Annotated in this window: 47 protein-coding genes, 1 tRNA gene and 5 pseudogenes (1 of these 53 running past the window's edge); 28 read left to right on the top strand and 25 right to left on the bottom strand. The window is 66.0% G+C overall.

Annotated elements, in window-relative coordinates; all coding sequences use genetic code 11:
* The 5 genes in view from IQ220_RS11105 to menA are tightly spaced (at most 5 nt apart) and all read right to left on the bottom strand, a layout consistent with a single transcriptional unit that may run on beyond the window.
* Positions 1-129: the 5' portion of a TM2 domain-containing protein gene (locus tag IQ220_RS11105; protein ID WP_193915033.1), read on the bottom strand. It extends 150 nt beyond the left edge of the window; 129 of the gene's 279 nt are visible here — the first part of the coding sequence; it begins with the start codon at positions 127-129; the stop codon falls past the left edge of the window.
* Entirely contained in the window at positions 113-1,396 is a 1,284-nt protein-coding gene (locus IQ220_RS11100; RefSeq protein ID WP_370566440.1) for an AMP-binding protein, read from the bottom strand. The genes IQ220_RS11105 and IQ220_RS11100 overlap by 17 nt, the downstream gene beginning before the upstream one ends.
* Positions 1,378-1,923, bottom strand: a complete 546-nt coding sequence (locus tag IQ220_RS16580; protein WP_370566439.1) for an enolase C-terminal domain-like protein — start codon at positions 1,921-1,923, stop codon at positions 1,378-1,380. Before IQ220_RS16580 ends, IQ220_RS11100 begins: the two co-directional genes overlap by 19 nt.
* Positions 1,917-2,378, bottom strand: coding sequence for a hypothetical protein (locus IQ220_RS16575; RefSeq protein ID WP_370566438.1), 462 nt, complete (start codon positions 2,376-2,378; stop codon positions 1,917-1,919). Before IQ220_RS16575 ends, IQ220_RS16580 begins: the two co-directional genes overlap by 7 nt.
* Positions 2,379-2,383: 5 nt before the next feature.
* Positions 2,384-3,382 (bottom strand): 2-carboxy-1,4-naphthoquinone phytyltransferase, encoded by a 999-nt coding sequence (gene menA, locus IQ220_RS11090; RefSeq protein WP_193915031.1) that lies wholly within the window; start codon positions 3,380-3,382, stop codon positions 2,384-2,386.
* 74 nt (positions 3,383-3,456) lie between these two features.
* Here menA and IQ220_RS11085 point away from each other — a divergent pair, with 74 nt between their 5' ends.
* The 3 genes and pseudogenes from IQ220_RS11085 to IQ220_RS11075 all read left to right on the top strand — a co-directional run bounded on the left by IQ220_RS11085 (position 3,457) and on the right by IQ220_RS11075 (position 6,588).
* Complete coding sequence (locus IQ220_RS11085; RefSeq protein ID WP_193915029.1) at positions 3,457-4,845, top strand: isochorismate synthase MenF; 1,389 nt, start codon at positions 3,457-3,459, stop codon at positions 4,843-4,845.
* Between the two features lie 13 nt (positions 4,846-4,858).
* Positions 4,859-5,965, top strand: a pseudogene (locus IQ220_RS11080) (cyclic nucleotide-binding domain-containing protein); the annotation flags it as partial.
* Between the two features lie 32 nt (positions 5,966-5,997).
* Complete coding sequence (locus IQ220_RS11075; RefSeq protein WP_370566453.1) at positions 5,998-6,588, top strand: patatin-like phospholipase family protein; 591 nt, start codon at positions 5,998-6,000, stop codon at positions 6,586-6,588.
* 3 nt (positions 6,589-6,591) lie between these two features.
* On the opposite strand, the gene IQ220_RS11070 is transcribed toward IQ220_RS11075, so the two are convergent.
* The 3 genes and pseudogenes from IQ220_RS11070 to grxC all read right to left on the bottom strand — a co-directional run bounded on the left by IQ220_RS11070 (position 6,592) and on the right by grxC (position 8,088).
* A complete protein-coding gene (locus IQ220_RS11070) occupies positions 6,592-6,795 on the bottom strand; it encodes a hypothetical protein (protein WP_193815741.1) in 204 nt (67 codons plus the stop codon).
* Between the two features lie 24 nt (positions 6,796-6,819).
* Positions 6,820-7,819: pseudogene (gene gshB, locus IQ220_RS11065) on the bottom strand (glutathione synthase).
* 8 nt (positions 7,820-7,827) lie between these two features.
* Entirely contained in the window at positions 7,828-8,088 is a 261-nt protein-coding gene (gene grxC, locus IQ220_RS11060; RefSeq protein WP_186698303.1) for a glutaredoxin 3, read from the bottom strand.
* Between the two features lie 84 nt (positions 8,089-8,172).
* Between grxC and prfB the strand changes: the two genes are divergently transcribed.
* From prfB to IQ220_RS11030, 6 genes are all read left to right on the top strand, one after another.
* Positions 8,173-9,307, top strand: a protein-coding gene (prfB, locus tag IQ220_RS11055; RefSeq protein ID WP_193915023.1) for a peptide chain release factor 2 whose coding sequence is annotated in 2 segments (ribosomal slippage) — positions 8,173-8,247 and positions 8,249-9,307 — 1,134 coding nt in all. Because the reading frame shifts where the segments join, the coding sequence is not laid out codon by codon here.
* Complete coding sequence (locus IQ220_RS11050) at positions 9,300-9,470, top strand: DUF3285 domain-containing protein (RefSeq protein WP_186698299.1); 171 nt, start codon at positions 9,300-9,302, stop codon at positions 9,468-9,470. Before prfB ends, IQ220_RS11050 begins: the two co-directional genes overlap by 8 nt.
* A 3-nt stretch (positions 9,471-9,473) precedes the next feature.
* Positions 9,474-10,034, top strand: a complete 561-nt coding sequence (gene ybeY / locus IQ220_RS11045; RefSeq protein WP_193915146.1) for an rRNA maturation RNase YbeY — start codon at positions 9,474-9,476, stop codon at positions 10,032-10,034.
* A gap of 68 nt (positions 10,035-10,102) precedes the next feature.
* Positions 10,103-10,531, top strand: a complete 429-nt coding sequence (locus IQ220_RS11040) for a diacylglycerol kinase family protein (protein ID WP_186700045.1) — start codon at positions 10,103-10,105, stop codon at positions 10,529-10,531.
* Positions 10,532-10,572: 41 nt separating this feature from the next.
* Positions 10,573-11,166, top strand: coding sequence for an aminodeoxychorismate/anthranilate synthase component II (locus tag IQ220_RS11035; protein ID WP_186698297.1), 594 nt, complete (start codon positions 10,573-10,575; stop codon positions 11,164-11,166).
* Positions 11,167-11,316: 150 nt separating this feature from the next.
* The gene (locus tag IQ220_RS11030) at positions 11,317-11,994 is read left to right on the top strand and encodes an MBL fold metallo-hydrolase (RefSeq protein ID WP_228009151.1); all 678 of its coding nucleotides are present in this window, start codon (positions 11,317-11,319) and stop codon (positions 11,992-11,994) included.
* 6 nt (positions 11,995-12,000) lie between these two features.
* Here the strand turns inward: IQ220_RS11030 and IQ220_RS11025 are convergent, their stop codons facing one another.
* Together IQ220_RS11025 and IQ220_RS11020 are read right to left on the bottom strand one after the other, a co-directional pair.
* Positions 12,001-13,116, bottom strand: coding sequence for a histidinol-phosphate transaminase (locus IQ220_RS11025; protein ID WP_228009141.1), 1,116 nt, complete (start codon positions 13,114-13,116; stop codon positions 12,001-12,003).
* 192 nt (positions 13,117-13,308) lie between these two features.
* The gene (locus IQ220_RS11020; RefSeq protein ID WP_193915019.1) at positions 13,309-14,226 is read right to left on the bottom strand and encodes an N-acetylmuramoyl-L-alanine amidase; all 918 of its coding nucleotides are present in this window, start codon (positions 14,224-14,226) and stop codon (positions 13,309-13,311) included.
* Positions 14,227-15,107: 881 nt separating this feature from the next.
* Between IQ220_RS11020 and IQ220_RS11015 the strand changes: the two genes are divergently transcribed.
* Complete coding sequence (locus IQ220_RS11015) at positions 15,108-15,725, top strand: FkbM family methyltransferase (RefSeq protein ID WP_193915016.1); 618 nt, start codon at positions 15,108-15,110, stop codon at positions 15,723-15,725.
* A gap of 881 nt (positions 15,726-16,606) precedes the next feature.
* Here the strand turns inward: IQ220_RS11015 and IQ220_RS15820 are convergent.
* Positions 16,607-16,939: a hypothetical protein gene (locus tag IQ220_RS15820; RefSeq protein WP_228009139.1), complete on the bottom strand. Its 333-nt coding sequence runs from the start codon at positions 16,937-16,939 to the stop codon at positions 16,607-16,609.
* Between the two features lie 119 nt (positions 16,940-17,058).
* On the opposite strand from IQ220_RS15820, the gene IQ220_RS15815 reads away from it, so the two are divergent.
* The 6 genes from IQ220_RS15815 (at position 17,059) to IQ220_RS10985 (ending at position 24,488) form a co-directional block, all read left to right on the top strand.
* Positions 17,059-17,244, top strand: a complete 186-nt coding sequence (locus IQ220_RS15815) for a hypothetical protein (protein WP_228009138.1) — start codon at positions 17,059-17,061, stop codon at positions 17,242-17,244.
* A 197-nt stretch (positions 17,245-17,441) separates the two neighbouring features.
* A complete protein-coding gene (locus IQ220_RS16570) occupies positions 17,442-17,699 on the top strand; it encodes a transposase (protein ID WP_193915012.1) in 258 nt (85 codons plus the stop codon).
* A gap of 357 nt (positions 17,700-18,056) precedes the next feature.
* The gene (locus IQ220_RS11000) at positions 18,057-18,320 is read left to right on the top strand and encodes a hypothetical protein (protein ID WP_193915010.1); all 264 of its coding nucleotides are present in this window, start codon (positions 18,057-18,059) and stop codon (positions 18,318-18,320) included.
* A gap of 387 nt (positions 18,321-18,707) precedes the next feature.
* Positions 18,708-19,859, top strand: coding sequence for a calcium-binding protein (locus tag IQ220_RS10995; RefSeq protein ID WP_193915008.1), 1,152 nt, complete (start codon positions 18,708-18,710; stop codon positions 19,857-19,859).
* Between the two features lie 1,146 nt (positions 19,860-21,005).
* The gene (locus IQ220_RS10990; RefSeq protein WP_193915006.1) at positions 21,006-22,889 is read left to right on the top strand and encodes a glycosyltransferase family 2 protein; all 1,884 of its coding nucleotides are present in this window, start codon (positions 21,006-21,008) and stop codon (positions 22,887-22,889) included.
* A 162-nt stretch (positions 22,890-23,051) separates the two neighbouring features.
* On the top strand, positions 23,052-24,488 hold the full coding sequence (locus tag IQ220_RS10985; protein WP_193915003.1) for a sulfatase: 1,437 nt from the start codon (positions 23,052-23,054) through the stop codon (positions 24,486-24,488).
* Positions 24,489-24,538: 50 nt separating this feature from the next.
* On the opposite strand, the gene IQ220_RS10980 is transcribed toward IQ220_RS10985, so the two are convergent.
* Together IQ220_RS10980 and IQ220_RS10975 are read right to left on the bottom strand one after the other, a co-directional pair.
* Entirely contained in the window at positions 24,539-25,450 is a 912-nt protein-coding gene (locus tag IQ220_RS10980) for a hypothetical protein (RefSeq protein WP_193915001.1), read from the bottom strand.
* A 52-nt stretch (positions 25,451-25,502) separates the two neighbouring features.
* Positions 25,503-26,777 (bottom strand): glycosyltransferase, encoded by a 1,275-nt coding sequence (locus IQ220_RS10975; RefSeq protein WP_193915000.1) that lies wholly within the window; start codon positions 26,775-26,777, stop codon positions 25,503-25,505.
* 68 nt (positions 26,778-26,845) lie between these two features.
* Here IQ220_RS10975 and IQ220_RS10970 point away from each other — a divergent pair, with 68 nt between their 5' ends.
* Genes IQ220_RS10970 through IQ220_RS10960 form a run of 3 tightly spaced genes read left to right on the top strand, consistent with a single transcriptional unit; the run spans position 26,846 to position 31,351 of the window.
* The gene (locus IQ220_RS10970; protein WP_193914998.1) at positions 26,846-28,099 is read left to right on the top strand and encodes a glycosyltransferase family 4 protein; all 1,254 of its coding nucleotides are present in this window, start codon (positions 26,846-26,848) and stop codon (positions 28,097-28,099) included.
* Positions 28,100-28,155: 56 nt separating this feature from the next.
* Positions 28,156-29,760 (top strand): glycosyltransferase family 4 protein, encoded by a 1,605-nt coding sequence (locus tag IQ220_RS10965; protein WP_193914995.1) that lies wholly within the window; start codon positions 28,156-28,158, stop codon positions 29,758-29,760.
* A gap of 10 nt (positions 29,761-29,770) precedes the next feature.
* The gene (locus tag IQ220_RS10960; RefSeq protein ID WP_193914993.1) at positions 29,771-31,351 is read left to right on the top strand and encodes a class I SAM-dependent methyltransferase; all 1,581 of its coding nucleotides are present in this window, start codon (positions 29,771-29,773) and stop codon (positions 31,349-31,351) included.
* Between the two features lie 686 nt (positions 31,352-32,037).
* On the opposite strand, the gene IQ220_RS10955 is transcribed toward IQ220_RS10960, so the two are convergent.
* The 4 genes from IQ220_RS10955 to IQ220_RS10940 form a co-directional block, all read right to left on the bottom strand.
* Positions 32,038-34,008 (bottom strand): calcium-binding protein, encoded by a 1,971-nt coding sequence (locus IQ220_RS10955; RefSeq protein ID WP_193914991.1) that lies wholly within the window; start codon positions 34,006-34,008, stop codon positions 32,038-32,040.
* 260 nt (positions 34,009-34,268) lie between these two features.
* Positions 34,269-35,393, bottom strand: coding sequence for an HlyD family secretion protein (locus IQ220_RS10950; protein WP_228009137.1), 1,125 nt, complete (start codon positions 35,391-35,393; stop codon positions 34,269-34,271).
* A 2-nt stretch (positions 35,394-35,395) separates the two neighbouring features.
* Positions 35,396-38,317, bottom strand: coding sequence for a peptidase domain-containing ABC transporter (locus tag IQ220_RS10945; protein WP_193914987.1), 2,922 nt, complete (start codon positions 38,315-38,317; stop codon positions 35,396-35,398).
* A complete protein-coding gene (locus tag IQ220_RS10940; RefSeq protein ID WP_193914985.1) occupies positions 38,314-38,973 on the bottom strand; it encodes a peptidylprolyl isomerase in 660 nt (219 codons plus the stop codon). The genes IQ220_RS10945 and IQ220_RS10940 overlap by 4 nt, the downstream gene beginning before the upstream one ends.
* 298 nt (positions 38,974-39,271) lie before the next feature.
* Between IQ220_RS10940 and secA the strand changes: the two are divergent.
* Positions 39,272-42,144 (top strand): annotated as a pseudogene (gene secA / locus IQ220_RS10935) (preprotein translocase subunit SecA).
* Between the two features lie 79 nt (positions 42,145-42,223).
* On the opposite strand, the gene IQ220_RS10930 reads toward secA, so the two are convergent.
* Entirely contained in the window at positions 42,224-42,874 is a 651-nt protein-coding gene (locus IQ220_RS10930; RefSeq protein WP_193914983.1) for a TIGR02466 family protein, read from the bottom strand.
* Positions 42,875-43,027: 153 nt separating this feature from the next.
* On the bottom strand, positions 43,028-43,849 hold the full coding sequence (gene cysE, locus IQ220_RS10925; protein ID WP_370566451.1) for a serine O-acetyltransferase: 822 nt from the start codon (positions 43,847-43,849) through the stop codon (positions 43,028-43,030).
* A 37-nt stretch (positions 43,850-43,886) separates the two neighbouring features.
* On the opposite strand from cysE, the gene IQ220_RS10920 reads away from it, so the two are divergent.
* A tRNA-Gly gene (locus tag IQ220_RS10920) sits at positions 43,887-43,958 on the top strand.
* Positions 43,959-43,998: 40 nt separating this feature from the next.
* Here IQ220_RS10920 and IQ220_RS10915 read toward each other — a convergent pair.
* A pseudogene (locus IQ220_RS10915) lies at positions 43,999-44,987 on the bottom strand (GntR family transcriptional regulator).
* A 124-nt stretch (positions 44,988-45,111) separates the two neighbouring features.
* On the opposite strand from IQ220_RS10915, the gene IQ220_RS16105 reads away from it, so the two are divergent.
* Positions 45,112-45,408, top strand: coding sequence for a dienelactone hydrolase family protein (locus IQ220_RS16105; RefSeq protein ID WP_255510935.1), 297 nt, complete (start codon positions 45,112-45,114; stop codon positions 45,406-45,408).
* On the top strand, positions 45,405-45,848 hold the full coding sequence (locus IQ220_RS16100; RefSeq protein ID WP_370566437.1) for a dienelactone hydrolase family protein: 444 nt from the start codon (positions 45,405-45,407) through the stop codon (positions 45,846-45,848). The genes IQ220_RS16105 and IQ220_RS16100 overlap by 4 nt, the downstream gene beginning before the upstream one ends.
* Before the next feature lie 44 nt (positions 45,849-45,892).
* Here IQ220_RS16100 and infC read toward each other — a convergent pair whose 3' ends face one another.
* The gene (gene infC, locus IQ220_RS10905) at positions 45,893-46,588 is read right to left on the bottom strand and encodes a translation initiation factor IF-3 (RefSeq protein ID WP_193914979.1); all 696 of its coding nucleotides are present in this window, start codon (positions 46,586-46,588) and stop codon (positions 45,893-45,895) included.
* A 75-nt stretch (positions 46,589-46,663) separates the two neighbouring features.
* Positions 46,664-47,632: a tRNA (adenosine(37)-N6)-dimethylallyltransferase MiaA gene (miaA, locus tag IQ220_RS10900; RefSeq protein WP_370566436.1), complete on the bottom strand. Its 969-nt coding sequence runs from the start codon at positions 47,630-47,632 to the stop codon at positions 46,664-46,666.
* A gap of 151 nt (positions 47,633-47,783) precedes the next feature.
* Here miaA and gyrB point away from each other — a divergent pair.
* Positions 47,784-49,740 (top strand): annotated as a pseudogene (gyrB, locus tag IQ220_RS10895) (DNA topoisomerase (ATP-hydrolyzing) subunit B).
* Complete coding sequence (locus IQ220_RS10890; RefSeq protein WP_186698015.1) at positions 49,741-50,070, top strand: SH3 domain-containing protein; 330 nt, start codon at positions 49,741-49,743, stop codon at positions 50,068-50,070. It begins immediately after the preceding pseudogene.
* A 6-nt stretch (positions 50,071-50,076) separates the two neighbouring features.
* On the opposite strand, the gene IQ220_RS10885 is transcribed toward IQ220_RS10890, so the two are convergent.
* Positions 50,077-50,547 carry a glutathione peroxidase gene (locus IQ220_RS10885; RefSeq protein WP_193914977.1) on the bottom strand — a complete coding sequence of 157 codons (471 nt, stop codon included), beginning with the start codon at positions 50,545-50,547 and terminating at the stop codon, positions 50,077-50,079.
* Positions 50,548-50,633: 86 nt separating this feature from the next.
* Between IQ220_RS10885 and mgtE the strand changes: the two genes are divergently transcribed.
* Positions 50,634-52,046: a magnesium transporter gene (gene mgtE, locus IQ220_RS10880; protein WP_186698019.1), complete on the top strand. Its 1,413-nt coding sequence runs from the start codon at positions 50,634-50,636 to the stop codon at positions 52,044-52,046.
* A 159-nt stretch (positions 52,047-52,205) separates the two neighbouring features.
* Entirely contained in the window at positions 52,206-53,174 is a 969-nt protein-coding gene (locus IQ220_RS10875) for an RpoD/SigA family RNA polymerase sigma factor (RefSeq protein ID WP_193915133.1), read from the top strand.
* A gap of 5 nt (positions 53,175-53,179) precedes the next feature.
* Here the strand turns inward: IQ220_RS10875 and IQ220_RS10870 are convergent, their stop codons facing one another.
* Both IQ220_RS10870 and IQ220_RS10865 read right to left on the bottom strand, forming a co-directional pair.
* Positions 53,180-53,602 (bottom strand): hypothetical protein, encoded by a 423-nt coding sequence (locus IQ220_RS10870; protein WP_370566449.1) that lies wholly within the window; start codon positions 53,600-53,602, stop codon positions 53,180-53,182.
* A gap of 30 nt (positions 53,603-53,632) precedes the next feature.
* Positions 53,633-55,312, bottom strand: a complete 1,680-nt coding sequence (locus IQ220_RS10865; RefSeq protein ID WP_193915131.1) for an AarF/ABC1/UbiB kinase family protein — start codon at positions 55,310-55,312, stop codon at positions 53,633-53,635.
* A gap of 178 nt (positions 55,313-55,490) precedes the next feature.
* On the opposite strand from IQ220_RS10865, the gene IQ220_RS10860 reads away from it, so the two are divergent.
* Positions 55,491-56,273 (top strand): aminotransferase class I/II-fold pyridoxal phosphate-dependent enzyme (locus IQ220_RS10860; RefSeq protein ID WP_370566435.1); only part of this gene is annotated, 783 nt, incomplete at its 3' end.

Here is a 56,273-nt window from a genome sequence, read left to right as displayed (position 1 = left end):
GAGCATGATGATGCCTGCCTTGGTGTAGCCAAGGATGAATTTGTGCACGCCAAAGGCGCCCAGGAAGATCCCGGTGAGGCCCACAGCCAGTTTCTTGTTGCTCAGCTCGGCATCACTCAGGGTGGTCATTACGGGGGTGACAGGCGATGGGGTCGTCCCCCGCTTCTAGCGATTCGAGCCAGCGCTGCCAACGGGCCCGGGGCCACTTGCCCAGGGCCGTGGGTGCCAGCGTGGTGCAGAGCTGCCAGGTTCGAGGCCGTTCGGCAGGGGGCCAGGCGGCCACGGCGGCCTGCAGCTGGGCCAGCAGGGCAGGGCCATGCGCCGCGGGCTGAGCCCGCACCAGGGCCACCAGGCGCTGGCCCCAGAGCGGATCGTCCACCGCCAGCAGCAGCACCTCCCTCAGCGGCAGGTTCGTGCTGGCGGCGAGGGCCCGCAACCTCGCCTCCAGCTGTTCGGGAAACACCGTTTCGCCGCCGCTGTGGATGGCGCCATCCAGCCGCCCCAGCACCTGCAGGCCAGCCCCGCCCAGCCGGGCGGCATCGCCGCTGCGCCACCAGCCCCCCGCCGCCAGCGGCAGCGGCTGCAGCACGCCCGCGCCCAGATAGCCCGGGCTGAGCCTGCAGCAGCGCATCTCCAGGGCGCCCTGCTGCGCCGCCAGACGCAGCTCCACCCCCTCCAGGGGCGGGCCGCAGCCCACCGCGCCGGCCAGGAACGCTTCGGGATCCAGGGCGGCGACCATGGCGGCGGTCTCGGTGGCGCCATAGCAGGGGGCCAGCCGCAGACCGGCCTGGCGGGCCTTCTGAGCCAGGGCCGGCGGCAGCGGCGCGCCACCCACCCAGATCACCGCCAGACGCTGCAGCCAGGCCAGCCCGGCCGGGTCGGCCAGCAGACGGGCCAGCTGGGTGGGCACCAGCGACAGCAGGGCCGGCGACTGCGTCGCGATGGGCAGATGGGCGGCCAGGGCCTGGGGCTGGCGCATCAGTGCGGAGGAAATCTGCCGGTGGGCGCAGCCCCAGCGACGCGAGCGCAGCCAGGGCAGCAGGCCGCTCACGTGGTGGCTGGGCAGGGGGTTGAGGTGCACGCAGGCGGCGGGGTCGAGGCCGATCCCCTCCAGCCAGCGGCCCGTGGCCGCGGCTGAGGCCTCCAGGTGGGCGAGCGGTTGCAGGCACCAGCGCCGCCCGCCCGGGCCACGGCTGCCGCCGCTGCCCAGCACCACCCCGGCCCCCCAGCGCTCCGCCAGCTGATCCAGCGTTCTGACCCCCGCCGCCCCGAGCGCCAGGGCCAGCGCCTGCTGCTCCTGGGGGCCGGCCAGGGCCACCAGCTCACCGCGACGCCAGGCCGCCTCCAGCTGCTCTGGCCCCAGGGGTTGCTCGGGCCTCACAGGGCCGCCCGCCACACCGCCTCCGGGCTTGTCGAGCCCAGGCTGCCCAGAGGCTGCCAGGCCCTGGCCAGGCCAGGGGCCACCGGGGTGGGGCCGCGCCACTGCAGAGCGGCGAGGTGCTCCAGCCAGCGGCGGCCGATGCCGGTTTCAAAGCCGCTGCTCAGCATCAGGAAGGAGCTGCCCCGCTCCAGTGCGGCCAGCAAGGGCCTTGGGTCGCCCTCCTGGCTGGGACGCCGCACCTGCCAGGAGGGCCAGTGACCCGCGAGTTCGGGGTGGCACTCCAGCGACTCATCCAGGGCCACCGGCAGCTGGCGGACCAGCAGCTCCAGCCCCTCCCGATCGGCAGGGGGCAGGGGCTGCTCCAGCCACTCCAGCCGCGGCTCCTGCCGCAGCCGTTCCGCCCAGGTCCAGGCAGTGGCCCGGGTCCAGCCCCCGTTGGCATCGAGGCGCAGACGGGCCGAGGCGGGCAGGCGCTCCAGCAGCTGCTCCAGCAGGCGGCGCTCCAGCTGATCGGGCTCGGCGGCCACCTTCCACTTCAACACCAGCGGATCAGGGCAGGAGCCCTCGGCCAGCAGACGCTCCAGTTCGGCCAGGGCCGCCTCGCCGGCCGGCAGCAGCGCCGCCCCGGCGGGGGCGTCCAGCCAGCGCCCCTCGGGCAGGCCGTCGAGCTCCGCCAGGGCAGCCCCCAGGCGAAGGCCAGACAGCGCGGGCAGCCGGGCCGGGCCAGCAGGTCTTCCAGAGCGGCGCGGTCGCTCTCGGGGGGGAGGGCTGCGATTGCCTGATCAAGGCTGCGGGAATCGCCCTCCAGCAGCGCCGCCTCGCCCCAGCCCACGGCGCCATGGCGGGGGGCCTCCAGGCGCAGCAACCAGCCCTGTTTCACCTCGATGCAGCCGCGGGCGGTGCGCAGCGGCCGGGGCAGCGGCGCCCGGAACGGCCGCCACTCCAGGCTGAGCACCTGGGCCGCCGACGTTTCACCCAGGAGGGGAGGCTGGGCCATGGCCTTCAGAGCCAGCGCCCGAGGGCCAGACCCAGAGCCAGGCCGAGGCCGTTGAAGGTCTGGAAGCGGAGGGCCAGAAACTTGCTGCCCGCAATCGCACTGGGGCTGTCGTGCTGTTGCTGCAGCAGACCGATCAGCTGGCGGCCTGGGGCCAGCGCCAGCCCGCCGAGCAGGGCGGTGAGGGGCCAGTGGCCCAGCAACACCGGCGCCCACTGCAGCGCCAGGGTGAGGGCCACGAACCAGGGCACCAGGCCTGCAGCGGTGGCCGTGCCCAGCTGCACCACCGGCGAGCGCTTGCCGTGATCCGCATCCTCCTCCACCTGATGGAAGTGGGAGCAGAACAGCACCAGGGTGGTGGCCACGGCCGCTCCACTGCCCAGCAGCAGGGCGGTGCGCCAGGGGATGCTGCTGGCGGCGGGGCCCAGGGCCAGCAGCGCCGCCGCCGTGGCCAGGGGCCCGAAGGCCAGCCAGCACAGCGGCTCCCCCAGGCCGTGATAACCGAGGCGAAAGGGCGGGCCCTGGTACAGGTAGCCGAGGGCGCAACAGCCCAGCACCAGCGCCAGCACCAGCGGCGTGCTGCGCCAGGCCACCAGGGCCATCAGCAGCAGCCCGGCCACCAGAGCAATCCGGGCCCAGCGGGCCACCGTGGCGCGACGGCCGGTGAGGTTCACCAGGGAGTGGGGCTTGCCGTGGGTGTCCACGCCGGTCTCGGCGTCATGGACGTCGTTGGCGAGGTTTTCCCAGGCCAGCAGCAACACGGCCGCCAGCAGGAACAGCAGCAGCTGGTCGAGGCGCAGCACCTCGCCCTGCCCCCAGCGCCAGCCGGCCGCCAGCAGCGCCGGCATCACCGCCACGGCATACATGGGCCACTTGATCGCCGAGCGCCAGAGGAGGCGCCGCTGCTCGGCCGCGCCCGCCGCCTGCCCTGAACCCACGGCACCCAGTGCCGCCACGGACCCGGGCGCTGCGGCGTAACGGCTTGCGACGACCTCGGGCTCAGGCATGGGGACCGGGGGCGGCAACCGCGACAGGACCCATACATTTGAGCAGCTCTTCGCGGCGCCCCGGGCCCCAGCCGTTGCCGGCTCCTGATTCCTTCACCGATCTGCTGGCCCTGGCCAGCGAGGGCGCCCGCCAGGCGGACGAGGAGGGCGTGCTCAGCCTGGCCATGGCGATCGCCCCGGGGGATCCGATGGCCCTGCTGCCCCACCTGGAGGGCGGCGACAGCTTCCGCTTCCTCTGGGACGGCGCCCCGGGGCTCTGCATCGCCGCCAGCGGCCGCACCAACAGCCTGGAGCTGAGCGGTCCGCGGCGCTTCGAGCTGGCCCAGCGCTTCGCCAGCGCCAGCCTCAATCGGCTGGCCGGGGCCCAGGTTGCCTGTCCGCCCCTGGCCAGGCCCAGGGTGCTGCTGGCCTTCGGCTTCTTCGACGCCCCCCTGGACACCAGCGTCGCCGCGATCCCAGGGGTGCAGGCCGTGCTGCCCCGCTGGCAGCTGAGCCGCCATGGCCAGCACTGCTGGCTGCGGCTGCAGCGGCCCCTGGGCGGCGGCGTCACGGCCCGCAGCCTGGCCGAGGAGCTCTGGGAGAAGGCCCGCGAGCTGGAGCGCCACAGCCACGCCTCAGCGGCCAGCGCCACGGTGGCGGTGGCCCTGCGCACGCCGTGGCAGGAGAACTACCGCCAGGCGGCGGCCCAGGCCCTGGAGCTGGTGGAGGGCGGCGCCCTGCAGAAGCTGGTGCTGGCCGTGCGCCAGCAGCTCACCCTCAGCGCCCAGCCCGATCCCCTGGGCCTGCTCGCCCCCCTGCGCCGCCACCAGGGCGGCAGCTGCCGGCTGCTCTGGCAGCGCTGCGCCGGATCGGCCCTGATCGGCGCCTCGCCGGAGCGGCTGCTCACCGTGCGCCAGGGCCAGCTGCGCAGCGATGCCCTGGCCGGCACCGCCCCCGCCGATGAACGGGCCGCCAGCCTGCTGCACTCCACCAAGGACCGCCTCGAACACGAGCTGGTGGTGGATACGATCACCGCCGTGCTCAGCCGGGCCGGCCTGAACCCGCGGCGGCCTCGGCATCCCCGCCTGGCCCGCCACGGCCAGCTGGTGCACCTGCACAGCCCGATCAGCGCCTGCCTGGGACGGCAGCAGCCCCTGGCCATCGCCGCCGCCCTGCACCCGACGCCGGCGGTGGCGGGTCTGCCGCGCCGCGAGGCCATGGCCTGGCTGCGCAACCTGGAGCCCTTTGAGCGGGGCCACTACGCCGCCCCGATCGGCTGGATCGACAGCGCCGGCGACCTCGACCTGCGGGTGGCGATCCGCAGCGGCACGGTGGAGGGGCGGCAGCTGGAGCTCACCGCCGGTGCCGGGCTGGTGCCGGGTTCGGCGGTGGACCGGGAGCTGCAGGAGGTGGCCCTCAAGCTGGGGGTGCTGCAGCAGCAGCTCAACCTGCCCCAGCCCACGCGGCTGGCCGGGCCTGCCTGATCGATACCCCTCCATGACACAAGCGCTTCATGCCCTGCTGGCCGGGGCCCTCGCCGGTTCAGGGGTGCTGGCGGGCCTCGATCCCAGCCGTATCACCGCCCTGGGCCCAACCCAGCTGGCCATCGAGGAGGGAGAGCTCCTGTTTCGCCAGGGTGATCCCGGCGACCACGCCTATCTGGTGCTCACGGGGGTGGTGGGGCTGCACACCGGGCCGCCGGGCCAGCCGGAGGGCTTCTTCCGCAAGGTGGTGCCCGGGGAGCTGGTGGGGGACTACGGCCCCCTCAGCGGGGAGCCCCGCTCCGCCTCGGCCCTGGCCCTCACGGCGGTTGAGGTGCTGCAGTTCGACGGCGACCAGCTCAAACAGCTGCTGGAGTGCGAGCCCGGGGTGCCATCCCGCTTCATCACAGCCCTGGCCGAGGCCGCCTCCGTGGGTCGCGACCCCGGCCGCTTGCCGCTGCAGACGATCGTGATCCACGACGCCTGCCCCGGCTCGCCCCTGACCACGGCGGTGCGGCGCCTGCTGCCGGAGCAGCTGCAGCGGCTCAGCCAGGGCCTCAACGGCCTGGACGACGTCAGCATCAGCGCAGCCTCCGAAGCTGACGACGACCCCGAAGCCGCCCTGCACGCCCGGCTGGTGGAGGCCACCCGCACCGGCCGTCCCGAGGTGATCGTCAGCGACGATCCAGCCGCCCTCAGCCGCCGCAACCGGCTGCTGGTGGATCGGCTGCTGATCCTCAGCGAGGGGGAGGCCAGCAGCATCCGCCTGCCCCAGGCCGAAGCTGGCGAGGCCCTGCTGGTCAGGCTCTGGCCAGCCGAGGAGCAGAACCCCCGCTCGCGGGACTGGGCCACGGCCCAGCCCTTCGCCCAGGTGCTCAACCTCAAGCCCGAGCGCCCCGATCACCTGGAGCGGCTGGCCCGGGCCACCCTGCGGCGCCAGCGGGTGCTCGTGCTGGGCGGCGGCGGCGCCAGGGGCTTCGCCCATGTCGGCGCGCTTTCGGCCATGGAAGAGCTGGGCCTGCGCGACTTCGACATGGTGATGGGCGTGAGCATCGGCGCGCTGGTGGCCTCCCTGGTGGCCTTTGAGCTGCCCGCCAGCGAAATCCTCAGCAACCTGGAGCGGGTGATCATCAAGCGAGGCCCTACTCCTTCACCCTGCCGCGGGGCTCCCTGTTCACCCTGCGCAACTCCCGGCTGGAACTGGAGCGCTTTTTCGGCAGTGCCCGGCTGCAGGACAGCTGGCTGCCGCTGCGCACCTTCTCCACCAACCTCGCCACCAACCAGCTGCAGGGCTGGGGCAGCGGCGACATCGCCACGGCGGTGATCGCCAGCATGTCGGTGCCGGGTATCTTTCCCCCCGTCGCAGACGGGCAGGGCCAGCTGAACGTGGATGGCGGCATCCTCAACAACCTGCCGGTGGCCGAGGCGCGCCGGCGCAGCAATGGCCGGGTCGTGGCCCTGTCGCTCGATCCCGATCCGGAACTCAGCGCTGAAGCTGGGGCCGACAGCGCGGCAGAGCGCGGCAGCGAGCGCCAGCCCCCCTCCCTGGGGCGCACGATCATCGACGCGATGATGTGCGGCTCCCACGCCACCACCCGGGCCCAGGAGCGGCTCGCCGATGTGATCCTGCGACCCGATATCGGCAGCTTTCCCTTCCTCGACTGGAAGCGCTACCAGGAGATCCACACGGTGGGCTACGAGGAGGCCATCCGGCAGCTCCAGGCTGGCTGGCCGCAGAACCGCTGAGGGCTAAGGCTGTGGCGGCAAGCCCACGGCCTGGCGCCAGCTGGCCAGGGGACGCGTCCAGCCGCGTTCCCAGCGCTGGGCCAGCAGCGGCTGGGCCTTGTAGCCCAGGAGGTCGCTGTTCACCGCCACCTTTCGGTAGTAGTCGGGATCGAAGCCATGGTCCTGGAGGTGGCGGGCCAGGGCATGGCCAAGACTTTCGGGGGGCATGGCGTAGCCCCTCACCGCAAGGTTTCAAGCCTGGCTGAGTCGGGCCACGGTGAGGTCGGCGAGGGGCACCCCGCCGAGGCGCTCCACCTCGCGGATGCCGGTGGGGCTGGTCACGTTGATCTCGCTGAGGCGGCCGTCGATCACGTCGATGCCCACGAAGAACAGCCCCTCGGCCCGCAGGGCCGGAGCCAGCTCGGCGCAGATGCGGCGCTCCTGGTCGGTGAGTTCAGTGGCCTGGGGCGCTCCCCCCACGGCGAGGTTGCTGCGGAATTCACCGCCGCTCGGCACCCGGTTCACGGCCCCGAGGGGCTCGCCATCCACCAGCAGGATGCGCTTGTCGCCGGCCTTCACCCCCGGCAGAAAGGCCTGCACCATCACCGGCAGCTGTTCCTGGGCCGTCACCAGCTCCAGCAGGGCCCGCAGGCCTGGGCTGGAGGCCGAGGCGAACACCACCCCCTGGCCGGCCCGGCCGCCCAGGGGCTTGAGCACCACCTCGGCGTGCTCGGCGGTGAAGGCCGCCAGGGCCTCCACCCGGCTGGCCACCAGGGTGGGAGCCATCAGGTGGCTCCAGCGCAGGGCACTGAGCTTTTCGTTCCAGGCCCGCAGGGCGGCGGGCCGGTTGATCACCGCCACCCCCTGGCGCTCCGCCAGATCGAGCAGGTGGGTGGCATAGAGGTAGGCCTCGTCCACCGGTGGGTCCTTGCGCATCCACACGTGGGCAAAGGCCGTGAGCGGCAGCAGCTGGGGCTCCCCCAGGCGATACCAGGGCTCCGGCACGATCCAGCCCTCGGGCCCCAGCGCCATCGGCTCCAGGGCAATGGGCCAGGCCCGCACCCAGGCCTGATGGCCTGCGGGGGCGGCGGAGGCAGCGCAGCGGGCCGAGAGGTCGGCCGGGTTGCACCCACACGGGCCGGCCGGCGCGCTGGGCCGCCTGCATCAGGGCGGCGGTGGAGTCCTTGGCGGGGTTGATGCGACCGATCGGATCGATCACGAACAGCTGGGCGCCCTCCTGCTGGAACGGCATTGCCACCGTCAGGAGGCCAGCAGGGCGTCGAGCCTGCCGCTGCGTTCGAGGGCGTGCAGGTCGTCGCAGCCGCCCACGTGTGCGCCGTTGATGAAGGTCTGGGGCACGCTGCGGCGGCCGCCGCTGAGCTCGGCCATGGCCGCACGGGCCCGCTCATCGCCGTCGATGGCGAATTCGGTGTAGGCCACACCCTTGCGATCGAGCAGGGCCTTGGCCCGCACGCAGAAGGGGCAGGCCCGCCACGTGTAGATCTCGACGGTGGGGGCCATGGGCGCTCGCGGCTTGATGAAGGAATCCTAAAAGCGGCCCCAGCCCCTCGCTGGTACGGTCGATTCACCGACCGCCCGTGCCCGGTGCTCGATCTCACCGACTTCAAACGCGACCTCTCCGAGCTCACTGACCGCCTGGGCAACGCCCAGGACTGTCTTTGACGTTCCTGCCCTGAACGCCCGGCAACAGGACCTCGAGCAGCTCGCCTCCCAGCCGGATTTCTGGAACGACCAGCAGGCGGCGCAGAAGCAGATGCGCCAGCTCGACGACGTGAAGGCCCAGCTGCAGCAGCTGCAGCGCTGGCAGACCGCCGTGGGCGACGCCGAAGCCACCCTGGAGCTCTACGAGCTGGAGCCCGACACCGAGCTACTGGAGGAGGCCCACGGCGGCCTGGGCCAGCTGCGCAGCGAGCTGGATCGCTGGGAGCTGGAGCGGCTGCTCTCCGGCCCCTACGACAAGGAGGGGGCCGTGCTCACCATCAACGCCGGCGCCGGCGGCACCGATGCCCAGGACTGGACCCAGCTGCTGCTGCGCATGTACACCCGCTGGGCGGAAGACCACGGCATGAAGGTGAGCGTCGATGAGCTCAGCGAGGGGGAGGAAGCGGGCATCAAGAGCTGCACGATCGAGATCGAGGGCCGCTATGCCTACGGCTACCTGCGCAACGAGAAGGGCACTCACCGGCTGGTGCGCATCTCGCCGTTCAACGCCAACGACAAGCGCCAGACCAGCTTCGCGGGGGTGGAGGTGATGCCCAAGCTCGATCAGGAGGTGAAGCTCGACATCCCCGACAAGGACCTGGAGATCACCACGTCACGCTCCGGTGGTGCCGGTGGCCAGAATGTGAACAAGGTGGAAACGGCGGTGCGCATCCTGCACATCCCCACAGGCCTGTTCGTGCGCTGCACCCAGGAGCGCTCCCAGCTCCAGAACAAGGAGAAGGCGATGGCGCTGCTGATGGCCAAGCTGCAGGTGATCGCCCAGGAACAACGGGCCTCGGAAATCGCCGACATCCGCGGCGACATCGTGGAGGCCGCCTGGGGCAACCAGATCCGCAACTACGTGTTCCACCCGTATCAGATGGTGAAAGACCTGCGCACCCAGCACGAAACCACCGATGTGCAGGGAGTGATGGACGGCGACCTCGACCCCTTCATCCAGAGCCTGCTGCACGCCGGCGTGGCTGGGGGCGAAGCCGAGGCAGACAGCGATGGCTGAGCCCAGTCCGGACGCCAAGCCCAGCTTCGTGAAGCTGGCGATGCGCAACATGGTGCGCAAGGGGCGCCAGAGCTTGCTGCATTTCGGGCTCACAGCCGTTGGGCTGATGGCTTTCCTGGTGCTGGTGGCCTGGCTGGGCCGGCCCCAGCTGCCCGGGGGCTGAGCCATCGAACTCGATCTCGCCTTTGACGCCTCCGCCACCGGTGCCGCTGAGCTGGCCGACCCCGAAGCTGGCCCAGCGCTGTGGCAACAGCAGCTGGAGCGCTGGCTGGACCTGCTGCAGCCTGAGCTGCCCGCCGCCCTGCAGGCACCGGCCTACAGCCTGGGGCTGAGCCTGGTGACCGATGCGGCCATCGCCGCCCTCAACCAGGACTGGCGCGCCCTCAGCGGCCCCACCGACGTGCTCGCCTTCGCCGCCCAGGATCCAGACCTCGACGGCCTGCCGGCTCAGCCGGCCGGACCCGACGGGGCAGCGGCCGCCCTGGAGCTGGGCGACATCGTGATCTCCCTGGACACGGCCGAGCGCCAGGCCCCAGAGCACGGCCACAGCCTGGAGCGCGAGCTGCTGTTTCTGGCCAGCCACGGCCTGCTGCACCTGCTGGGCTGGGACCATCCCGACGACGAGGCCCTGGCGGCGATGCTGGCCCGGCAGGAGGCCCTGCTGAGCGCCTGCGGGCCCCAGCCGGGGGTGGTCGCCCGCGTAGCCGGCAGACCTTTTCAGAGCTGAGAACGGCGGTAGGGTGCGGCTCAGCCATGACCAGTCCCCGCCCGCTGCCCGAACCCCGTCCCCTGCTGATGGAGGCGCCCCCGCCAGTGTCACGCAGGAAGGTGCCCAAGCGGATCGGAGCCTGGCGGGTGGCCGGCGATCTGCCCTCGAGCTTTCGCTACGCCGCCCAGGGCCTGGCCTACGGCCTGCGCAGCCAGCGCAACTTCCGCATCCATACGGCCACCGGCGCCGTGGTGTTCGGCCTGGGGTTGTGGCTGCAGCTCAGCGCCGACCGCATGGCCCTGCTGGTGCTCACGGTGGCGGCCGTGCTGGTGCTGGAGCTGCTCAACACCGCCACTGAGGCCGTGGTGGACCTGGCCATCGGCCGCCAGTTCCACCCCCTGGCCCGGGTGGCGAAGGACTGCGCCGCCGCCGCCGTGCTGGTGGCGGCCATGGCGTCGCTGGTGATCGCCGCCCTGCTGCTGGTGCCGCCGATGCTGAGCCGCTTCGGCCTCTGAAGCCGGCTCGGCCTTTGAATGGGCCGAGGCCCCGAGCATTCATGCTTCTCGTTCTCGACAACTACGACAGCTTCACCTTCAACCTGGTGCAGTACCTGGGCGAGCTGGCGGCCGACCATCCCCTCGCCGCCGAGGTGCGGGTGGAGCGCAACGACGCCCTGAGCCTGGAGCAGATCCGTGCCCTGCAGCCGGCGGCGATCCTGATCTCGCCGGGCCCGGGGGATCCGGATCAGTCGGGCGTGTGCCTGGAGGTGCTGCGGCAGCTGAGCCCCACGGTGCCCACCCTGGGGGTGTGCCTGGGGCACCAGGCCCTGGCCCAGGTGTATGGGGGCCGGGTGGTGCGGGCCCGGGAGCTGATGCACGGCAAGACCTCGCCGGTGCTGCATGAGGGCGCCGGGGTGTTCGAGGGCCTGCCCAGGCCCCTCACGGCCACGCGCTACCACAGCCTGATCGCGGAGCGCGACTCGCTGCCCGACTGCCTGGAGATCACCGCCTGGCTGGAGGACGGCACGATCATGGGCCTGCGGCACCGCAGCCATCCCCACCTGCAGGGGGTGCAGTTCCACCCCGAGAGCGTGCTCACCCAGGGCGGCCACGCCCTGCTGGCCAACTTCCTCAACCAGGCGGCAGGCTGAACCCCGGGGGCCAGCCAGGCCTGGCAACGCTGCTAACTTCGCGCCATCAAAGCGGCCCGATTCGATGGTGAGCGCCACCCAGACCCGCCGAAGCCGGCCGCGGCCCAGCCGCAGCGGCAGCGCCCTGGTGGCCCTGGCCCTCGGCGCCGGCTGGGGCTGAGCCCGGCGGCGGCCCTGGCCGGCAGCGGCGTGAGCATCACCAGCTACGGCCACAGCGCCCTGATGATCCGTGGCGGCGGCGCCAGCGTGCTGCTCAACCCGTTCAAGGCCGTGGCCTGTGCCGCCGGGCTGGCTGAGCCGCGGGTGAGCGCCACGGTGATCCTGGCCAGCAGCCGCCTGCTGGATGAGGGAGCGCCCGTGGCCAGCGGCAAGTTCCTGGTGGATCCGGGCTCCTACCGGGTGGGCGGCCTCAAGATCGAAGGCATCGGCGGCCCCCACGACCGGGTCGGCGGCCGCCGCTTCGGGCAGTCCACGCTGTGGCGCTGGCAGCAGGGGGGGCTCACCTTCGCCCACCTCGGCGGCACCGTGGCCCGCCTCAGCCCCGCAGACAAGGTGCTGCTGGGCCGCCCCGACGTGCTGATCATCGGTGTGGGTGGCGGCGCCAAGGTGTACGACGGCAGCGAGGCCGCCGAGGTGGTGCGCGAGCTGCAGCCGGCGGTGGTGATCCCGGTGCAGTATGTCTCCGGCTCAACGCCCGCCGACTGTGATCAGGGCAGCGTGGACGGCTTCCTGCAGGCCATGGGCGGGGTGCCGGTGAAGCGGCCAGGCCGCAGCCTCAACCTGCCCGGCAGCCTCAGCGGCGGACCGGTGATCCAGGTGATGCGCTGAAGAACGTCAGGCTGAGCTGATGGCCGTGTAGGCGGCCCAGAACTGCTGCATCTGGGCGGTGGTGCCGAGGCTCACCCGCAACGAGCCCCCGATCAGCGGCTTGCCCGCCATGGAGCGCACCAGGATGCCGGCCTCCCTGAGGCGCCGCTCCACCTCCTCAGCCGGGCGCTCGGGCCAGAGCAGCAGGTAGTTGCCGCCGGCGGCGTGGTGGCGCACGCCCTGCTGCTGCAGCTGGCTCACGAGCCAGTGGCGGGCCCGCAGCACCTCGGCCACGTAGGCATCGGTGTAGGGCTGATCGGCCAGGGCCGCCAGGGCGGCCGTCACCGCAAAGCTGTTGATGTCGTAGGGGCCGGTGACGCGGCTGAGACGATCCACCACCGCCTCAGCACCGATCGCAAAGCCGATGCGCAGCCCGGCCAGGCCGGCCGTCTTGGCCAGGGAGCGCAGCACCAGCAGGTTGGGCATGGCGGCGAAGTCGGCCGTGGGCAGCACGCTGTCGCCCGTGAAGGCCTCATAGAGCTCATCCACCACCACCAGCGTGGCCGGCGCGGCGGCGGCCAGCTCCAGGATCTGCCCTGGCGCCAGCCGGGTGCCGGTGGGGTTGTTGGGGTTGCAGAGCAGCAGGATGCGCGGGCAGGGCTCGGCGAGCAGGGCCTGGCGGATGGCCTCGAGCGGGAAGGCGAAACCGGGCAGCTCATAGGGGATGGCGGTGATCTCCATGCCCTGCATCTGGGCGCAGGGGCTGTAGTAGCCGAAGGTGGGGCTGGTGGTGAGCAGCCGGTCGCCCCGGTTGCCGTAGGCGTGAAAGAGGGCATGGATCGCCGCATCCACCCCGTTGAACAGGCCGACCTGAGCCGGGGCGAGCGGCCTGGCCAGGCCTGAGGGGGAGGCGCTGAGGTTGGCCACCACCGCCTCGCGCAGGCCGTCGTACTCGGGGTAGATGGCGTAGTGATCCGCCGGGATGGCGCGCAGCGCCGCCACCACGCGGCGGCTGGGGCCCACGGTGTTCTCGTTGAAATCCAGCCGCAGCAGGCCGCGGCGGCCCTCCAGCGGGGCGCTGTAGGCCTGCAGGCTCTCTACCTCTGGCCGGGCCGGGGGGCCATCTGGCAGGCAAGGGATCAAGGAGCAGCCCGCGGGAACCGTAGGCAGCGTAGAAAGCGGTCTGCGGGGTGGTTCAAAGACTGGATGGCGTGGATGAGCTGGTGGCTGGCCTGCTGTACGGCAGGGGCTGCGACTCATCCAAGCCGGGCACCTGTGGTTGCACGCGGAGTGTTCCAGAAGGGACCGTCGTCCGCAGGCTTGGTCAGCAGTCTCCTAACCCCCCCGCCGCTCTCGCAAGGCAAAGGGCTCGAAGCTCACAGTGATACCAAACTCCTCGGCGAACTCGAGCACGCGGCACCAGGCGCGGTTGTCACGCAGGATGCCGCGCAGGATCACCGGCGCATTGCCGTTCTGCAGCGTCATCTCGAACAGGGGCCAGCCCACCGAAGGCTGCACCTGATCGTCACGGAAGCTGGGTACCACATCAAGGCTGCCGACGAGGATGCGGCGCCGGTTGGCGTCCCACTCGTAGGGGATCTCATAGAGGCTGAGCAGATCGGCCGCCAGGGCCCAGGAACTGCCGTTGGAGTCAAGCTCAACCGCCAGCGCCTGGCCGCGGACACGCATGGTGGCCGGACGTCGGAAGGCCAGGCGCTCGGGCCCACCGACGCCTGGCATTGCCGCCGGCAGGCCCACTGGCGGCTCCGGCTCGAGCAGGAGGCGGCGGATGCGCTGGCGTAGTTCATCGCCGCCGGTGGGCGGGCCGCCCCTGGTGAGCTGCAGAAAATCCCAGCGCTCGCCGGTGCCGCCCCAGATCACGGGGCCGTAGTTGTCGTGCATCCAGCGGCCGTCGCGGTTGGATGCCGCCTCGGCGTGGGTCATCAGCCGCTGGATGCTGATGTCGGCCGCGTCCCAGCCCCAGCTGCGGGCGATGGCGGCGGCCTCACCGCATAGGGCATGGAGCTGGATTTCGGTGGGCGGAATGCTCCAGGGATCGGGGCGGCCGCCCATGCAGGCGCAGGAAAGGGCCACCGCATTGCTGTTGCGCCGCCAAGTGTGGGCGGGCAGGTCGATGCTGTAGGCGTGCAGCCGGTGCAGGCGGCCGTCGCCGCCGATGATTGTGTGATAGAGGCCGGGGCGCAGCCAGTTGTAGGGGGTAGCGGCCCAGTGCAGGTAAATGGTGGCCGGCATCGGCTGAAGCGGTGGAGACGGCATCTATGACGCTGTGGACCGTAGCCGCAGTGGGCAGTGAAACCAGTTCGCGCCAGCTACTCTCAACTTGTGGCTTCGATCCACGCCTGCAGTCTCACTGAGACCTGTAGCTCCATCCGGCATGAGATTTGTGTGGCGATATCACCCGCTCTTTCGCCCGAAACCACCTCTGCCGCAACCCATCTCGGCCTGATCAGCTACCTCCAGGCGATTCCAGATACGCGAATCCAGCAAGGGCTGCCCATTCCGGCTTGGTAGCCACTGATGGTGGCGATTTTGGCATTCTGAGCGGTTGAGAAAACTGAGGAGGTCTGAATCGCTACTCCTTCGGAGCAGGCTTCGCCTACGCTCGGTGCCACCATTCGGAGCTCGGGCACCGTCAGCACCTGCTCAGAGAAGATCCCCCGCTCACGGCAGTAGCCGCTGAGCTCAGTGGCATTCAAACCAGCCGTCTCCGGGCAACCGTGAACTGCTCGGCAGCACTCCCAGAAACCGCCAGGCCTTCCTCCATTTGTCGAGGATGATCACAGGGATGCCCAGCGCCTCGGAATCCGGGCCACGCTCTTCGCAGAAGCCTGCGGCTAGACGACCTCGCTGTAACGACGCATTGACCCTCTCCATCAAGCCCCCGGGTGGACGGTTGAGAGGGGTAACAGCTTTCCTGAAATCGGGAGAGGAGGAGCCACGAGGCTATACTATGAAACGTCAATACCAATGCCGAAGAGGTTACTTAGACTACCATGGATAAGCATGCCATAAAACGACTCATTCACATTACAGACTCTCTCTTCGGCTTCAGGTGTATACGGGGGCATACATTCTACTCAAGGCCCCTAACTGCGAGCTCAGTCGTCCTGGACTTGGGTGCCAACCTCGGCGGCTTTTCGAATTACATTGCCTCAAGATATCAATGCAGAGTCTTTGCCGTTGAGGCATCTCCAACACTATTTGCTCAACTGGATACAGCGCCCCTGGTCCGCAAGTTTAATTACGCCGCCTGCAGCAAGAATACAACAATTAGCTTTTACGAATCTACCAAAATAGAGGCAGGCAACACAGTAGGCCCTAAGTCCAACTCAACCGGGAAGGTGTTTGAAGTGAAAGCAAGAAGCCTTGCTGCCTTGGCTTCTGAGTTTGGCATCGAGACAATAGACTTGCTCAAGGTTGATATAGAAGGAGCAGAGGTGGACTTATTTGACCATGTGCGTGCTAAAACCTTAAAGAACGTCAAACAACTGACAATTGAGTTTCATGACTCCGTTCCAATCCCAAATGTTTCCAAAGACGATGTTGAGCGCATCATCAAGAAGATAGCATCGATCGGCTTCGCCAAGGCATCCATGGGAGACCAGAATTCGGATTGGCTCTTTATGAACAGAAAACATATCCATCTTAATCGGCTGACTCGTTTCTATCTGCGAAATCGAAAATATCTCACAGATCAGCTTCAACGCATAGCCAGAAGACTCGGCCACTGATTTCCAATCAACCTCATGTGCCACGGGCTCATACGAAAAGATATAGATGAAGCTTACCTTGAGAGTGGAGAATTCAAGCCTAGTATTGTGTTTCGCCTGTCAGCTGACAAAGGGCAGCACTAACGACTGGTGTTTCTCTGTCGCAGTTAGCCGGCGTGAGGTTGACGGCCTTGGACTCGGACTTGGGAATGCAGGTAGGGCCCTTGCTCATCTGTGAGATCAGCTGGTCAGGGATGCTACTGAGGCGCAAAGGCTAACGTTGTATTTTGCCCAGAAATGCCACTCCCACTCGGAGATGTTGCCGGCGGTTGTGGTGATGTTCATTAAGGGCGTGCTCCACTCTCAGGCGGGCTCACGATCACTGGCACTCCCTATTCTGACGTGAGACTTCAGAGGACCAAGGGCCACAGAGGAACCAGCGCACCATGCCAACCTCCACGTCGGTGAAAAGGACAAGAATGCCGAGGAAGAAAAGCGCGACAGCAGTGCCAGAGAGGAGGTTTCCAACTGTCATGGGACGAGTGCTGAGTGGTTACCAGCATAGTACTGGCACGTAGCGCTCTTGTGGCGCTGGGCAGGCACGATCCTAGTCATCATGGATGTGACTGAAGAGATTCGATTACCAGCTGCCAGCCTCGCTTGCCCAGCGGATGCGGGCCCGTTAGGTAAAGACCGGACGCAGGACCACCTGTTTAAGTGTTAGCGCACAAGGCGCCAGGGAGTCTCTGAGGAACAGGGGTTTGAGCAATCTTCACCCTGACCAATCGATGGAAGCTGCTCTCATGGGACTGACCGTCTCGGTTCAATCGCCATCCAGTTGATTATCTTAACCTATCACTCTATCCGGAGCCTGTGAGCAGCAGGGCTGATTCAAAGTGTGGTTATGGGTTGGTTTCTGGCTGGCGTCGCGCCATCGCCAGCAATGCCGTGATGTCATGCATCACGGCCTGTATGCCCTCTCGGACCGAGCCGAATTCAGCCAGGCGCAGCAGGTTCATGGCTGCGGTTCGCAGCGTGGCCATGACACCGGCGCCGTTTCTTCGGTGGGTGGCCTTGAGTGGCGTGCCGTCAAGATCCAGCTCCCCAAGCAGCTTCTGGAGCACAGCGCGCTCATGGTTGTCGCCAGTGGCGTAGCAGGCCTGGTCGATGAACGCAGAACCGCCGCCGCTGGTGGGCTCAATGGAGCCGCGCAGGGTCTTGCCGTCATAGACCAACTGATCGAGATCCGCTGCACCACCAGAGCCACATCCACCTGCAGGAAGAAGTAGCGGGAGGCGGAATCTGAGGGAGGACGCTTGAGGTCGAGACCCAACGCCTCGATGAGCACAGCGGGATGGCGCCTGGCAACACGCTCCAGATCGCGGAGGCTCTCGCACTTACTCAGGATCCGGAGCACGGCCACCAGCAGCAAATACCAAGCTGGGATGCGGACACCCCGCCGCATCCCAGCATCCTGGATCGCCTTGAGAAAGCTGATCAGATCGAGATCGGTGGCGGCAGAAACGCTTTGGGGCACTGAGAGGGGGCAATCCCACCGGCCTCAAGCCATGCTCGCAGCCACGGCAAGACAGCCTGCGACACACTTTGAATCAGCCCTGAGCCCATGCCCACCGATGCCGACGTCAAAGCCCGCATGGCCCGAAAGATCAGAAGCAAGAAGGGCTCAAAGATCTACGACCAGCGCTAGCCGAAGCTTCTCCGAAGGAGTAGGCAGTCGTGGGGCCGGTAAACGGCCAAATCAAGGAAGCCCGCGGCCAGAGGTGTTTCCTGACGCGCGGACTGGAGAAGGTCAACGGTGAATGGCACCTGATCGCTGCCACGCACAACCTGCACAAGTTGTTCAGGTACAAGCGGACACAGCAGCAGGCCCTGGCAAGAGCGGCCAGGGCTGCACTTCTCAGCGCAGTCCGGCTGCGCAGCGAGTGCTGGCCTGAAGCCCAATTGGCAACAAACTCCTGGCGGCCACCTCGATGACGACGGCGCCCGAGAGATGCACATGCGCCTGGTGCAGCGACTGACTCGCGGGATGACCTCCAGGGAGAGGTGACTGCGGGCCGGCCCGTGAACCCCTACCCCGTGGCCTACTGGTTCCCGGTTACGGATCTGCGGCATCACGTCCCGGAGCCAGACCCTGCTGATCAGTTGTGGCCAAGGAATGGCGCCGGCCTGTAGTGGTGCCAGGGTAGTTGTATAGTTCCGCCAGGTTGTTCAGCTGACAAGGGGGTGTGAGGCCGCCCATCCCTGGGACTTCACTCCCCATGCAGAGCCATCCCCTGGCCCGCCTGACAGAGCAAGGTCGCTTACGCCTCGAATGCCAGAGGAGCAGGAGCCATGCTCACCACCCTCCTGGCTGTCGCCCTGGTGGCCTCCACGCCACGACCCGGTGATCCGGGCACCGTGATGCTCCCGTTGCCGATCCGACCCGGTGGAGAGCTCTCCACCGTGCTGGTGGACTGCCGCAACAACAGACAGCTCGTCGGCTGGTGGCTGGAGAACGGCCTCTGGTACGAGCCACGGCCAGCCCGCTACGCGCACCAGTACCATTTCGCCGTCCGTAAGGCGTTGCGGCGTGCCTGCGACTTCTCTTGGCCATGAACTGGCCTCCCAACAGGAAACCCGAACGCTTGATCAAGACCCTCCTGGCAGAATAGGCCTACTTCATCGGGTCCCAGACATCGGCTGAGCGCAACCACTGGCCACCCCGCTATCTAGGGCCCCATAACGACCACAGGTTCCACATGGCTCTCTGTATCCTCACGTCTTGGCAGTTCCTCCAGCGGCCGCCGATCGCTGAATGACCTAGTGAGACAACACAGGTATTGATGGCTACGCCCCATAGGCCGGGAGGGATTACTATCACACCTTAATGCTTAGAAAGCCCAGGCTGGAAGAACCTTATTCCGTCAACCTCCTAGCGGGTCGTTGGTTAAGTCTCTTTCATCTGCCGAACCTTCTCAGCACTCCAATTGGCATCGCCCTGCAATGACTAAGCCTACTTTCGCAGATGCAGAACCCAAGTCGCTGGTGTACCTAGCCGTTGAGATTGGGAACGATCATCCGGTTCCCCAAAGCTGGAAAGAGAGGGGTGTGATAACCGACGAGGACGAGTCGACTGGCTACGCGCGAATCTTGATAGATACTGACAGCTCTGTAATTCATCGGATGGAAATGAACATCGATGGAGTATTTCTGTCCGACGATGGCGACAGTTCGGTTAATATTCTAGAGCAGAACTTTGGAGGAGCTCAGCCCTTTCATTTTCATAATCAGCCTCAGGGAGGGCCAAATTTCTTCGTACAACAACTTTTTGACTATGCCAATAGCAGCCCTACAACTGCATCATTCAGCGATACCTCTACGGGCTTCTCGTTTAGAATTGATGAGCCCTATGCACTTAGAGACCCAATCAATGCCGGGGGCAATCTCAGTCTTACAAAAGAGTTTGTGGTCCAAGAAATACTTGATAAGAATGCCTATCTTGGGATTCATACCAGGTTGTACCCGATTCCGGTAACCCCCCTGGCTGGGGATCTAAATGTTCTATCGGATTCTACGATCAACGGTGTAATTCGATGGCTTGATGGAGAAAACAATATCACTATTGGCGGAAGCAAGAATGATCTCCTTTCCTTGGGCGCCGGATCAGACAGGGGATTTGGCGGCAATGGCAACGATGTTCTCGATGGAGGCTCTGACAATGACAAGCTTCTTGGCGGCAATGGTCACGACAACCTATGGGGAGGTGATGGCAATGACGTTCTAGTAGGCGGTAGGGGCAAAGATATAATCAATGGGAATAGAGATAGGGACAGACTTTTCGGGGGGGCCGGAAATGACGGCTTACTAGGTGGTGCTGGCAATGACTTACTAATCGGCGGCAAGGGTAACGACACCATGACAGGAGGCGCTGGTCGAGATACCTTTCTGTTCAAAAAGAGATCTGGCAAAGACGTCATAACTGATTTTGATCAAGAGAGAGACGTCCTGAAACTCAGTCCAAGTCAAGCCATTAGAAGTATCACTTTTGCCAAACACACCGAGCCGGGAGGTGGCGATACCGTGATCAACCTATTGAATGGCCAGATCTCTATTCTCAATATTGATCTAACCACTGTCGATGGCTGGGCGATTTAGAGCAACGAAGCGAGACCCTGAAATAGACAATATACTGGCGCTAGGATTGCAGACTAGGGCTGGCTTCAAGGGTTGCAGATTATGCTCATTCATTGATGCTGAAGCATCAGGGTCAGTACAGCGTCCATATTTTTTGAACTGGGTCCTTCATGGCTCGAGAGCCCTGCGATGCCGCGGCCCGTTGTCTTTCGCTTGCGACAGGCTAGAGAATAAGTAGCGGCCACAGAGTGGCGCGCCGGGATTCGCCGCGACTGGAGGCAGTGGAGCAACGGCGATGGTGGGATAGCACCGGGGCAGCCGAATTGCCTCCAGAGCCTCTACCTGCAAGCAGTGCAGATGCCGATGACCAGAGAAGCGACTCAGGCAGGTGTGAATCTCCCCCACGATACTCAGGCCCGGCTGCTGGAGCTGGGCGGCAGCAACTTTTCTGTAGGTGTCAGAGCAAAAGCCGAGCAGTATTTGGGCGTAGCTGAACCACCAGCCCGCCTTTCATCCTCTGGTGGTGTGTGGCTCGAAAAACAATCGTGTGAGCTACTGGCCGCCGCGATTGGCGCAGATGTAAGAGTGATCTGCTGGCCTGCTCGGCTGCTGATTTTAGCGCGCAAGGGGAATGCTTGTCCAGGGTCTCCCCAAGGCAAGTGAAATCTCCTCCACTCTTCAAACCATTGCCTCGGTCCAATCGACTGAACTCAGCAGTTCATCATGGACGGTATAGCTTTACCCCAATCACTGGCCAATGTTCGTTAAACTCTGAGAATCCCATCACTGCGCATCCCTGAACTGCACCGTCTTCACTGTTCTGCCTCTTTTGCCATGTGTGAAAGTTCGCTGGCGCCATCCAGCATCCGCTTCTTTCAATCGCTCTCATGGATCCTGTGGATCAAGCGATCAGCCAGGATCTCCAGGATCGTGCAGACACCACTGATTGCCTCAATGGCAAGCCTGGCCATGAACTCGGGACTGTGGTTGCAGCCCTTGCTCACGTTTGGCGGCCCAACGTGCTGGTGACTTTTGCCTGAGGATGGTGTGGTGGGATAGTCTTTGTTGACACATCACCGCTGCCACGTGAGCTCAGGCGAACATCCTGTTGATGCCGTGCAATGTAGCAGGCAACCTGGGCCAACCGTGGTTCTTCCACGGCTTGTGATGACATTGCTGGTCCGCAACGAAGACGACATCATTGAGGATACGATTCTTTTTCATCACGCACAGGGTGTCGATGCGTTCGTTGTGATGGACAACCTTTCAACTGACCGAACGCGTGAAGTGCTTCGTGATCTAGCGGGTGAAATCGTTATCGACTATATCCATCAGCCTGAAGACAATTATGCACAGGGTGAATGGGTCACACTGATGGCCAGGAAGGCCTTTCTTGACCATGCCGCTGATTGGGTGATTAATAGTGATGCCGATGAGTTCTGGCTCGTCAAGAGTCAAGCAACCATGAAGCAGCTGCTGGCGGGCCTACCGGAAGACGTGTGCGCACTTGCCGCCAAACGTTATAATGCTGTGTTGCGTCAAAGAGATAACAACTATGCTGGTGCGAGTGCACACCCGCGTGTAAGCACATTCTTCCGCCATTTGAGTTGTAATGCCCTGGGAGCACCTCTTCCGCCAAAATGCCTTCACCGTGGCAGTACTGATGTCATTGTTCAACAAGGCAACCACAGTGCCGAGGGGATTCGGGGATCCACTCAGGAATCAGACGATCTATACATACTGCACTATCCCTACCGCAGCTTTGCTCGCTATCAGAGCAAGATCTCCTTGGGTGGTGACGCCTATCAACGAAATACAAGCCTGCCTGAATCCTTAGGCCACGCCTGGAGGGAGCATCACAGGCTCCTTCGTGGTGAGGGCCTACGTGATTTTTGGAGTGGCCTGCATGTTAGTGACAATGAACTTCTTCTCTTATCTCTAACGCACGAATTGTTTGAGGAGGGAATGGTGGTAGATGTGCTTGCCCAGCAGAGGCGTTGGTGGCAAGGGCGGCTGCTCAAGCATGCCATTGATAAGCTTGAGGACAGTACTCGCCATGTTGCTGACCAATTCTATGCCCGCATCGCAGAACGGGCGATGGCAACACCACCTGAGGACAGAGACAGTGATCCTTTCCTTCACAACCTGCGTTTTACAACCAGAGGGGCCAAGAGTCAATCAGACTTTATCTCCAATTTGAAGCATGGCTTGAGTATTGAGACTCTACCATCCTCCTTGGCGCAACTACGGGATGGATTCTCACTGTTCCCATCGAACGATGCACTCGTTGACTTCCTGCGATCGTTGCTCCTGCTTCAGCAGCCTGATGAGGCGAGAGCGCTAAAAGATGATCTCGACAAAGACTTTGCTTTTATGCATGTCACCTGTGAGCAGCGTCTTGGAGCTGCCCGTCGTACGCTTGAAACCTTTCAATCCCCAGCGAGCCGCTATGGCAACATTCTAGTGGTTGGTGATCCTATGTTAAGCCGACAAGACCAGATCCCACTCGGCTTTCGCTACCGCGACGGGGTACTCACAATTCCCGTTGCTGACAGCTATGAAGCCCTAGCTACGAAGGTGTTTGTTGCTCTGCTGATCATACACCTTGTGGGCAGCCCTGCTTATCTTGTAAAGCTCGACGATGACATTGGACTAGCCAGTAGCTCTAGCTTTGAGAAGTATCTTGGCGTGATTTCTGCCTGTGAAGCCAACTATGCTGGCAGGCCTATAAGCCTGCCTCTTCATCGTCAACAGCTCCATGGCTGGCACATCGGTAAATGCCAGGATCAGGAACTCCATAGCCGTGGTTACCAGTATCCGTTGCCTCCAACCTACGCAGCAGGTGGCCATGGCTATGTGCTGGGGCGAAGTGGAGTCGAAGCCTGTGCTTATATGTTTATGGCCATGAAGTCGTTCTTTGCGATGCCATGTGTTGAACTGGAAGACGTATTTGTGGGACACGCCATGGCCGCGAGCGGCATTGCCTTGAATTCCAAGGGTATCGACATGCCTTCATTAGCCCTTCCAGGTCTTTGCAAGCTCAGCACGTAGGCGCCGACCACCCAGATCTAGGTGCCGCGTCTGATCGCGAACGAGTTGGAGTGATCATCTCTATACTCGTAGTGAGGAGTTTAATGTTCGTTGACAGATAGCCTGAATCTGCACTTCCAAGGCTAGGCTAGTAGCAGACAACGATTGAGCCTGGGGTTTGCAATGAGCAAGCGGCCGAATATTCTCTTTGTCATGGCAGATCAGCTGCGCTGGGATGCCCTTGGTTGCACCGGTGGCTGGGTGCGTACCCCACACATTGATCGCATTGCCAGCGAAGGTGTGCTGTTCCCGAATTGTGTGACGGGCTCGCCGGTGTGCGTTTCGGCACGGATCAGTCTTGCTACAGGGCTGTACTGCCACAACACTGGCGTGTGGAATAACGGGAGCTTCACCCTGCCGGTCACTACGCCGACCTGGATGCAGGCCATCCGCCGAGCGGGCTACCGCACCAGCCTCTTTGGCAAGTCTCACCTATATCCCCATGGTCGCGACTTGCGCGAGACCACCCACCTCATGAATGCCTATGGCCTGGATGATGTAGACGAGATTGCAGGGCCTCGTGCCAGTGCCTCGGTGGTCAGCCATATGACCGCCCGCTGGGATGCCCTTGGCCTCTGGCAACGCTACCGGGAGGACTACGCCGAGCGTTTCGCCCATAACCCCTTCGTGGCGCGCCCCTCTCCCCTGCCCCTTGAGGAGTATGCCGATGTGTATGTGGGTCAGCAGGCGGCACGCTACCTGGAGAGCTACGAGCGCAGTGAGCCCTGGTTCTGCTGGGTCAGCTTCGGGGGGCCTCACGAACCTTGGGATGCCCCTGAGCCCTATGCCAGCATGTACGACCCTGACACCATGCCCCCGCCTACCCCCGTTCCTGACTGGAGCGAAAGACGGGTTCAGGGTGGTCTGGACTGGCGACTGCAGCACCTCCCCGGCCTGAGCGCTGAAGACGTGCGGGCGATGCGGGCGAACTACGCGGGGAACGTGACCCTGATCGACGACCAGATCGGGGAGATCCTCAAAGTGGTGTCCGCCCGCGGTGAACTCGATAACACGATCATTGCCTTCACCTCCGATCACGGTGAATTCAATGGCGATCATGGCCTCGTCTACAAGAGCGCCTTTCTGGATGGTGCTGTGCGCGTGCCGCTCATTGTGCGAACGGCGCAGTCGCCTGCTTCCGCAGCTGGTGGCCAACGCTGCCAGGCGCCGGTGGAACTGGCAGACCTTGGCCCCACCTTGGTGGAACTGGCTGGTGGTGAGTTGGGGTATCAACAGTTCGCCGTGTCGCTGTGCCCTGCTCTCGATGATCCTGCCAGCCAGCCTCGGCTCAGTGCCCTTTCAGAACTGAACGGCGAGATCATGGCGCTGACCAGCGAGTGGAAGATCGCTCTCAACCGTTCGGGTGAAGCCTACATGCTCATTGACACTGTCAACGATCCCGATGAACAGCGGAACTTGGCCGGCGATCCCGGCTATGGGGCGGTGAAGGATCAGCTGCGGCTGCATCTTCTCGAGCGGCTCGTCACATCCCAGAGCTATGTGACTGCTACCAAGGCCATTCTCGCCCAGTGGAAGAAAGCGGGGCCGTCTCCCCACTAAGAGTGCAAGGCCGCCTGTGCGCTGTCCTGCTTGACAAGGCCTGCTGTCATTCAGGGTCCGCAGTGCGGGAACGTTCTCAATCTCCCCAGAAAGGAGGGGTGGCCATGTTCCATCCAGAGGAAGGCCCTGTGCGCCAGTGCTGGTTTCAGCACCGCAAACTGCTGAAGCACGGTGAGCGTGGCCGCTGTTTCCAGGGGCGTCACGAAACCCTGGCGGGGGAGCGGCTGTTGCCGAAGCTTAAGGATCTGTTCGGAGTTCACGCAGAACAATCCCGAGTGAGGGTTGGCCGTTCGATCGAAGCTCACCTGTTGCCCGTCCAGGAAGCGTGCGCTGGCTACGGCAACCTTGGGTTGGCAGAAACGCTCGATGAACTCCGGTTTCAGTGGACCATCGATCAGCAGCCGCCGGCCGCCACCCCCGGGGATGAGTTCATAGCGGTGTGGCATCAGCACCGCCCGCCCGCCCGATCGCTCCAGGAACCAGCGCTGCTTGTCGAAGAACAGCGGATCGCTGAGTACCAGGTCGTCCTCCAGGTAGAGGCTCAGGTCGGCGCGTGGTTCGGCGGCGACGAGGTGATCACGGCAGGCCAGGGGCAGCTGGCGCGGGTCCTCCAGATCCAGGCTGTGCACCTGGATCTGGCCGTCGAAGAGCTGCAACACCTCCTCCAGCCGGTGGCTGCCATCGGTGAACACATGGACTTCAACCACCAGGGGGAACAGGGGCGGCCCACTGCGCTCCAGGGCGGGGGCGGCCTGCAGACAGCGGCCGGCGATGTGCAGCACCAGGTCGTCGTGGGCCCGCCCCTGGGCCAGCAGAGCCTGCAGGCATCGGGCCAGGGCCAGGCACCGCTGCTGACGCACCTTGGGCCGGCTGGAGCCATAGCCTTGGTTGGTCCCGTCTTCACGGAAGAAGTGGGGGATGCCGACCCGCACACGTACGGCTGGCGGGATGCTTACAGCCATGGCACCGCCGTCACGACCGGGGTTGGGCGGGATTCTGCCATCCACATCAACGTCATAGCTGCGCCGACGCTGTGGCCGCCCCCCGCCGTCTGCGCAGGGCCGTGTTCACCAAGGCCTCCCAGCGCTGGAGGCAAGCCGGTAGGGCGAATTCAGGAGCCAGCCGCGACTCCCGTGGCTGGCTGCGCGCCCCTAAGGAGCGCTCCAGGGCCGCCCGGATCGCCCCGGGGAGGGCGGCGGCCTCATCGAGATCCACGGTGGCGAAGGCCGCGCCGGGCAGCACACCGGTGGTGGCCGGTCCGGTGTTCATCAGGATCGGAGCCCCGCAGGCAGCGGCCTCGAACAGGCTCCAGCTGGTCACGTAGGGACGGCTGAAGTAAACATGCAGATCGGTACGCTGCATCAGGTCGCGGAGCTGCCCGTAGGGGATCAGGCCGGTGAAATGCAGTCGCTCGCGCCCCTCGAACTCACCCAGCTCCTCCAGCAGGTGTTCCTTCCAGCTGCCGCCGTGGCTCGGCGCTTGGTAGCTGTAGGCCTGTCGGTCGCGGCCCGCCACAACCACATTCAGCCTGGGAATGGCCGCCAACAGCGGAGGAAGGGAGCGCAGGAACTCGGGGAAGCCCCGCAGGGGTTCCATCCCCCTGGTGGTGTAACTGAGCACCACCGCATCTCCTCCGAGGCGCAGCGGAGGGGCCTCCCCTTCCGGCTGGAGAACCAGCTCGCGGCGTTGCGCCGCGGGGGTTGGCGGCTGGAAGAAATTGGTGTCGATGCCATCGAACAGCACCTGGAGCTGGGCCTGCAGCGGGGCTGGAAACTGCTGCCGCTGCCAGGCCGTGGGCACCACGGCCAGATCCGCCTCCGCCAGTTCCAGCAGCATGGCGCTGTTGCGCAGGCCGATCGCCAGTGAGGCGTTGAGATCGCGGCGGTTCCTCAGCCAGGGCAGATCGGCTGGCTTGAAGTACCACTCGCAGTAGGCCACCAGGACGGCCTCTGGCAGCATCTGGCGCAGGAACAGGCCCAGGCCCCTGCCAGCGTGGTAGATCACTAGCTTCGGCTGAAAGCCTTTCTGTTGCAGACCGTGCAGACAGCGCACCACCGCCTGACCATGGAGCACGGCGTCCTCGCTGGAGCTCAGGTAAGCGTGGATGCCCTTGGTTGGCGGGCGGTGTGGGGCGTAACGGGCGATGTGCAGCCCTGGAATGATCTCTGCCTGCGGCACCGGATCGCGCTCGGTGGCATACACCACCCGGTGGCCCGGATGGGTGGCCAGGGCCCCGGCCTGCGCCCGGAACTGGGCGGGATAGTTGCCGTGCACGAAGAGGATGTCCATCCGGTGGTGGTGGGGGCCTGCGAAGGTCTGGCGCCGCTTGGGAAACTCCGGACGCCTGGAGGGGGTGCATGAAGATTCTGTTCGTGCACCAGAACTTCCCGGGCCAGTACGTGCACCTTGCCGGGGCGCTGGCGCGGCAGGGCGGCCACGAGCTGGTGGCCCTGGTGCTGGCGAAGCCTGGCAAGACGCCGCCCCGGATGGCCGGCGTGCGGGTGGTGGCCTACAGCACGCGCCGCTCCAGCAGCCGTGAGATCCATCCCTGGGCGGCGGATCTGGAGAGCAAGGTGATCCGGGGTGAGGCCTGCGCGGCGGCGGTGGAGCAGCTGCGCAGCGAGGGATTCCTGCCGGATGTGATCTGCGCCCACGCGGGCTGGGGCGAGAGTCTGTTTCTCAAGGACGTGCTTCCCGGTGTGCCCCTGCTCACGTATCAGGAGTTCTACTACCGCAGCCGCAGCATGGATCTGGACTTTGATCCGGAGTTTCAGGAGCCGCCCGACTGGCAACACTGCGCCCGCAGCCGGATGAAAACGGCCAATCCGCTGCTCAACCTCAGCGCCAGCGACTGGAACGTGACCCCCACCCAGTTCCAGCGCTCCACCTTCCCGCCGCAGTGGCAGAGCCGGATGAGCGTGATTCACGACGGCATCGACCTGGCCGCGGTGGAGCGCTGCAGCGGCGTGGCGGAGCTTGCCTTGCCGGATGGCACGCTGCTGCGAGCGGGGGATCCGGTGGTGACCTTCGTGAACCGGCGCCTGGAGCCCTACCGGGGCTGCCATACCTTCCTGCGCGCCATCCCAGCGATCCAGGAGCGCCAGCCGCAGGCACGGATCGTGATCGTGGGTGACACCAAGGGAGTGAGCTACGGCTCCGCCTGCCCTCAGGGGGAATGGAAGGATGTGTTCCTGCAGGAGATCGAGGGCCGCTACGACCCGGCCCGGGTGCACTTCACCGAGCGGCTCCCCCACGACACCTTGCGGAAGCTGTTTCGCCTCAGTGCGGTGCATGTGTATCTCACCTATCCCTTCGTGCTCAGCTGGAGCCTCCTGGAGGCCCTCGCCAGCGGCTGCGCGGTGGTGGGATCGGCCACAGCACCGGTGCAGGAGGTGATCGAGGATGGCCACAACGGGCTGCTGGTGGATTTCTTCCGCCCGCTGGATCTGGCGGAAGCTGTGGCTGATCTGCTGGGGCATCCCGAGCAACGCACCAGCCTTGGCGAGGCCGCACGCGCTACAGCCAGCGGCTACGGGCTGGCCCGCTGCCTGCCGCGTCAGCTGGCGCTGATCGCTCTGGTGGCCGGCCGCGGCCTGGGCGAGGCCGGATGACGAGAGCGGGAGATGCGCCGCGACTGGCTCCCGTTTATGTGGCCTCCCAGTTCTCCATGGCGACCCGCAAGATGGGGCGCCAGTCGGCCAGCGGCGGGCTGCTGACGGCGCTGATCGACAGCGAACCCACCGACACGTTCCGGGTGCTGCTGCCGCCGCAGGAGGGCAGCGATGGGTTGCCGGAGGCGTTGACGAGGCGGCCTGAGCTCAGGCTGCACAGCCAGCGGCTGCTGCAAAGGCAGCCGCCGGAGGGTGTGGACCAGGTGTTCATGTCCGATCCGCTGCTGGGACGCCTGGCCCATTGGCGCCAGTGGCAGGGCAGCGGGGCCCGGGCCTACGGCCTGATCGGCATCACCCACACCCTGTGCTCCCTGAACGTGCTGGAGGGGCTGCGGGAGCTGGTGACCGCCCCGGTGCAGCCCTGGGACGCGCTGATCTGCACCAGCCGCTGTGCCCGCGAGGCGGTGCGCACGGCCCTGGACTGGGAGGAGGAGCGGCTGCGACGTCGCTTCGGGGTGGCAGGGCTGCGGGTGCCGCGACCACGGCTGCCGTTGATCCCGCTGGGCTGCGACGCGGGTCGGCAGGCGGCACTGCGGGATCAGCGGCAGTCGGCCCGGCGGGAGCTGCGGATCGAGGCCGACCAGGTGGTGCTGCTGTTCGTGGGCCGGCTGTCACTGCACGCCAAGGCCCACCCCACGCTGCTGCTGGAGGCGCTGGCGCGGGTGGCGGCGCGGCGGCCGGCAGGGGCGCCGCGGCTGCGGCTGCTGCTCTACGGCACCGCTCCTGAGGAGCACATTCAGGCGCTGCGGGAGGCGCTTGCTGCCCTGACGAGGGGCTACGAGGTGCTGCTGCTGGATGGAGAGAACCATGCCCTGGGGGAGCGGGCCTGGGCGGCGGCCGACATCTTCGTGTCGATGGCCGACAACCACCAGGAAACCTTCGGGCTGACACCGGTGGAGGCGATGGCCTGCGGTCTGCCGGTGATCGCCAGCGACTGGAACGGCTACCGCGACACCGTGCGCCACGGCGAAACCGGCTGGCTGGTGCCCAGCCACCAGCCAGCGAAGGGCATGGGCCGCGAACTGTCCCGCTATGCGCTTGGCGAGCACGACTACGACTCGTTCGTGGGGCGGCTGATGCAGGAGGTGGTGATCGATCCGGCGGCGCTGGTGGTGGCGCTGGAGCGCCTGATCGGGGATCCTGAGCTGCGGCGCCGGCTGGGGGAAGCGGGCCAGCGACGGGCACAGCAGCATTACGACTGGCCGGTGATCGGCCGGCGCCTTCGCGACCTGGCGGTGTCGCTGGAACTGGCGCGGCGCAGGGCGCCGGGGCCTGGCGAGGCCGATCTGTGCCTGCCGCCGACGGAGCGCCAGTTCGGTGGCTGGGCCAGTGGCCAGCTGCATCCCGGCACGCGCTTCGGCGGCGATGGGGCGGCCGCGCGGCGGCGCTGGCAGCGGCTGGCACCCCTGGCCATCCACCGCTTCCCCGCCCCCCATGGCTGCAGCGACGAGCTGTGCGAGCTGCTGCTGGCGCAGCTGGAGCGGCATGGCCCCTTCAGCCTGGCGGAGCTGGAGGTGGGGAGGCCCGATCTGCCGCCCGAGGGCCTGCGCCATGCCGCCCACTGGCTGTGCAAGCTTGGGGTGCTGGAACTGCTTTCCTGAGGACTGGCCGATGGCTTGGCAACACGGGTATTTCGCCGATGAGGGCTATTCCTACGGCTTCTATCCCCAGCAGAGCCCGGTCAACATCGCCTTCGCCGCCCTGCTGAAGGGCCACCGGCCGCCGGATCTGAGCGGCAACTTCCACTATCTCGATCTCGGCTGCGGTCAGGGGGTGGGCACCTGCCTGCTGGCGGCCGCCCACCCGCAGGCCCGCTTCACTGGAGTGGATTTCCACCCGGAGCACATCGCCCATGCGCGCCAACTGGCCGCGGGCTGCGGCCTGGAGAACGTGAGCTTCGAGGAGGCGGATTTCCTCGATCTGGCCAGGCAGTTGCCGGCCGATTGGCCACCGGTGGATTTCGCCGTGGCCCATGGCATCGCCTCCTGGATCGCCCCGCCGGTGCGGGAGGCCCTGCTGCAGACGGTGAGCCAGGCGCTGCGCCCGGGCGGGGTGTTCTATGTGAGCTACAACACCCACCCGGGCTGGCTCGCGAAGGTGCCGTTCCAGCACATGGTGGCCACCCTGCAGCAGTATCACCAGCCGGGCCATCCCGCTCTGGAGGCCGCCCGGGCGCTGTTCAGCCGGCTGGGACAGGCGAAAGCGGCCCTGATGACGGCCTATCCCAGCCTGGAGAAACAGCTCGAAACCCTGGAGAAGCAGGATCCCGCCTATCTGGTGCAGGAATACAACAACGGCTTCTGGCAGCCGCTGTTCGTGAACGAGATGATGGCGGAGGCTGCCGCCGCCAAACTCAGCTATCTGGGTAGCGCCTCGCTGGTGGAAAACTTCGATCTTTTTTACCCCGAGGCCTACCGCCAGATCCTCAAGGAGGCCCCCAGCACGGATCTGCGGGAGTTGTACCGCGACCTGCTGATCAACCAGACCTTTCGCCGGGATCTGTATGTGAAGGGCAGCGACCGCTTCTGGGGGGAGCAAGCGCTGGCCCCACTGGAGCAGCTGCAGGTGGAAGCTCTGAAGGGGCCGGAACTGCTGGAGGATGAGGAGGCCTTCAACCTCAACTGCAGCCTGGGCACGATCCGCCTGGATCCCAGGCTGATGCGGCCGCTGTTGGAGGCGATCCTGGCGGGCCCGCGCAGCCTGGCCCAGCTGCGCCGGGAGCTGGCGGGCGTGCAGCGGGAGCCAGCCCAGATGTTGCCGTTGTCGGTGCTGCTGCGCGGCCTGGCGCTGCTACTGGATCATCGGGTCGTGGCGCTGGTGAGCAACGCCGCCGTGGATTCCAGCACGGCCCAGCGGGCCAATCGGCACCTGGTGGGTTGCATGGCCGAGGGCGCACCCTACAGCTCGCTGGTGGTGCCACGGCTGGGTACGGCGATCAGCTTCGGCCGGGCCGATGCGATCACGCTGGAGGCTTTGGAGGCGGGGGTACCGCAGCAGGAGCTGGCGGCCCATCTGCAGCAGCGGCTGGCGCAGCAGGGCCGGCAGCCCCGGGGAACCGAAGGGCAGCCGCTTGAGGATCCGGCGGCCGCCACCGCCCAGCTGCAAAGCGTTGCGGTGGACCCGTTTCTTCAGGTGGGACTACCGCGGCTGCAGAGGCTGGGGGCTTGGCCTGCGCGAACTCCAGAGGCATGAAACCAGCCCCTCCAGGGACTCCTGAACAACCGTGTGTTCGGACCCGCGCCTGGTCAGCAGAGCGCCGCGCCCTGATCATCTCAGGAAGCTGCAGGTGCTTCTCGAGGGTCATGGCCAATCGAGAGCACTTGGTGCCTTCGTGCTGCAGGATCTGTTGCTGCTTCACCAGCTCACTGGGCACCAACAACATGCGATTCCAATAACAACCAACAGCCTGAATCTTCGTGCCGCAAGCAACCAGAGCACCGCTCCAGCCCAGGTTTCGAGCCTAAAGCCTGAGCTGCTGAGCAATGTCCTTGCAAATCATGCTCAGGCAAAGAGCGCTGGGCAGGCATGTGGGGACGATCAGCAGGGTTTCTTGATGAGTCTTAGGCACTTGCGTGTCTTGGATAGGGCTCTTACGAGCGGTGAGTCGTGTTCTCTCACGATCATTGAGGGATCCGATCTGCAAACTTTGTGCAGTAGTGCTTATCCCTCCCGATAGCCTGTCGCCAAATGAGAGAAAGGAAGAATCATCAAAGGAGATTTGATGATCGTCCTTGCGTACAGGATTGCAAACAGGGTGCGGGCCTTCAGTGTAGTGAAGCGGGTTGCGGGAGGGCAGTCAGGCAGCCATGAAAAAAGCCCCTCCAAGGAGGGGCTGGAAGCTTCTAACACCCGGAGGTGCTTGAGGCCTAACAATTTGCTCAGGCGAACGAGCCGAAGTTGGCGGCATCGAAGTTTTCGTCTCCAGCACCCTCCAGGATTACGCCCTGGTTGCCGAAGGCAAAGGATGTGAGGATGGGGAACAGTTCATCGGCTGGGAGGAATAGCTCCTCTCCAACAGCCCTGAAAGCAAAAGCGTCTGGGCCGTTGTTTGAAGTTTCGAAGGTGAAGGTCGCAGCGTCGTATGAGCCGCGGTAAACAACGATGTCGTTGAATCCCCAATTGGATTGGCCAATTGAGAGACCAGGAGCGTTCGTCATGTCAACGAAATTACCTGGACCACCCCCAGGTGCAACAGATTCGAACCAAATCTGATCTACAACTTCACCAGCGCCATCGCGAGCGTCGAAGTCGGTGATGATGTCAGGGGCAGTAGCAAACAGACCCTCGGCAATATTGGTGCCAAAGTCCAGGGACAAGCCCGTAGGCGAGAAACTGAACTGAGAACCACCAAGCACGATGCTGCTGTCACCCCCTTGCTGGATGAAGTCATCAGCGCCCGATCCGCCGGTCATCACATCAGAGCCGGTGTTGCCCATGATGATGTCGTCGTCGCCGCCGCCGTCGATGGTGTCATCGCCGCCACCGCCGAAGATGATGTCTTCGCCAGAGTCACCCTCGATGCTGTCATCGCCGGTGATTTCCCCAATTCCAGTAAAGGCCTCAAAGAGGGGGATATCTTCGAGTTCTGGATTACCCGCTACAAGGGTATCAAAGATTTCCTCGTTGATGATTGGCGGGGGATCGCTCAGGTCGACACCACTGAGATCGTCGACGAGATCTACAATGCCTCCATTGAGCTGACCGCCGTAAATACCACCATAGATGAGGTCATCGCCGGATTCACCCGTGATCGTGTCGTTGCCTACGCCGCCAACCAGAGTGTCGTCGTCGGTGAAGACGGTGTTGGGGATGGGGTTTTCAAGGTCGTCGAAGGGCTGCGCAAGGAACTCATCCAGTAACTCGCCCACGGTGGGAGGTGTAGAGGCACCTTCGCCGCCGGTGATCGAGTCATCGCCAAAGCCGCCGAACACGAGGTCGGCATCCATGCCGCCATCGATGGTGTCATCGGCGTTCCCACCGAAGATGATGTCACTGCCGGCATCGCCGAAGATCAGATCCTCGTCTTCCTGGCCGAGAATGATGTCGAAGCCCTCACCACCGCGCACGGTGTCATTGCCGTCGCCGGAAGTGATGAAGTCGTTGTCGTCGCCACCTTCGATCGAGTCGTTGCCGTCTTCGGTGTCGATGGCATCGTTTCCGGTGCCGCCCAGGACGGTCACATCGCCAGAAGCGGGACCGGCGAAGACGTCGTCGCCGTCGCCAAGGAAGGCCTGCATGCCTTCGGAGCCGACCCCAGTGAAGCTGTTTTCCAGGTCTACGACATCATCGCCGCCCTTGAAGCCAAACTCGGTTGTGGTGAAGTCAACCTCGAAGCCGCCGTCCGTGAAGGTGTCGTCACCGTCGCCGGTGAAGCCCCGAGAATTCTTGTAAGAGGATGGACCTGTGAATTCAACGAGATCGTCGCCGTCACCAGCGAAGAAGTTGTTGTTGAAGAAATCACCAAGGAGGTAGATTTCGTCGCGGCCACTGCCGGTGCCGATCTGGCTGGTGCCCTGACCGGTGCCGGTCATCAGCACGTTTTCCATGACAACGGTGTCGTTGCCAGCGCCAGCGAAGAACTTGCTGTCAACGACAGAGCCTTGATTCGTTGTGACGACGGAGAGAATGTCGTCGCCGTCGCCACCGAAGACGTTGGTTTCGCGGGGGGAACCCTCCAGGGTCAGGGTGTCGTTTCCGCCCTCACCTTTGATTTTGAAGCCAGTGATCGTACCAATACCACTGCTGCTGTCAACAACGAAAAGTTCGTTGGAATCGTCGCCGGTAAAACTCTGATTCTGATCGGCGGGGTTGGCCCCATCGATCGAAATTCCAGGCTGAGGTAATGCCATTTTTTGATGCCCTGCAGATGGGAAGAAAGTTGAAGGTTGGGGCCTTTGACCCACTCCGGCACCACTATGCTCAGGCGAATCCTGTGGTGTCAAGCGATGCCGGGTTGTTTTTCGAGTTTTGCGGACAGTTTGAGTAGCGTCCGAATTCAGTCGACTAGTTCAGGTGTACAGGCGATTCAGCGTCTGCTCTAGCTCTAGGCCTGGCAGGGGGCTGCCGCATGGGGCTTTCACATTTCGTGTTGATTTGAGTAAGTATCCTATCAGAGCCGTCTCAGGGCATCGGCCTTGGAGCGGAATCGGCCTGAGAGCAGCTGCAGGTAGCTCACCTTGCGCAGCTTGATGTGGGCCTGCAGCGACATGCCAGCCTGCAGCTGGAGCGGCTGCTTGCCCTTGAGCAGCAGCTGCTGGCTGTTCAGGGTGATTGCGGCCGGGAATCGGTATTCGAGATTGCCCTCGGCGGGGTTGGGAGGCAGGGCATCAGAGCCCACTTGCTCCACCGTGCCCTCGAGCACGCCGAAGTCATTGGCCGGGAACGAGTCGATGTTCACGTCCACCGGTTGGCCCACCTCCACGAAGCCGATGTCGCTGCTGGGAATCTCCACCCTGGCCTCCAGCTGGTCAAAGGGCACGAGGCTGAGCACCGGCTGGCTGGCGCGGGTCACGAAGCCCGGCCCCTTGGGCTGCAGCGCAAACACCACTCCGTCCACAGGCGCCCGCACCTCCTGGTAGCGCAGGAGCTGGCCCGTCTGCTGGAGGCCGCTGGCCAGAGCAGCCTGCTGAGAGAGCAGCACCTGGCGCTCCTGATCGAGCTCGGCCTGGCGCCGCGCCCGTTCCTCCTGCACTTGGTCGATCTGCCCCTGCAGCTCCTCCACGCGGTTGCGTTGCTGCAGGGTCTGGAGCTCGGCACTGGCGCCCTCCCGCTCGAGCTCCTCGAGGCGCTCCAGCAGTTCGCGCTGCAACACCAGACTGCGCTGCAACTGGGCCAGCTGGGCGCGGTTCTGATTCAGGAAGCGGTTGAGCTGCTGCTGCTTGAGTGCCTGTTCGCGCTGGTTGAGAGCGAGCTGCTGCTTCAGCGTGCCCAGTTCAAAGGCGTTGCGCTCGGTGTCGAGCCTCAGCAGCAGCTCACCCTGTTTCACGCTCTGCCCCTCGCGCACCAGCACCTCCTTCACCACGCCATCCACCGGGATCTGGATGTCGCGCACCTGGCCGCTGGGTTCCAGTTTGCCTGGGGCCACCACGATCTCTTCGGTTTTCGCCAGGGCCAGCCAGCTGATGCCCGCAGCAGCGCCGATCACCAGAGTCCAGGTGATCGACCGAGCCCAGCGCACGGAGGTGCGCAGCCCCAGCGAGTGGTTGCGGGCGTTGGGGGCATCGGTGCCGGTCATGCTCATGCGCCGGCCTCCTGCTGTCTGTAGAGGCTGTAATAGCGGCCCTGCTGGGCGATCAGGCTGGCGTGGGTGCCGCTTTCAGCAATGGTGCCACGATCGAGAAGCACGATGCGATCGGCGTTGCGGATGGTGTTGAGGCGGTGCGTGATGAAGAATACGGTGCAGCCCTTGAGGCTGGCCCGCAGCCGCTGGCACACCTGACTCTCGGTGTCGTAATCAAGGGCGCTGGTGGCTTCATCGAGCACGAGCAGCTTCGGGCGCGACAACAGGGTGCGGGCGATGGCGATGCGCTGTCGCTGGCCCCCTGAGAGTGACGCTCCACGCTCGCCCACCTGGGTGCTGTAGCCGTCCGCCAGTTCCATCACAAATTCGTGGGCGCAGGCGGCCTGAGCCGCGGCCACGATCGCCTCGTAGCTGGCGTTGGGGTCGGTGATGGCGATGTTCTCCGCCACGGTGCCCGAGAGCAGCAGCGGCTCCTGCGGCACGATGCCGATCTGGCGCCTCAGGGAGTAGAGCTCCACCTTGGCGATGTCGATGCCGTCGATCAGGATGCGGCCTTCGGTGGGGGCGTAGAGGCGGGACAGCAGCTTCATCAGGGTGCTCTTGCCGCTGCCGCTCTGGCCCGCCACGCCCACGAAGGTGCCCTCCGGAATGCTCAACTCCGTATCGCGCAGCACGAACGGCATGCCCGGCTGGAAGCAAAAACTCACCCGTTCGAAATGAACGGCCCCCCGGATCGGTGGCAGCGGTGGCTTCGACTGATCCACCGGCGTGGATTCCTGGGGCGTTTCCACCACGTCGGCCAGCCGCTCGAAGGACACCTTCAGTTCCTGGATGCTCTGCCAGAGGGTGGAGAGGCGCAGCAACGGCTGGGTCACATAGCCGGAGATGATCCGGAAGGCGATCAGCCCGCCCAGGCTCAGCTGTCCATCCAGCACCAGCGAAGCTCCCACCCACAGCACCAGCAACTGGGAGATCTTCTGCAGCACCTGGCTGGTTTCGGTGAGTGTGGTGCCGGTCACCGACTTCTCGAAGCTGCGCTCCACGTAGGCCGCGTAGAAGTCCTGCCATTTCCAGCGACTCACCATTTCCACGTTCTGGGCCTTCACCGTCTGGATGCCATTGAGCACTTCCACCAGATGGGCCTGGGTGCGGGCGTTCTCCTCAGCGGCACGGCGGAACTGGCGGCGGAACAGGGGTGCCCCCGCCACGGTGATGCCGATCTGGATGGGTAGAACGGCCAGGGCGATCAGGGTGAGCAGCCAGCTGAACATCACCATCACCACGATGTAAATCACAGCAAACACTGCATCGAGAAAGCTGGTGAGCGCCTGGCCGGTGAGGAAGTTGCGGATCGTCTCGAGTTCGGCCACCCGGCTGCTGAGCTCACCCACAGGCCTGCGGTCAAAATAATTAAGTGGCAGGCGCAGCAGGTGATCGATCACTTCCGCCCCCAGGCGCATGTCGATCCGATTGGTGGTTTCCTTGAACAGGAAGGTGCGCAGCCCCTTGAGCACCCCCTCCAGCAGGGTCACCACGAGCAGACCGATCCCCAGCACCTGCAGCGTGTCGAGGCTGCGCTGGCTGATCACCTTGTCGATGATCACCATGATCAGCAACGGGTTGGCCAGGGTGAACAGCTGCACCACGAAGGAGGCGATCAGCACCTGAACCAGGGCGGCGCGGTGTCGCTTGATCGCGGGCAGGAACCAGCTCACATCGAAATTGGCCTGTTTGGTCTCGGCCCCCCGCTCCACCACAAGCAACTCGATCCCCTCGGGGAACTGCTCCTCCACCTGGGCTGCACTGAGCTTCACCCAGCCCTGGGCCGGCGAAGCCACGGTGATCCCCTGGGAGTCACTGGCGGTGATCAGCGCGAAGCTGGACTGCCAGGGCACCAGGGCAGGCACCTGCAGCTGGCCGGTCAACCGGGCGGGCACCCGCGTGGCCACCACGTGCAGACCCAGGTTCGACGCCCGCTGGCCACAGAGCTGGAGGTTGGGTTTCTGGCCCCGGCCGAGGCTGTCGTGGAGCACTTTCTCCAGGGAGTCCCGCCGGAAGGGCAGGTTCATCAGCTGGCCCAGCATCTGGAAGCAGGCCACCGTTTCGGGCACGGTGCCGTTGGCCCGCACCAGCTGAAGGCCACGGGCCAGGTCCTCCTGGCCCAGATCCAGGCTGGTACGGCGCAGGGCCGTTTCCGCCGGCTTGATGGCGTTGCCGGCCGGCAGCACGGCTGCGGCTTCCTGCTGGCCAGGCCGGGCCGGCAGATCGCCCGGCCGCAAGGCCAGCAGGCGCACAGGTAGCGGACCGCTGGAGCGCGGCGGTGTGGCCGGGCTCACCACATCGCCGATGGCCAGGCCGGGGACATTGGCGCTGCCGACAAGCACTTCCTCGCCGGGTTGCAGCCCGGCGAGGGCCGCGGCTTCTGGAGGCAGGGGCCGGGCCACCTGAACAAGTTGCTCGAGCTGCCCGGCCACGGTGTCCTGGTCGGGTTCGCAGTAACGCGGCAGCAGCGCGCCGAGTTCGGAGGGGAACAGGGTGTGCTGGCACCAGCGCCGGAAGCTGGGCTCGCCGCCCAACAGCTCCATCACCAGACGGTCGGGCAGGCAGGCGGCCACGAGTTCATCGATGGCGTGCACCTGTTCGCACGGGGAGGCTCGCAGCAACGAGGCCAGCCCCACCAGATCACCAGGGCCCAGCCGGGTGAGCGTGAGCATGCGGCCCCCATGGGCGAGCAGCAGGCGAGCGTGGCCGCTCACGATCAGCAACACACGGTCGGAGAGCAGGTCAGCCGCGCTCAGGGGCTGGCCGATGCGGAAGCGCAGGTAGGTGATCTGCTCCTCAAGCTGCTGGCGGGTCTTGTCGCTGAGGCCGCTGAAGGCAGGGTGCTGCAGCAGGGCCGTGGTGTGGGAGGCAGTCATGCGGGTTCCGGGCTGCCGGCGAGGATCCGCGTGGCTTGCTGCTCGAGCCAGTTTTCAAACAACTGGTCGCAGATCTGCTGGGTGGTGGATTCGTTGAGTTTGGCCGGGATCAATTCCTCCAGCCTGGTGACCAGCCACAGGTCTGACGCCGGGATCGGCATCTGCACCACCCCTGGCTGGGCGGTGCGCAGGCGCTCGGCCAGCATCGGATGGGCCTGGCTCAGTGGCTTCGGCCCCACCAGCCCCCAGCTCTGACGCTCGGGCCCCTCGGCGAACTGGTAAGCCAGATCAGCAAAGCTGGCCTCACCCGCAGCCAGGCGGTGGTAAAGCTCCAGGGCGAGATGGCGATCGCTCACCCGGATCAGGCTGTAGACCACCTGGTCGAGCCTGCCCTTCTGGCGCAGAAACGTGGTTTCCGCCAGGTGGCCGAAGGCCTGGCGACTGTGGCGGGCACGCAGCAGGGGCAACAGCAGTTGCCGCTGCAAGTCGTCCGCCCCGCAGCCGCGGATGGCGCAGAGGCGGGCCATGGCTGATGCATCGGACACGCCCTGGCGTTGCAGGGCCTGCGCCAGGACTTGCTGCTTCTCCTCCGGGCTGAGGTCCACCCCCGCCACGGCTTGCTCCACAAGCAGTGCTTTGACCAGCGGACGCACCATGAGATGCCGCCTCAGCAGGGCGTGGGCGTTAGGCCCAAGAGCCGCCCGGAGGGATGCCAGGTTCAGCTGTGGGGCTGCAGCGCTGCTGGGCGGATCCTCGTTGACAGCGGGATCGTCGTTGGCAGCGGTATGGATGTCGGGAATCTCAGGGTGGATCGCGGTCAAGCAGCGGGTCGTCCACGTCAAAGCCCTCCCATTAAACCCGATCCGCTCCGGATTCTTCCGTGGGTGCTAGGCCAGGCGCAGGCTCTCGCAACAGCTCGGTAGGCTGCCACCTGCCCTGGTAGCCGTCCTCACCATGCTCAAGCTCCTGCTGGGTGACCCCAATGCCCGCAAGCTGAAGCGCTACCAGCCGGTTGTCTCCGACATCAACCTGCTGGAGGAGGAGATCGCCCCCCTCTCCGACGACGAGCTGCGCGGCCTCACCGGCGAGTTCCGCCAGAGGCTGGAGCAGGCCCGGGATGCCGGCGGCAACGCCGAGGCCGTGCGGGCCCGCGAGCGCAAGCTGCTCGATGAGCTGCTGCCCCAGGCCTTTGCCGTGGTGCGCGAGGCCGGCAAGCGGGTGCTGGGCATGCGCCACTTCGATGTGCAGCTGATCGGCGGCATGGTGCTGCACGACGGCCAGATCGCCGAGATGAAGACCGGCGAGGGCAAGACCCTCGTGGCCACCCTGCCCAGCTACCTCAACGCCCTCACCGGCCGGGGTGTGCACGTGGTGACCGTGAACGACTACCTGGCCCGCCGCGACGCCGAGTGGATGGGGCAGATCCACCGCTTCCTCGGCCTCTCCGTGGGCCTGATCCAGCAGGACATGGCGCCCTCGGATCGGCGGGAGAACTATGGCTGCGACATCACCTACGCCACCAACAGCGAGCTGGGTTTTGACTACCTGCGCGACAACATGGCCACCGACATCGCCGAGGTGGTGCAGCGTGAGTTCCACTACTGCGTGATCGACGAAGTCGATTCGATCCTGATCGATGAGGCCCGTACGCCCCTGATCATCTCCGGTCAGGTGGAGCGTCCCCAGGAGAAATACCAGAAGGCCGCCGAAGTGGCCGCCCGGCTGGAGCGGGCGGCGGAGCTCGGCAAGGACGGCATCGACCCCGAGGGCGACTACGAGCTGGACGAGAAGCAGCGCAGCTGCACGCTCACCGATGAGGCTTCGCCAAGGCTGAGCAGATGCTGGGGGTGAGCGATCTGTTTGACCCCGCCGATCCCTGGGCCCATTACATCAACAATGCCCTCAAGGCCAAGGAGCTGTTCATCAAGGATGTGAATTACATCGTGCGCGGCCAGGATGCCGTGATCGTCGATGAGTTCACCGGCCGGGTGATGCCTGGGCGTCGCTGGAGCGATGGCCAGCACCAGGCGATCGAGGCCAAGGAGGCCCTGCCGATCCAGCCCGAAACCCAGACCCTGGCCTCGATCACCTATCAGAACTTCTTTTTGCTCTATCCCCGCCTGGCCGGCATGACCGGCACGGCCAAGACCGAAGAGGTGGAGTTCGAGAAGACCTACAAACTCGAAGTGGCCATCGTGCCCACCAACCGGCCCCGCTCCCGCGCTGACTGGAGCGACCAGGTGTACAAGACCGAAACCGCCAAATGGCGCGCCGTGGCCCTGGAAACCGCCGAGGTGCACAACTCCGGCCGGCCGGTGCTGGTGGGCACCACCAGTGTGGAGAAATCGGAGCTGCTCTCAGCCCTGCTGGCCGAGCAGGAGGTGCCCCACAACCTGCTCAACGCCAAGCCCGAGAACGTGGAGCGGGAAGCCGAGATCGTGGCCCAGGCGGGCCGTGCCGGCGCCGTGACGATCGCCACCAACATGGCCGGCCGCGGCACCGACATCATCCTCGGCGGCAACAGCGATTACATGGCCCGCCTCAAGCTGCGCGAGGTGCTCTTGCCCGTGCTTGTGCGCCCCGAGGAGGGGCACCGACCGCCAGTGCCGCTGCAGCGCTCCGCCGAGGCGGCCGGCTTCGGCGCCGGCAAGGGCCAGGCTGCCAGCGCCCGCAACGGCAGTGCCCCCTCGGAAGCCCGCGCCATCGGGGCCCTCTACCCCTGTTCCCTGCCCGAGCAGGAGGAGCAGGCCCTGGCCTCCCTGGCCCGGCAGCTGGTGAAGGCCTGGGGCGACCGCAGCCTCAGCGTGCTGGAACTGGAAGATCGCATCGCCCAGGCGGCCGAGAAAGCCCCCACCGAGAATCCGCAGGTTGCCCTGCTGCGCGAGCGCATCACGGCCGTGAAGGCCACCTACGACGCCGTGGTGAAGCAGGAGGAGGGCCGGGTCAGGGAGGCCGGTGGCCTGCATGTGATCGGCACCGAACGTCATGAATCCCGCCGGGTGGACAACCAGCTGCGCGGCCGCGCCGGCCGCCAGGGCGACCCCGGCTCCACCCGCTTCTTCCTGTCACTGGAAGACAACCTGCTGCGCATCTTCGGCGGCGACCGGGTGGCCTCTCTGATGAATGCCTTCCGCGTGGAGGAAGACATGCCGATTGAATCCGGGATGCTCACCCGCTCGCTGGAGGGCGCCCAGAAGAAGGTGGAAACCTACTACTACGACATCCGCAAGCAGGTGTTTGAGTATGACGAAGTGATGAATAATCAGCGCAAAGCCGTCTACACGGAACGCCGCCGGGTGCTGGAGGGCCGTGAGCTCAAGCAACAGGTGATCGGCTATGGCGAACGCACCATCGACGACATCGTGGAGGCCTACGTGAATCCGGATCTGCCGCCGGAAGAGTGGGATCTCAGCCGCCTGGTGGAGAAGGTGAAGGAGTTCATCTATCTCCTCGAAGACCTCGAGCCCAAGCAACTCCAGGGCCTGGGGGTGGAGGAGCTCAAGGCCTTCCTGCAGGAGCAGATGCGCAATGCCTATGACATCAAGGAGGGGCAGATCGAGCAGCAGCGTCCAGATCTGATGCGCCAGGCCGAGCGCTTCTTCATCCTGCAGCAGATCGACACCCTCTGGCGCGAGCATCTACAGGCGATGGATGCGCTGCGGGAGTCGGTGGGCCTGCGTGGCTACGGCCAGAAAGACCCGCTGATCGAATACAAGAACGAGGGCTACGACATGTTCCTCGAGATGATGACCCAGATGCGCCGCAATGTGATTTACTCGATGTTTATGTTCCAGCCTTCCCCGGCGCGTCAAGGGGCCACCGCCTGAGTTGCCGAGGTAGATACTGTGCCAACAAAGGAGCCCCGAGGCTATGCCAACCCAATCGAGGTTCCGAATCAGATGGCATTCAGGAGTTCGGCTTTTCCTTTGCGATAAGGTTGAAAGGCAGCGAGATGCGAGGTTGTGTTGAGTCGGATACTTCCACATGATGAGGAAGCCATGATGGGAACATGATCACCCTGCCTTCCCTTGGCGTGAAGCCAATGAGTCCATGGGCCAACTGCTCATGCTCGCAATATTGAAAATACTTATCAAATCTGCTAAATACGGCCTCTGCGCGAGGGTCTTCCACGACCAAACTGCCGCTTCCGTCGGGCACAGAAATATAATAAACACCACTCAGAACTGCCCCGGGATGGGTATGTCGCAAATTGAAGCCATGCTGGTAGTGGATGTTGAGCCAGGGTTCGAGCCGGTAGGCGTACTTTGGACTGACAATTGGGCGAAGCAACTTGGTGAGCCAGGCGGCCAGCCCCTCAAGCCCTTGTTCTCTGATGGACAGGGTGTTGCTTCTCCACCCACCCCGGTTGGACTTTGTTGACTGCGAAGACCCTCGCTCCTGCTGCTGCACCCGATCCACCAGCCTGATCAGGCCAGGCTTCACGGCCTCGGCATCGGGATTGTCACAAACCCAGATTGGTACGTGGTAGCTCTTGAGAAGTCTTATTTGATTATGCGAGATGTTCAGTGCGGATTCTGCCCTTTGGCTCGCTTGCATTGATCCTCCAGGCATACTCGAATAAATATAGCCGACCTTCAGCAGACCCCCCGCGACAGACTTGATCCCTGATGAGACCAGACAATCCGTTTCGTGATTCCGCTGCCTGATCAACTTGCTCCCCCCTGCTGGGGCTGGGGCTGACACGGTGGCTTATGGATCGTCCCCCAGATACTCGAGGATCTCTCGGTCTTTGAGGCTCTGCGCCTCGCCACCACACACTTCCCGGAGCTGGCGACCGGCGGCCACTTCCTTCAAGCAGCGCCGAAGGTTGTTCACTGTGCTCTCCAGTTCATCGATCCGCTCCATCAGGTTGCGGATCACGCGGGCCTCGGTATCCGGCAGGGCGGAGTGGGCCAGGGGATCCACCCGCACGCCGCTCTGGTGCACCACCCGGCCGGGAATGCCCACCACCGTGCTGTCCGGGCCCACGTCCCGCAGCAGCACGGAGCCGGCGCCGATGCGGGTGTTGGCGCCCACCGTGATCGCGCCCAGCACCTTGGCGCCCGCCCCCACCACCACGTTCTCCGCCAGGGTGGGGTGACGCTTGCCGTGGGCCTTGCCCGTGCCGCCCAGGGTCACGCCCTGATACAGCAGGCAGTTGTTGCCCACCTCAGTGGTTTCACCGATCACCACCCCCATGCCGTGGTCGATGAACACGCCATGGCCGATCCGGGCGCCCGGGTGGATCTCGATGCCGGTGAGCAGGCGGCCCAGCTGGCTGAGCAGCCGCGGCAGGATCGGCAGCCCGGTGCTCCAGAGCCGGTGGCTGATGCGATGCAGCACCAGGGCATGCAGCCCCGGATAACACAACAGGATCTCCAGCACCCCGCGGGCGGCAGGATCCCGATCCTTGATGATCGCCAGGTCGGCCTGGATTGCCTTAAGCATGCAGGCATCCTGCCGGACCCTGGAGGCGTTTGACCGAGGGGCACCCGCTCGTGCATGATCAGCGGGTCGGCGTCGCCGGCCCAGTCCCGTCAGCGGTTTCGGCCGCAGGCCGCTCTGGATTGCGGATGTAGCTCAGTGGTAGAGCATCTCCTTGCCAAGGAGAGGGTCGAGAGTTCGAATCTCTTCATCCGCTTTTCAGCCCCCAGGCCGCAGGCCCTCGCAAGCCTGAACCGTCAGGCGGCCAGCACCCCGATCTCCTTGCGCAGCTGGTCGATGGTGGCGCCGCGAGGTAGCTCTGGGAGCAGTGCACCACGGGCATCCGCATCAGCTGGGAGCGGTTCTGGCGCAGGCTCTGCTCCACCAGCGGCAGGCTCGGCCGGTCGCAGAGCACATGGCCCGCCGCCCGCAGCAGCGCCAGCAGGCGGCTGCCGGTGTCGGGATTGGCGGTCATCACCAGCAGCTCATTGCCCCGCAGGCTGTGCAGGATCACCTCGGCGGCCCGCAGCACCCCCGGACTGATGCTCACCAGGCCCACGCAGCTGCCGGAGCGCAGCTCCTTGAGCAGGTTGAGCTCCTGGTGGAAGTCGTTGAGATCCACCGGCACCGCCCGCACCCCATGGCGCTTGGCGATCGCCTCCACAGGCTGCAGGAAGTAGCGGCTGGTCACCACCGTGCCGTTGTTGGAGGTTTCCAGCACACCCTCCAGCTCCTCCATCGGCACCACTTCCACGGGCACCTCGAGGCTGGGCGCAAGCTCTTCGGCGATCAGCAGGGAGGCGCCGATGTCTTCCCGTGGCGTGCTCACCAGCACCCGGGCGCCACAGCGCAGCCGCCAGTCGATCTCGCGGGTCAGCATGTCGCGGGCCTGCTGCAGGGTGCAGCCCCCGTTCAGCAGGCCGTCAATGCTCTCGCGCACCTGGCGTTCCGCGTCCGGCAGCACCCGGTTGCGGGGGCCGGGCGGTGGCTTGATCTCACGCGGCTTCTGCTGGTCGCGCACGTAGATGCCGGAGCCCGCCATGGCTTCCACCACGCCGTCGGTTTCCAGCTGCCGGTACACCTTGCTGATCGTGTTGCGGTGCAGACCGGTCTGCATGGCCAGCTGGCGCGTGCTCGGCAAGCGGTGGCCCGGGGGGTAGTGACGCGCCGCGATCGCGAAGCAGATCTGGTTGTACAGCTGGGTCGACGCCGGGATATCGCTTTCCTGTTGGATGTGAAATCGCACGCAGGAGTGAACCAGGGGAGCAGGGGCTCACCTTACGGAGCCTGAGCCCTGCGGACAATCCCCCCGTTGGCATACGGAGCTGTGCCGGTTCATGGTCAGAATCCCCCTGAACTGCCTCTTGCCGATGGCTGATTCCGCCTCCCGCCCGGTGCTCTCGGCCTGGCAGCAGCTGCCGGGCGAGCACCAGCCGTCCCTGCGCTGCTGGTGGTCGCGGCCGGCCAGCGGCGCCCCCCGGGCTGCCGTGCTGGTGCTGCCTGAGGTGTTCGGTGTCAATGCCTGGGTGCGCAGCGTGGCCGACCGCCTGGCGGCCCAGGGCTATGCCGCCCTGGCCCTGCCGATCTTTGCCCGCACCGCGCCGCAGTTCGAGGTGGGCTACGACGCCGCAGGCTGGAGCTCGGCCGCCGGCACCGCGACCAGGTGACGGCCGCCGGCTGCCTCGAAGACGCCCGCCGCGCCATCGTCTGGCTGCAGGGCCAGCCGGGGTTGGAGGGCCGTCCTGTGGGCTGTGTGGGCTTCTGTTTCGGCGGCCACCTGGCCCTGCTGGTGGCCGGCCTGGAGGGGGTGGCCGCCACCTGCGACTTCTATGGTGCCCGGGTGTCGGTGTTCCGCCCCGGGGGCGGGCCGCCCAGCCTGGAGCAGCTGCCTGGGATCCCCGGGGATCTGCTCTGCCTCTGCGGGGAAGACGATCCGCTCATGCCTGAGCCGGAGCGGCAGGCCATCGCCGCCGCCCTCGAGGCCGACAGCCGCCGCCACCCGGCTCGCCTGCGCCGGCTGGTGCTGGCCCCCGCGCCGGCCACGGCTACATGTGCGAGCAGCGCGCCGACCACAACCCCTCAGCGGCGGCCGAGGGTTGGCGGCTGATGCTGGAGCTGTTCGCCCGCCGCCTGGGCTGAGCCGCTGCTGCACTAGGGCGTGGCCGGGCTGGATCCGCCGCCTGGGGGTTCCGCGTTTCTGGACTCGAGGGTTCTGGTCACCACCCGAGCGGCTGTCTTGACGGGCACCGGCTTGGGAGTGGCGGGCTTGCCCGCAGCCGGGGCCGAGCCCGGCTTGGGCACCGCCGCCTTGCGCGGGGTGAGAAACATGATCATGTTGCGCCCCTCCCGTTTGGGGGGCTGCTGGATTTCAGCCGCCGTCTCCAGATCGCGGGCCATGCGGTGCAGCAGCACCTCCGCCAGGGCGGTGTGCTGAATCTCGCGCCCCCGGAAGATCACGGTGCACTTCACCTTGTCGCCGGCCTTGAGAAAACGGGAAGCCTGGCCGATACGCACATCATAATCGTGCTGGTCAATCTTGTAGCGCATCTTCACTTCTTTGACCTCCGTTTGATGCGACTTCTTCTTGGCTTCCTTGGCTTTCTTTTCCTGCTCGAACTTATACTTGCCATAGTCCATGATCCGGCACACGGGCGGATCGGCCTTCTCGCTCACCAGCACCAGATCGAGCTCCCGGTCCTTGGCCACATCCAGGGCCGCCTCGCGGGTGATCACTCCCAGTTGACTGCCGTCGGCGTCGACCACCCTGAGCTGGGGGTAGTTGATGCGCTCATTGATGTTGGGCAGCTCCCGAACGGGAGCACGGCGGTCAAAACGGGGACGGGGCATTCAGTGGGGTGAGGATCTGGGGGGTGAGGGGTCTGTCGGGTGCAGGGCGCTGGCAGCCCCTCACAAGCACACCTTTCACCCTAGAACGGCTTCGACCTGCTGCAAGGCCTGCTCCAGCCTTTGGTCGGTTTCGTGGCCGCTCAGCCACACGGGGTGGTGTTGCCGGCGGAACCAGGTGCGCTGGCGCTTGGCGAACTGCAGGGTGCGCCGGGTGGTGAGGGCCTGGGCTTCGGCCTCGCTCAGGCTGCCCGCCAGCAGCTGCCGCGCTTCGGCGTAGCCGATCGTGTCGAGCAGGGGCAGCCCGGCCCCGTAGCGGCCGATCAGAGCTGCCGTTTCGGCCACCAGCCCCTGGGCGTACATCGCCTCGGTGCGGGCGCTGATGCGGCTGCGCAGGTCGGCGGGGTCGAGGCCCAGCTCCAGCACCCTCCAGGCCGGGGGCGAGCTGCCCTGCTGGCTGGAGAGGGGCTGGCCCGTGGCATAGAGCACTTCCAGGGCCCGCTGGGTGCGCACGGCATCAGCGGCGGCGATCCTGGCCGCGCTGGCCGGATCGCTGGCCCGCAGCAGCTGGTGACAGGTGGGTTGACCCAGGGCGCTGAGCTGGGAGCGCAGGGCCGGCTGGGGTGCCACGGCCGGCGGCCGCAGCCCCTGCAGCAGGGCCTTGAGGTAGAGACCGCTGCCCCCTGCCAGCAGGGCCATGGCGCCCCGCTGCTGGGGACGCTGGTGTTCGCGGGCGATCAGGGGTTCGGCCAGGCGCCGGAACTGCTCGAGGTTGAGGGGCTGATCGGGGTCGCTCACGTCCAGCAGTTCGTGGCGCACCTGCCGCTGCTGGGCGGCAGTGGGCTTGGCGGTGCCCACGTCCATGCCGCGGTAGAGCTGGCGGGAATCCACGTTCAGCACGGCCAGGTTCAGCGCCTGCGCCAGGGCGATGGCCAGCTCGGTCTTGCCGCTGGCGGTGGGACCCAGCAGGGCAATCACCAGGGGCCGCTGGTCGGGGCGCTCAGCGGGGCGATCAGCGCTGGTTGGCAGGGGCGCATCGAGGGCCATTTCCCCACAGTGCCAGGTGGCCCTCGTACCCCCTGGCGGGTGGGCTGGCGATGGTAGATTGCCCACCGTAGAAGGGGTTTCACCACTTCTCACCCCCTCTTGTCCAGGGCGAGTCGCCGCCTCTGCCCGACCCCTGGAAAGCACCCCCCGCATGAGCGAAGCCACGAAAGTTCAGGCCGCGTACGGCGCCGAGCAGATCCAGGTGCTTGAAGGCCTGGAACCGGTGCGCAAGCGACCCGGGATGTACATCGGCACCACCGGGCCCCGGGGCCTCCACCACCTCGTCTACGAGGTGGTGGACAACGCCGTGGATGAGGCCCTCGCCGGCCACTGTGACCAGATCCTGGTGGTGCTCAACGACGACGGCTCCTGTGCCGTCACCGACAACGGACGCGGCATCCCCACCGATATCCACCCCCGCACCGGCAAGAGCGCCCTGGAAACCGTGCTCACGGTGCTGCACGCCGGCGGCAAGTTCGGCTCCGGCGGCTACAAGGTGTCCGGCGGCCTGCACGGGGTGGGCGTGTCCGTGGTCAACGCCCTCTCGGAGTGGGTGGAGGTCAAGGTTTACCGCCAAGACCAGGTGCACACGCAGCGCTTTGAGCGCGGCGCCCCGATCGGCACCCTGGTCTCCGTTCCAGGCGAGGCGGGGCGCACGGGCACGTCGGTGTGCTTCAAGCCCGACATTGAGATCTTCACGGTCGGCATTGTCTTCGACTACGCCACCCTCTCCTCGAGGCTGCGCGAACTCGCTTACCTCAACGGCGGCGTACGTATCGTCTTCCGCGATGAGCGCAGCTCGGCCCGCAACGCCGCCGGCGAAGCCCATGAGGAGATCTACTTCTATGAAGGCGGCATCCGCGAGTATGTGGCCTACATGAATGCGGAGAAAGACCCTCTGCACCCTGACATCATCTATGTGAATGCCGAAAAGGAAGGCGTTCAGGTGGAGGCCGCCCTGCAGTGGTGCGTGGATGCCTACTCCGACAGCATCCTGGCTTCGCCAACAACATTCGCACCGTCGACGGGGGCACCCACATCGAGGGGCTCAAGACGGTGCTGACGCGCACCCTCAATGTGTTTGCCAAGAAGCGTGGCAAGCGCAAGGATGCCGATAGCAATCTGGCCGGTGAAAACATCCGCGAGGGCCTCACCGCCGTGTTGTCGGTGAAGGTGCCTGAGCCCGAGTTCGAGGGTCAGACCAAGACCAAGCTCGGCAACACCGAGGTGCGCGGCATCGTCGACACCCTGGTGGGAGAAGCCCTGGGTGAATTCCTGGAATTCAACCCCTCCGTGATCGACCTGATCCTTGAGAAGGCAATCCAGGCCTTCAATGCCGCTGAGGCGCCCGCCGCGCCCGCGAGCTGGTGCGCCGCAAGAGCGTGCTGGAGAGTTCCACCCTGCCCGGCAAGCTCTCCGACTGTTCCTCCCGTGATCCCTCCGAATCTGAGATCTACATCGTGGAGGGGGATTCGGCCGGAGGCTCCGCCAAGCAGGGCCGCGACCGCCGCTTCCAGGCGATCCTGCCGCTGCGAGGCAAGATCCTCAACATCGAGAGAACAGACGATGCCAAGATCTACAAGAACACGGAGATCCAGGCTCTGATCACCGCCCTGGGCCTGGGCATCAAGGGGGAGGAGTTCGACGAAAAAAATCTGCGTTACCACCGCATCGTGATCATGACCGATGCTGACGTGGATGGTGCCCACATCCGCACCCTGATCCTCACCTTCTTCTTCCGCTATCAGAAGGCCCTGGTGGAAGGTGGCTACATCTACATCGCCTGCCCACCCCTCTACAAAGTGGAAAGGGGCAAGAAGCATGTTTATTGCTATAATGAGGCCGATCTCAAGGCCACCATCGATGAGTTTGGCGAGAAGGCCAACTACAACATTCAGCGCTTCAAGGGTCTCGGCGAAATGATGCCCAAGCAGCTCTGGGAAACCACCATGGATCCCGAAACCCGCATGATGAAACGCGTCGAAATCGAAGACGCCCTGGAGGCTGATCGGATCTTCACGATCCTGATGGGCGACAAGGTGGCGCCCCGCCGCGAGTTCATCGAAGCCCACAGCGCCGAACTCGACCTGGCCCAGCTGGACATCTGAATGGGTCCCGTCGCACCCCTGCTCACACCCTGGCGTTGGGCGGCCCTGCTGGGATTCGCTCTGGTGGCGCCGGCTGGCCTGCCCGCCGGGGGCGGCGACTGGCGCATGCCTGAGCTGCGCCGTCGTCAGAGCAGCCGCGAACCCCTGCTCAGCCCAGTTCCCCTGGCGCTGCGCTGCGCTCCCGAGCGCCAGGCCCCCACGATCACTGCGGCGGCAGCCGGCGAGCCGCTGCGGGTGCTGCGCGCCTGGTCGCGCCAGGACGGCGAACGCTGGCTGCAGGTGGAGCTGGCCAGCCCGGGCGGCCAGCGTCGGGGCTGGCTGCCGGGCTGATCAGGATCAGGCGGCCAGGGCCGCTTCGATGGCCGCCGTGAGCTCACCGGCCTCGGGTTCCACGCCGCTCTTGAAGCGGGCCAGCACCGTGCCGTCCTTGCCCACCAGGAACTTCTCGAAGTTCCAGGCCACAGGCCCGCTCGGCTCCGCCTGGGTGAGGGTGGTGTAGGGGTCTTCCGCCATCGCCACCTTGTCGAACAGGGTGAAACTGGCGCCGTAGGTGCTGGAGCAGAACTGCTGGATCTCTTCGAGGCTGCCGGGCTCCTGGGCCCCGAAGTCGTTGCAGGGGAAGCCGAGCACGGCCAGGCCCTGGGGGCCGTAGGTCTCGTTCAGTTTCTGGAGCCCGGCGTACTGGCGGGTGAAACCACAGCGGCTGGCCAGGTTCACGATCAGCAGCACCTGGCCGCACCACTCGCCGAGGCGGCGCTCGCCGCCGGCGGCGTCGCGCACCACCACATCGCTCACGTTCACGCTCATGCTGGCTGGAGTTCCGGAGGGCGGACACTAGCGGCTGACCGCCAGGCGCCGGCCCATAAACTCGTGAGTTCCTGGGCTGAGAGCCGATGAGCGAGGCGAAGGCCCCGAACCAGGAGCTCTCCGGCGTCGGCCGCGTCATGGTGGCTGAGATGGTGTCTCGCCAGCTGGCCACCCTGCTGGAGGCCGGCAACTATGACGGCGCCAAGCTGCTGCTGCAGCCCGTGCAGGAGGTGGACATCGCCGAGGCGATCGGCACGCTGCCGCGCACCCTGCAGGCCCTGGCCTTCCGGCTGCTGCCCAAGGACGAAGCCATCGAGGTCTACGAATACCTCGACGGTGCGGTGCAGCAGAGCCTGCTCGACCGGCTGCGCTCCGGCGAGGTGCTGGAGCTGGTGGAGAGCATGTCGCCGGATGATCGGGTGCGGCTGTTCGATGAGTTGCCGGCCAAGGTGGTGCGCCGGCTGCTGGCGGAGCTGAGCCCGGCCGAGCGCAGGGTCACCGCCCAGCTGCTGGGCTACGCCGCCGAGACGGCGGGGCGCCTGATGACCACGGAATTCATTGATCTGAAGGAGTTCCACAGCGCCGCCCAGGCCCTGGAACTGGTGCGCCGCCGCGCCCGCGACACCGAGACCATCTATTCCCTCTATGTGACCGATGGCTCGCGCTATCTCACCGGCATCCTGTCGCTGCGCGACCTGGTGGTGGCCGACCCCCAGGACCGCATCGGCGATGTGATGACCCGGGAGGTGGTGAGCGTGTCCACCGAGACCGACCAGGAGGAGGTGGCCCGCGCCATCCAGCGCTACGACTTCCTGGCCGTGCCCGTGGTGGACCGCGAGGAGCGGCTGGTGGGGATCGTCACGGTGGACGACGTGATCGACGTGATCGAGCAGGAGGCCACCCGTGACCTCTACGCCGCCGGCGCCGTGCAGGCCGGCGATGAGGACGACTATTTCCAGAGCAACCTGTTCACCGTGGCCCGGCGCCGGGTCGTGTGGCTCTCGGTGCTGGTGGTGGCCAACGGCTTCACCTCCGAGGTGATCGCCCTGCAGGGCGAGGTGCTCAACCAGGTGGTGCTGCTGGCGGCCTTCATTCCGCTGCTGATCGGCACCGGCGGCAACGTCGGCGCCCAGAGCTCCACCGTGGTGATCCGTGGCCTCAGCACCCAGCGGATCCAGGCCCTGGGGGCCTGGCGCACGATCGTGCGGGAGGCGGTGGCCGGAGCTCTGCTGGGCCTGCTGATGCTGGTGGTGGTGGTGCCCTGGGCCTGGTGGCGCGGCGAAGGCCCCCTGGTGGGGCTCTCGGTGGGGATCAGCCTGCTGGCGATCACCACCCTGGCGGCCACGGCAGGGGCGGCGCTGCCGCTGCTCTTCGATCGTCTCAAGCTGGATCCGGCGCTGATGTCGGCACCCTTCATCACCACCGCCACCGACGTGGCCGGGGTGTTCATCTACCTGAGCACCGCGGGCTGGCTGATCGGCCACTTCGGCATGGGCTGAGGGGCCCCGGGCCGCCGTTTGGGCCTAGATGAGAGAGCGTTCACACTTCTTCAGGTTAGGCTTAACCAAAGTTCAAGGGCCAGAAGCATGACGATCGCCATCGCCCCCACCCCCATCACCGCCCCCCGCGGCCAGCGCTCCGAGCGTCCGGCCCGCTCGATGCCGGCCGTGGATGGAGACCTGGTGCGCAGCTACTTACGGGACATCGGCCGGGTGCCGTTGCTGAGCCATGAGCAGGAGATCACCCTGGGCCGCCAGGTGCAGGAGCTGATGGCCCTGGAGGAGATCGAACAGGAGCTGACGATGCGTGCCGGGGGTACGGCGCCGGAGCGGCCGGAGCTGGCGGCGGCGGCGGGCCTGAGCCTGCCGGTGCTGAAGAAGCGTCTGCAGGCGGGCCGCCGTGCCAAGGAGCGGATGGTGGCGGCGAACCTGCGGCTGGTGGTGAGCGTGGCGAAGAAATACACCAAGCGGAACATGGAGCTGCTGGACCTGATCCAGGAGGGCACGATCGGCCTGGTGCGGGGCGTGGAGAAGTTCGACCCGACGCGGGGCTACAAGTTCAGTACGTATGCGTACTGGTGGATCCGGCAGGGGATCACGCGGGCGATCGCGGAGAAGAGCCGCACGATCCGGCTGCCGATCCACATCACCGAAACGCTGAACAAACTGAAGAAGGGTCAGCGGGAACTGAGCCAGGAGCTGGGCCGCACGCCCACGGTGAGCGAGCTGGCGGTGTTTGTGGAGCTGCCGGAGGAGGAGGTGAAGGACCTGCTGTGCCGGGCGCGGCAGCCGGTGAGCCTGGAGACGAAGGTGGGTGACGGCGAGGACACGGAACTGCTCGACCTGCTGGCCGGTGATGGGGAGCTGCCGGAGGAGCGGGTGGACGGAGAGTGCCTGAAGGGGGACCTGCGGGCACTGCTGGAGCAGCTGCCTGAACTGCAGGGCCGGGTGCTGAAGATGCGCTACGGCATCGACACCGAGGGCCAGGGCCTGGGCGAGCCGATGAGCCTGAGTTCGATCGCCAAGAACCTCGGCATGAGCCGCGACAAGACCCGCAACCTCGAGCGCAAGGCTCTCGAGGGGATCCGCTCCCAGTCGCGTCGGCTTGAGGGCTACCTGGTGGCCTGAGTGGCCTAGAAGAACTGGTCGAAGTTGTCGAAATCGACGGCGCTGAAGGTGCCGTCTTCCACCTGCTGCATCAGCCGCTCCAGCTGGGCCCAGAGGGCCCCTGCCGTGCCGATCGAGAGCACGAAGGACACCAGCAGGGCCGCCCCGGAGGCGAAACCGAACACCTGCAGCGCCCCGCCGATGAACAGGGTGACGCCCACCACGATGCCGATGTAGGGCAGGGTGGTGCCGCCGTTGCCCAGGGGCAGAAGGGGCAGTCGGTCCTGTTTCCAGCCCTCCAGCCGGTTCTGCACCATCTTGGCGAAGGTGAGGCCGCAGAGCACGCTGATGGCCAGGCCCAGCCCCGACACCAGGTAGGGCGGCTGGATGAAGGTGCCGTACTCAATCAGAAACTCGCTGGCCTCGAGGTCGAGCGGGGCGGTGTCGATCACGGCGCACAGTCGGGTCGGAGGCCGACCCTAGGCGGCGGCCAGGGGGTTGAGCCGCGCCAGCAGGGTGCCTGCCAGCTTGCGGGCGCTGAACGTGCGCCGCAACAGGTCCATCAGGGCGCGCAGGTCTTCGGCATTGAGGCGGTCATCGCGCACCAGGGTGAGCAGCAGCCTCTGGCGCAGGCTGGCGCCATCGGGACCCAGCAGCAGCTTCAGCCCTGAGCCCATCACCGGCAGCAGGTCGGCCCGCGGCCCATCGTTCTCGAGTACCGCCAGCAGGCTCTCGAGCCGCTCGATCTGCAGCCGGCCCTCCCGGTCGAACAGCACGTCGAGCAGCTTCTCGCGCATCTCGGCGGTGTCGCCCGCCAGCAGCCGGCGGGCCACGTAGGGGTAGGCCACGCGGATGATCTTGAAGTCGGGGTCGAGCCGCAACGCCAGCCCCTCCTGGCTCACCACCGCCCGGATGATCAGGGCGAAGCGCACCGGCACCCGGAACGGATAGTCGAACACCAGCTCGGAAAAGCGGTCGGTGACCGCCTTGAAGTTGAAGTTGCCGACGTTCTCGCCCAGGGTGCCGCCCAGCACCTCCTCCAGGGCCGGAATGATCGGCTCGAGGTTGGTGTCCGGGCTGAGAAAGCCCAGGGCCACGAAGTCGCTGGCCAGGGCGCGGAAATCGCGGTTGATCAGGTGCACCACCGCCCCGGTGAGGGTGAGCCGGTCGGCATCGGAGATCGAATCCATCATGCCGAAATCCACGTAGGCCACATGGCCCAGCTGGCCGGTGCGTCCCGGCAGGGCGAAGAGGTTGCCGGGGTGGGGATCGGCGTGGAAATAGCCGAACTCCAGCAGTTGCTGCAGCCCCGCCATCACCCCGGTGCGGATCAGGGCGGTGGGATCGAGGTGGCGCGCCTCCAGCACCTGGCGCTCCTGCAGCTTGGTGCCATGGATCCAGCTGGTGGTGAGCACCCGCCGGGCACTCAGCTGGCGCTCCACGTGGGGCACGGTCACCTCGGGATGGGCGCTGAACAGGCCGGCGAAGCGCTCGGCGTTGTCGGCCTCCTTGCGGTAGTCGATCTCGTCGAAGAGGGTCTGGCCGAACTCGTCGATGATGGCGTCGAGTCCGAAGCCCAGATTGAGGGGCAGCAGCGGCGCACTGAGCACCGCCAGCATGCGGATGATCACCAGGTCGCGGCGCAGGATCTGGGGCAGATCGGGACGCTGCACCTTCACGGCCACCCACTGGCCGTCGTGCATCTGGGCCTTGTAGACCTGCCCCAGGCTGGCGGCGGCAATCGGGTAGTCGGGGAACAGGGCAAACAGCTCCTGGGCCGGTGCCCCCAGCTCCGTCTCGATCGTGCGCAGGGCCACCTCCTGGGGGAAGGGGGGCAGGTTGTCCTGGAGCTGGGTGAGCTGCTCGAGCCAGTCGCGCCGCACCAGGTCGGGGCGGGTGGAGAGGGCCTGCCCCACCTTGATGAAACAGGGGCCCAGGCTGGTGAGGGTGGCGAGGATGCGCTTGCCCAGCCGCTGCTGCACGGCCCGGTCGCCGCTGCCGGCATGCACCACCAGGGTCAGGGCCAGGCTGATCAGCTGCCACAGCACCGAGCTGAGCCGGCTGAGGAACAGCCACGGCCGCCCCAGCAACCAACGCCGATCAGCCCTGGGGTCGTAGGCCGGCGGGGCGGGGCTCGCTGCGGCGGTCAAGGGCGCGATGGGGAGAGTGACAGAACTCTAGAAAGCCCGGTCGGGCCGACCGCGCTGGCGATGACCGCCCCGGAGCCGATCGGGCCGGCGGGCGTGTCCCCGGCCCAGGGGCGGCCAGACTCCTGATCCGTGCCAGAGCGCTGCCGGACCTGTCTGCGCAGCCCCATCCCTGGCCCTGGCCGCGCCGGTGTTGCTCCCCCCCGCTGATCCCGCTCTCCTGGCCCTGCACCTGCCCGCCCACGGGCGCGGCCGGGGCCTGGCGCCGCCGCTGGCGCGGTTGCTGCGCCGCCGGCCCGGCAGCTGGGATCTGCCCGAGCTGCCGGGTTTCGGTGGCCCTCTGGAGCCGGAGGGGGCCGTGGCGGAAGAGCAGCGGCAGTGCGCGGCGCTGCTGGGGGCTGAGCACTGCTGGTTCGGGGTGAACGGGGCCAGTGGCCTGCTGCAGGTGGCCCTGCTGGCCCTGGCGGCCCCCGGCAGCCGGGTGCTGCTGCCCCGCAACCTGCACCGCTCGCTGCTGCATGCCTGCGTGCTCGGCCAGCTGGAGCCGGTGCTCTACAGCCTGCCCTTCGATCCCGCCACCGGCCTGTGGCTGCCTCCCACCCCGCAGCTGCTGGAGCAGGCGCTGGCGGCAGCCCGAGCAGGCGGCCCCCTGGCGGCCGCGGTGGTGGTGTCCCCCACCTATCAGGGGCTGGCGGCCGATCTGCCGGCCCTGGTGGCAGTGACCCACGCCGCCGGCCTGCCGCTGCTGGTGGACCAGGCCCATGGCGCCGCTGAGGCCGTGGCCGCCGGGGCCGATCTGGTGGTGCTCTCCTGCCAGAAGAGCGGCGGCGGGCTGGCCCAGAGTGCCGCGCTGCTGGTCCAGGGCGGGCGCTGCAGCGTGGAGGCGATCGAGCGGGCCCTGCTCTGGCTGCAGACCTCCAGCCCCAGCGCGCTGCTGTTGGCCTCGGCGGCGGCCAGCCTGCGCCATGGCCGC

Source organism: Cyanobium sp. LEGE 06113 (genome assembly GCF_015207615.1).
The sequence above is the reverse complement of the archived record's forward strand: the minus strand, read 5'-3'. Positions and strand labels throughout refer to the sequence as shown.

What these genes read in the sequence shown, in the direction of transcription:
- IQ220_RS16575 (WP_370566438.1), bottom strand. Translation starts at nt 2,378, where the DNA reads ATGGCCCAGCCTCCCCTCCTGGGTGAAACGTCGGCGGCCCAGGTGCTC.
- menA (WP_193915031.1), bottom strand. Translation starts at nt 3,382, where the DNA reads ATGCCTGAGCCCGAGGTCGTCGCAAGCCGTTACGCCGCAGCGCCCGGG.
- IQ220_RS11070 (WP_193815741.1), bottom strand. Translation starts at nt 6,795, where the DNA reads ATGCCCCCCGAAAGTCTTGGCCATGCCCTGGCCCGCCACCTCCAGGAC.
- grxC (WP_186698303.1), bottom strand. Translation starts at nt 8,088, where the DNA reads ATGGCCCCCACCGTCGAGATCTACACGTGGCGGGCCTGCCCCTTCTGC.
- IQ220_RS11050 (WP_186698299.1), top strand. Translation starts at nt 9,300, where the DNA reads ATGGCTGAGCCCAGTCCGGACGCCAAGCCCAGCTTCGTGAAGCTGGCG.
- IQ220_RS11040 (WP_186700045.1), top strand. Translation starts at nt 10,103, where the DNA reads ATGGAGGCGCCCCCGCCAGTGTCACGCAGGAAGGTGCCCAAGCGGATC.
- IQ220_RS11035 (WP_186698297.1), top strand. Translation starts at nt 10,573, where the DNA reads ATGCTTCTCGTTCTCGACAACTACGACAGCTTCACCTTCAACCTGGTG.
- IQ220_RS11020 (WP_193915019.1), bottom strand. Translation starts at nt 14,226, where the DNA reads ATGCCGGCCACCATTTACCTGCACTGGGCCGCTACCCCCTACAACTGG.
- IQ220_RS15815 (WP_228009138.1), top strand. Translation starts at nt 17,059, where the DNA reads ATGGCGCCTGGCAACACGCTCCAGATCGCGGAGGCTCTCGCACTTACT.
- IQ220_RS11000 (WP_193915010.1), top strand. Translation starts at nt 18,057, where the DNA reads ATGCTCACCACCCTCCTGGCTGTCGCCCTGGTGGCCTCCACGCCACGA.
- IQ220_RS10995 (WP_193915008.1), top strand. Translation starts at nt 18,708, where the DNA reads ATGACTAAGCCTACTTTCGCAGATGCAGAACCCAAGTCGCTGGTGTAC.
- IQ220_RS10990 (WP_193915006.1), top strand. Translation starts at nt 21,006, where the DNA reads ATGACATTGCTGGTCCGCAACGAAGACGACATCATTGAGGATACGATT.
- IQ220_RS10985 (WP_193915003.1), top strand. Translation starts at nt 23,052, where the DNA reads ATGAGCAAGCGGCCGAATATTCTCTTTGTCATGGCAGATCAGCTGCGC.
- IQ220_RS10980 (WP_193915001.1), bottom strand. Translation starts at nt 25,450, where the DNA reads ATGGCTGTAAGCATCCCGCCAGCCGTACGTGTGCGGGTCGGCATCCCC.
- IQ220_RS10975 (WP_193915000.1), bottom strand. Translation starts at nt 26,777, where the DNA reads ATGGACATCCTCTTCGTGCACGGCAACTATCCCGCCCAGTTCCGGGCG.
- IQ220_RS10970 (WP_193914998.1), top strand. Translation starts at nt 26,846, where the DNA reads ATGAAGATTCTGTTCGTGCACCAGAACTTCCCGGGCCAGTACGTGCAC.
- IQ220_RS10965 (WP_193914995.1), top strand. Translation starts at nt 28,156, where the DNA reads ATGGCGACCCGCAAGATGGGGCGCCAGTCGGCCAGCGGCGGGCTGCTG.
- IQ220_RS10960 (WP_193914993.1), top strand. Translation starts at nt 29,771, where the DNA reads ATGGCTTGGCAACACGGGTATTTCGCCGATGAGGGCTATTCCTACGGC.
- IQ220_RS10955 (WP_193914991.1), bottom strand. Translation starts at nt 34,008, where the DNA reads ATGGCATTACCTCAGCCTGGAATTTCGATCGATGGGGCCAACCCCGCC.
- IQ220_RS10950 (WP_228009137.1), bottom strand. Translation starts at nt 35,393, where the DNA reads ATGACCGGCACCGATGCCCCCAACGCCCGCAACCACTCGCTGGGGCTG.
- IQ220_RS10945 (WP_193914987.1), bottom strand. Translation starts at nt 38,317, where the DNA reads ATGACTGCCTCCCACACCACGGCCCTGCTGCAGCACCCTGCCTTCAGC.
- IQ220_RS10940 (WP_193914985.1), bottom strand. Translation starts at nt 38,973, where the DNA reads ATGGTGCGTCCGCTGGTCAAAGCACTGCTTGTGGAGCAAGCCGTGGCG.
- IQ220_RS10930 (WP_193914983.1), bottom strand. Translation starts at nt 42,874, where the DNA reads ATGCAAGCGAGCCAAAGGGCAGAATCCGCACTGAACATCTCGCATAAT.
- IQ220_RS16105 (WP_255510935.1), top strand. Translation starts at nt 45,112, where the DNA reads ATGGCTGATTCCGCCTCCCGCCCGGTGCTCTCGGCCTGGCAGCAGCTG.
- infC (WP_193914979.1), bottom strand. Translation starts at nt 46,588, where the DNA reads ATGCCCCGTCCCCGTTTTGACCGCCGTGCTCCCGTTCGGGAGCTGCCC.
- miaA (WP_370566436.1), bottom strand. Translation starts at nt 47,632, where the DNA reads ATGGCCCTCGATGCGCCCCTGCCAACCAGCGCTGATCGCCCCGCTGAG.
- IQ220_RS10890 (WP_186698015.1), top strand. Translation starts at nt 49,741, where the DNA reads ATGGGTCCCGTCGCACCCCTGCTCACACCCTGGCGTTGGGCGGCCCTG.
- IQ220_RS10885 (WP_193914977.1), bottom strand. Translation starts at nt 50,547, where the DNA reads ATGAGCGTGAACGTGAGCGATGTGGTGGTGCGCGACGCCGCCGGCGGC.
- mgtE (WP_186698019.1), top strand. Translation starts at nt 50,634, where the DNA reads ATGAGCGAGGCGAAGGCCCCGAACCAGGAGCTCTCCGGCGTCGGCCGC.
- IQ220_RS10875 (WP_193915133.1), top strand. Translation starts at nt 52,206, where the DNA reads ATGCCGGCCGTGGATGGAGACCTGGTGCGCAGCTACTTACGGGACATC.